This is a genomic window from Streptomyces sp. 3330, assembly GCF_031456635.1.
In the GTDB taxonomy this organism is placed as follows: Bacteria; Actinomycetota; Actinomycetes; order Streptomycetales; family Streptomycetaceae; genus Streptomyces.
Genome location: NZ_JAVDVA010000038.1, coordinates 1 through 57,671 on the forward strand (window position 1 = coordinate 1; position 57,671 = coordinate 57,671).

43 protein-coding genes and 3 pseudogenes (1 of these 46 running past the window's edge) are annotated in these 57,671 nt (G+C 72.3%); 22 read left to right on the top strand and 24 right to left on the bottom strand.

What is annotated here, in order from left to right; genetic code table 11:
• Positions 1–731: 731 nt before the first annotated feature.
• A complete protein-coding gene (locus J2X68_RS36810; protein ID WP_310436964.1) occupies positions 732–1,544 on the top strand; it encodes a sigma factor-like helix-turn-helix DNA-binding protein in 813 nt (270 codons plus the stop codon).
• A 119-nt stretch (positions 1,545–1,663) separates the two neighbouring features.
• On the opposite strand, the gene J2X68_RS36815 is transcribed toward J2X68_RS36810, so the two are convergent.
• The 8 genes from J2X68_RS36815 to J2X68_RS36850 form a co-directional block, all read right to left on the bottom strand.
• Positions 1,664–1,804, bottom strand: a complete 141-nt coding sequence (locus J2X68_RS36815) for a hypothetical protein (protein WP_310436965.1) — start codon at positions 1,802–1,804, stop codon at positions 1,664–1,666.
• A gap of 15 nt (positions 1,805–1,819) precedes the next feature.
• Complete coding sequence (metF, locus tag J2X68_RS36820) at positions 1,820–2,746, bottom strand: methylenetetrahydrofolate reductase [NAD(P)H] (RefSeq protein WP_310436966.1); 927 nt, start codon at positions 2,744–2,746, stop codon at positions 1,820–1,822.
• Positions 2,747–3,512: 766 nt separating this feature from the next.
• Positions 3,513–4,334, bottom strand: coding sequence for an AfsR/SARP family transcriptional regulator (locus tag J2X68_RS36825; RefSeq protein WP_310436967.1), 822 nt, complete (start codon positions 4,332–4,334; stop codon positions 3,513–3,515).
• A gap of 350 nt (positions 4,335–4,684) precedes the next feature.
• The gene (locus J2X68_RS36830) at positions 4,685–5,521 is read right to left on the bottom strand and encodes an AfsR/SARP family transcriptional regulator (protein WP_310436968.1); all 837 of its coding nucleotides are present in this window, start codon (positions 5,519–5,521) and stop codon (positions 4,685–4,687) included.
• A 289-nt stretch (positions 5,522–5,810) separates the two neighbouring features.
• A complete protein-coding gene (locus tag J2X68_RS36835) occupies positions 5,811–6,539 on the bottom strand; it encodes a ScbR family autoregulator-binding transcription factor (RefSeq protein WP_310436969.1) in 729 nt (242 codons plus the stop codon).
• 998 nt (positions 6,540–7,537) lie between these two features.
• On the bottom strand, positions 7,538–7,747 hold the full coding sequence (locus tag J2X68_RS36840) for an acyl-CoA carboxylase epsilon subunit (RefSeq protein ID WP_310436970.1): 210 nt from the start codon (positions 7,745–7,747) through the stop codon (positions 7,538–7,540).
• 308 nt (positions 7,748–8,055) lie between these two features.
• Positions 8,056–9,825 carry a cytochrome bc complex cytochrome b subunit gene (locus J2X68_RS36845; protein ID WP_310436971.1) on the bottom strand — a complete coding sequence of 590 codons (1,770 nt, stop codon included), beginning with the start codon at positions 9,823–9,825 and terminating at the stop codon, positions 8,056–8,058.
• A 530-nt stretch (positions 9,826–10,355) separates the two neighbouring features.
• Positions 10,356–11,921, bottom strand: coding sequence for an FAD-dependent monooxygenase (locus J2X68_RS36850; RefSeq protein WP_310436972.1), 1,566 nt, complete (start codon positions 11,919–11,921; stop codon positions 10,356–10,358).
• A 1,299-nt stretch (positions 11,922–13,220) separates the two neighbouring features.
• On the opposite strand from J2X68_RS36850, the gene J2X68_RS36855 reads away from it, so the two are divergent.
• Together J2X68_RS36855 and J2X68_RS36860 are read left to right on the top strand one after the other, a co-directional pair.
• Positions 13,221–13,640 (top strand): hypothetical protein, encoded by a 420-nt coding sequence (locus J2X68_RS36855; RefSeq protein ID WP_310436973.1) that lies wholly within the window; start codon positions 13,221–13,223, stop codon positions 13,638–13,640.
• A 23-nt stretch (positions 13,641–13,663) separates the two neighbouring features.
• Complete coding sequence (locus tag J2X68_RS36860; RefSeq protein WP_310436974.1) at positions 13,664–13,819, top strand: hypothetical protein; 156 nt, start codon at positions 13,664–13,666, stop codon at positions 13,817–13,819.
• A 735-nt stretch (positions 13,820–14,554) separates the two neighbouring features.
• Here the strand turns inward: J2X68_RS36860 and J2X68_RS36865 are convergent.
• The 4 genes from J2X68_RS36865 to J2X68_RS36880 form a co-directional block, all read right to left on the bottom strand.
• Positions 14,555–16,603: an FAD/NAD(P)-binding protein gene (locus J2X68_RS36865; protein ID WP_310436975.1), complete on the bottom strand. Its 2,049-nt coding sequence runs from the start codon at positions 16,601–16,603 to the stop codon at positions 14,555–14,557.
• A 77-nt stretch (positions 16,604–16,680) separates the two neighbouring features.
• Positions 16,681–17,658: a ketoacyl-ACP synthase III gene (locus J2X68_RS36870; RefSeq protein WP_310436976.1), complete on the bottom strand. Its 978-nt coding sequence runs from the start codon at positions 17,656–17,658 to the stop codon at positions 16,681–16,683.
• Between the two features lie 2,002 nt (positions 17,659–19,660).
• Complete coding sequence (locus J2X68_RS36875; RefSeq protein ID WP_310436977.1) at positions 19,661–20,005, bottom strand: hypothetical protein; 345 nt, start codon at positions 20,003–20,005, stop codon at positions 19,661–19,663.
• A 1,134-nt stretch (positions 20,006–21,139) separates the two neighbouring features.
• Positions 21,140–21,979: an AfsR/SARP family transcriptional regulator gene (locus J2X68_RS36880; RefSeq protein ID WP_310437005.1), complete on the bottom strand. Its 840-nt coding sequence runs from the start codon at positions 21,977–21,979 to the stop codon at positions 21,140–21,142.
• Positions 21,980–24,556: 2,577 nt separating this feature from the next.
• Here J2X68_RS36880 and J2X68_RS36885 point away from each other — a divergent pair.
• The gene (locus J2X68_RS36885; protein ID WP_310436978.1) at positions 24,557–25,510 is read left to right on the top strand and encodes a ScbA/BarX family gamma-butyrolactone biosynthesis protein; all 954 of its coding nucleotides are present in this window, start codon (positions 24,557–24,559) and stop codon (positions 25,508–25,510) included.
• A 1,412-nt stretch (positions 25,511–26,922) separates the two neighbouring features.
• On the opposite strand, the pseudogene J2X68_RS36890 reads toward J2X68_RS36885, so the two are convergent.
• Positions 26,923–27,129: pseudogene (locus tag J2X68_RS36890) on the bottom strand (type I-E CRISPR-associated protein Cas5/CasD); the annotation flags it as partial.
• Between the two features lie 281 nt (positions 27,130–27,410).
• The gene (locus J2X68_RS36895) at positions 27,411–28,307 is read right to left on the bottom strand and encodes an NAD(P)H-binding protein (RefSeq protein ID WP_310436979.1); all 897 of its coding nucleotides are present in this window, start codon (positions 28,305–28,307) and stop codon (positions 27,411–27,413) included.
• Between the two features lie 344 nt (positions 28,308–28,651).
• Between J2X68_RS36895 and J2X68_RS36900 the strand changes: the two genes are divergently transcribed.
• From J2X68_RS36900 to J2X68_RS36910, 3 genes are all read left to right on the top strand, one after another.
• Positions 28,652–29,353 carry a ScbR family autoregulator-binding transcription factor gene (locus J2X68_RS36900; protein ID WP_310436980.1) on the top strand — a complete coding sequence of 234 codons (702 nt, stop codon included), beginning with the start codon at positions 28,652–28,654 and terminating at the stop codon, positions 29,351–29,353.
• A 328-nt stretch (positions 29,354–29,681) separates the two neighbouring features.
• The gene (locus tag J2X68_RS36905; protein WP_310436981.1) at positions 29,682–30,041 is read left to right on the top strand and encodes a hypothetical protein; all 360 of its coding nucleotides are present in this window, start codon (positions 29,682–29,684) and stop codon (positions 30,039–30,041) included.
• Positions 30,042–30,080: 39 nt separating this feature from the next.
• A protein-coding gene (locus J2X68_RS36910) for an IS5 family transposase (RefSeq protein WP_310436982.1) occupies positions 30,081–30,928 on the top strand; the annotation gives its coding sequence in 2 pieces (ribosomal slippage) (positions 30,081–30,425 and positions 30,428–30,928; 846 coding nt in all).
• Here J2X68_RS36910 and J2X68_RS36915 read toward each other — a convergent pair.
• Complete coding sequence (locus J2X68_RS36915; protein ID WP_310436983.1) at positions 30,907–31,491, bottom strand: hypothetical protein; 585 nt, start codon at positions 31,489–31,491, stop codon at positions 30,907–30,909. The two genes, J2X68_RS36910 and J2X68_RS36915, sit on opposite strands and share 22 nt — an antisense overlap.
• A 361-nt stretch (positions 31,492–31,852) precedes the next feature.
• On the opposite strand from J2X68_RS36915, the gene J2X68_RS36920 reads away from it, so the two are divergent.
• The gene (locus tag J2X68_RS36920; RefSeq protein ID WP_310436984.1) at positions 31,853–32,311 is read left to right on the top strand and encodes a DUF4253 domain-containing protein; all 459 of its coding nucleotides are present in this window, start codon (positions 31,853–31,855) and stop codon (positions 32,309–32,311) included.
• Between the two features lie 191 nt (positions 32,312–32,502).
• On the opposite strand, the gene J2X68_RS36925 is transcribed toward J2X68_RS36920, so the two are convergent.
• On the bottom strand, positions 32,503–32,748 hold the full coding sequence (locus J2X68_RS36925) for a hypothetical protein (RefSeq protein ID WP_310436985.1): 246 nt from the start codon (positions 32,746–32,748) through the stop codon (positions 32,503–32,505).
• A gap of 533 nt (positions 32,749–33,281) precedes the next feature.
• Between J2X68_RS36925 and J2X68_RS36930 the strand changes: the two genes are divergently transcribed.
• Positions 33,282–33,446 (top strand): hypothetical protein, encoded by a 165-nt coding sequence (locus J2X68_RS36930; RefSeq protein WP_310436986.1) that lies wholly within the window; start codon positions 33,282–33,284, stop codon positions 33,444–33,446.
• A gap of 918 nt (positions 33,447–34,364) precedes the next feature.
• Here J2X68_RS36930 and J2X68_RS36935 read toward each other — a convergent pair.
• The 3 genes from J2X68_RS36935 to J2X68_RS36945 all read right to left on the bottom strand — a co-directional run bounded on the left by J2X68_RS36935 (position 34,365) and on the right by J2X68_RS36945 (position 38,433).
• A complete protein-coding gene (locus J2X68_RS36935) occupies positions 34,365–36,107 on the bottom strand; it encodes an endo-1,4-beta-xylanase (protein WP_310436987.1) in 1,743 nt (580 codons plus the stop codon).
• A gap of 647 nt (positions 36,108–36,754) precedes the next feature.
• Complete coding sequence (locus tag J2X68_RS36940; RefSeq protein ID WP_310436988.1) at positions 36,755–37,489, bottom strand: ABC transporter permease subunit; 735 nt, start codon at positions 37,487–37,489, stop codon at positions 36,755–36,757.
• Positions 37,490–37,491: 2 nt separating this feature from the next.
• Positions 37,492–38,433, bottom strand: coding sequence for an ATP-binding cassette domain-containing protein (locus J2X68_RS36945; protein WP_310436989.1), 942 nt, complete (start codon positions 38,431–38,433; stop codon positions 37,492–37,494).
• A 108-nt stretch (positions 38,434–38,541) separates the two neighbouring features.
• Between J2X68_RS36945 and J2X68_RS36950 the strand changes: the two genes are divergently transcribed.
• The 6 genes from J2X68_RS36950 (at position 38,542) to J2X68_RS36975 (ending at position 45,693) form a co-directional block, all read left to right on the top strand.
• Entirely contained in the window at positions 38,542–39,777 is a 1,236-nt protein-coding gene (locus J2X68_RS36950; protein ID WP_310436990.1) for a histidine kinase, read from the top strand.
• 18 nt (positions 39,778–39,795) lie between these two features.
• Entirely contained in the window at positions 39,796–40,458 is a 663-nt protein-coding gene (locus J2X68_RS36955; RefSeq protein WP_310436991.1) for a response regulator transcription factor, read from the top strand.
• A gap of 630 nt (positions 40,459–41,088) precedes the next feature.
• Entirely contained in the window at positions 41,089–41,628 is a 540-nt protein-coding gene (locus tag J2X68_RS36960; RefSeq protein WP_310436992.1) for a helix-turn-helix domain-containing protein, read from the top strand.
• Positions 41,625–42,917 carry an MFS transporter gene (locus J2X68_RS36965; protein ID WP_310436993.1) on the top strand — a complete coding sequence of 431 codons (1,293 nt, stop codon included), beginning with the start codon at positions 41,625–41,627 and terminating at the stop codon, positions 42,915–42,917. The genes J2X68_RS36960 and J2X68_RS36965 overlap by 4 nt, the downstream gene beginning before the upstream one ends.
• A gap of 620 nt (positions 42,918–43,537) precedes the next feature.
• The gene (locus J2X68_RS36970; protein ID WP_310436994.1) at positions 43,538–44,716 is read left to right on the top strand and encodes an FAD-dependent oxidoreductase; all 1,179 of its coding nucleotides are present in this window, start codon (positions 43,538–43,540) and stop codon (positions 44,714–44,716) included.
• Between the two features lie 71 nt (positions 44,717–44,787).
• Positions 44,788–45,693: an RNA polymerase sigma-70 factor gene (locus J2X68_RS36975; protein WP_310437006.1), complete on the top strand. Its 906-nt coding sequence runs from the start codon at positions 44,788–44,790 to the stop codon at positions 45,691–45,693.
• 106 nt (positions 45,694–45,799) lie between these two features.
• Here the strand turns inward: J2X68_RS36975 and J2X68_RS36980 are convergent, their stop codons facing one another.
• Positions 45,800–46,531, bottom strand: a complete 732-nt coding sequence (locus J2X68_RS36980) for an alpha/beta fold hydrolase (protein WP_310436995.1) — start codon at positions 46,529–46,531, stop codon at positions 45,800–45,802.
• 155 nt (positions 46,532–46,686) lie between these two features.
• Here J2X68_RS36980 and J2X68_RS36985 point away from each other — a divergent pair, with 155 nt between their 5' ends.
• The gene (locus J2X68_RS36985; protein ID WP_310436996.1) at positions 46,687–47,082 is read left to right on the top strand and encodes a helix-turn-helix domain-containing protein; all 396 of its coding nucleotides are present in this window, start codon (positions 46,687–46,689) and stop codon (positions 47,080–47,082) included.
• A 293-nt stretch (positions 47,083–47,375) separates the two neighbouring features.
• Here J2X68_RS36985 and J2X68_RS36990 read toward each other — a convergent pair whose 3' ends face one another.
• Together J2X68_RS36990 and J2X68_RS36995 are read right to left on the bottom strand one after the other, a co-directional pair.
• Positions 47,376–47,906, bottom strand: a complete 531-nt coding sequence (locus J2X68_RS36990; protein ID WP_310436997.1) for a potassium channel family protein — start codon at positions 47,904–47,906, stop codon at positions 47,376–47,378.
• Positions 47,896–49,230 (bottom strand): diacylglycerol kinase family protein, encoded by a 1,335-nt coding sequence (locus tag J2X68_RS36995; RefSeq protein WP_310436998.1) that lies wholly within the window; start codon positions 49,228–49,230, stop codon positions 47,896–47,898. Before J2X68_RS36995 ends, J2X68_RS36990 begins: the two co-directional genes overlap by 11 nt.
• Positions 49,231–49,932: 702 nt before the next feature.
• Here J2X68_RS36995 and J2X68_RS37000 point away from each other — a divergent pair.
• Entirely contained in the window at positions 49,933–50,346 is a 414-nt protein-coding gene (locus J2X68_RS37000) for an SHOCT domain-containing protein (protein WP_310436999.1), read from the top strand.
• A 364-nt stretch (positions 50,347–50,710) separates the two neighbouring features.
• Positions 50,711–51,857: pseudogene (locus J2X68_RS37005) on the top strand (PP2C family protein-serine/threonine phosphatase).
• 75 nt (positions 51,858–51,932) lie between these two features.
• On the opposite strand, the gene J2X68_RS37010 reads toward J2X68_RS37005, so the two are convergent.
• On the bottom strand, positions 51,933–53,717 hold the full coding sequence (locus J2X68_RS37010) for a sulfate permease (RefSeq protein WP_310437000.1): 1,785 nt from the start codon (positions 53,715–53,717) through the stop codon (positions 51,933–51,935).
• 301 nt (positions 53,718–54,018) lie between these two features.
• Positions 54,019–54,510, bottom strand: coding sequence for a three-helix bundle dimerization domain-containing protein (locus tag J2X68_RS37015; RefSeq protein WP_310437001.1), 492 nt, complete (start codon positions 54,508–54,510; stop codon positions 54,019–54,021).
• 1,047 nt (positions 54,511–55,557) lie between these two features.
• Between J2X68_RS37015 and J2X68_RS37020 the strand changes: the two genes are divergently transcribed.
• The 4 genes and pseudogenes from J2X68_RS37020 to J2X68_RS37035 form a co-directional block, all read left to right on the top strand.
• Complete coding sequence (locus J2X68_RS37020; RefSeq protein WP_310437002.1) at positions 55,558–56,103, top strand: hypothetical protein; 546 nt, start codon at positions 55,558–55,560, stop codon at positions 56,101–56,103.
• A gap of 283 nt (positions 56,104–56,386) precedes the next feature.
• Positions 56,387–56,770, top strand: a pseudogene (locus tag J2X68_RS37025) (aldo/keto reductase); the annotation flags it as partial.
• A 187-nt stretch (positions 56,771–56,957) separates the two neighbouring features.
• Positions 56,958–57,521, top strand: coding sequence for a dihydrofolate reductase family protein (locus tag J2X68_RS37030; RefSeq protein ID WP_310437003.1), 564 nt, complete (start codon positions 56,958–56,960; stop codon positions 57,519–57,521).
• A gap of 122 nt (positions 57,522–57,643) precedes the next feature.
• Positions 57,644–57,671, top strand: the beginning of a protein-coding gene (locus tag J2X68_RS37035) for a GNAT family N-acetyltransferase (RefSeq protein WP_310437004.1). 524 nt of this gene lie beyond the right edge of the window; only the first 28 of its 552 coding nucleotides appear in the window; it begins with the start codon at positions 57,644–57,646; its stop codon lies beyond the right edge, outside the window.

The following is a 57,671-nucleotide window of genomic DNA, read 5'->3' on the forward strand; positions in this document are numbered from 1 at the left end:
CAGGCGAAGGTGGGGCGGACGCGTTTGCCGCCGCGCAGGACGTAGCTCTCCAGTTCGGTGACCACGTCGGCGCAGGCGGGGCCGATGGCCGCGGCCTCGTCGCGGCGGGCGGCGAAGAACCGGCGGAGCGCGTCCTCGACGGCCTCCGCGGGACTGGTCCGGGTGCTGTCCATGCCCTCAACTTCCCTGAATCGTCGTCGCAGTCGGACAGCGGCCTTGCGCCGCTGTGGCCGGGGGCCGCCGCTTGCCGGACGGCTGGAGCCCGTCGTGCTGGTCGCGGCCGCCGTCGCACCGGCGCCGTGGCGGGACCCGCCGCCGAAAGGCCTCGCCGCAAGATGCCCGCCGGGCGCGCCGCCCCCTCGTCGCGGGGGGCCGGCCCGGGGGCGCCGTGGCCGCCGGACGCCCCTACCGCCGGGCTGACAGGTCCGTGCGGCCCGTGGGCCTTCGGGTACGGGTCCGAGTATCGGCGCGCGGGCTCGAGGCCCGGTCGAGTTCCGGCGCGGCGCGCCCCGCGCCGCCCGCCGGCGCTGGAACCGCGCTGTAGCCGCACTCGACCTTCCGCCCCGGGCGGGAGTCGGCGGCGCCGGCCGCTCCTAGGATGCGCCGTGAGCCCCTCGCCCCCCGGGGGCGGGCCCGCGCCCGCTGCCGCGCCCCACGGCGTGCCCGCACGCCGGTCGGCGGGCCGGGCGACGGCCGTGTCGCAGTCCCCCCCTTTTTTCCGAGGAGTCCGGGTGAGCAGAGCCGAGGAGTTCGCGAAGCTGCGGCCCCTGCTGTACGCGATCGCCTACCGGATCGTGGGCGACGAGCGGGCGGCCCGCTACGCCGTGCAGGCCTGCCGGCTGCGCTGGACGGCCGCCCCGCAGCGGCCCGTTCCGGCCGAGGACCGTCTGCCGGCCGAGGGCTGTACGTCGGCGGAGGGGCAGCTGGCGGCCGAGGTCGCCCGGATCGCGGTCAGGGCCCTGCACGCGGCGCGCGGGAAGCCGGTGGAGCCGTTCCTCGCCGCCGGCCCGGCGGACCCGGACCGGCCGGCGGACCTGGCGGAGGCGCTGTCGCTGGCGGCGCTGATGGTGCTTCAGCGGCTGTCCCCGCTCGAACGCGCCGTCTTCGTGCTGCGCGAGGCGTTCGGGTGCGGCGATGCGCAGATCGCGGCCGCCCTGGGATGTTCGGTGCCGGCGTGCCGTCAGCTCCTCGCGTCCGTCGCGGTGATCAGCGACGGCGGGCGTGAGCCGCTGCCCTGGCCCAGCTGCGTGGCGGGCGCCGAGAATGTCGCCGCGCTGCTCGCGGCGATCGTCCCGCCGCTGGTGCGGGTCGGCGTCACGGTGCGGTGGTGCCGGGTCGGCGGCCGGCCCGGCTGGGTCCTGCGCGACCGGGGCGGCGCGGTCCTGCACACCCTGCTGCCCGACGTCCGCGACGGCCGGATAGACCGCCTCCACCTGGTCGTCCACCCCGGCCCCGCCGGCCGCCCCGGGCACGACGATCCGGGCCCCGGCGGTCCGGCGGCCCGCCCCCGCGCCTTCCTGCCCGGGAGCGGGCCCGCGTACTGAGCGCCCCGCCGTCACCCGGCGCGCCGGAGCGCGCCGCGCGGCTGCGGGTGCGGTGGCCCCCGCCATGCCGGGCGGAGGCGGCGATCGCGGTGGCGGGGGTGGCGGGGCGGGGTGGTGTGTCAGTCGATGCCGCGTACGAGGTGGGGATCGGCCAGGTCGTCCTCGTCGACGCCGGCGAGCCGCAGCGGCGGGACGGCCGCCGCGACGAGGTCCGCCGTCTCCTGGGGACGGCGGCCGTCCTCCTGCGTGATGTCGTACACCTGGTCCTCCCGCTCTCAGCCGGTCGGTGAAGTGAAGCGGTGCGGCGTCAGGGCGTGCCGGGCGCCGTGCAGGTCCTGTACGGCACGGTGGATCTCCGGCGCCGCCGCGGACCGGTTGAGCGTGATGTAGTGCAGTCCGGGGGCGCCCTCGGCCAGGAGCCGGCCGGCCATGGCGGTGGCGTACTCGACGCCGATGCGGTGCCCCTGGGCCGGGTCGTGCCGCGCGGCGTGCAGGCGGTGGGCCAGGTCCTCGGGGAAGGCGGCGCCGCTGAGTTCGGCGAAGCGGCCGATCTGGCGGGCGTCGGTGGCCGGCATGATCTCCGGGATGATCGGGATGTCACAGCCGGCGGCGGCCACCCGGTCGCGCAGCCGCAGGTAGTCCTCGACGTGGAAGAACATCTGGGTGATGGCGTAGTCGGCGCCGGCCCGGCACTTGGCGACGAAGTGCCGGATGTCGCTGTCCCAGTCGGGCGAGCGCGGATGACGCTCGGGGAACGCCGCGACCCCGATGCTGAAGTCGCCCAGCTCCCGCACCAGGGCGACCAGTTCGCGCGCGTGGGTGAAACCCTCGGGGTGCGCGGTCCACGGCGCGTTCGGGTCGCCGGGCGGGTCGCCGCGCAGGACCAGGACGTCCCGCACGCCGGCGTCGGCGTACTGGCCGATGATGTGACGCAGCTGCGCCACCGAGTGGCCGACCGCGGTGAGATGGGCGACGGGACGCAGCGTCGTCTCGGCCACGATCCGCTTGGTCACCTCGACGGTGCGCTCGCGTGAGGAGCCGCCCGCGCCGTAGGTGACCGAGACGAAGTCCGGTGCCAGCCGCTCGACCTGACGGATCGCCTGCCACAGGTTGCGCATCCCGGCGTCCGTCTTGGGCGGGAAGAACTCGAAGGAGACCGTGGGAACCGCCTTCCGGGCGAGAACCTCACGCAGCCCCGTCACGGCCGGCCCCCGGCGGAGGTGAGGGTGGGCCCCGCGGCGGGCGCGGGGGCGAGCCCTGCGGCGGGTGCCCGGGTGAGCCGCCGGGCGGCGGGCTGTCCGGCCGGGGCGGGGGTGAGTCGCCCGGCCGGGGCGGGGGTGAGCCCTGCGGCGGGGGCGGGGCGGCGTCCGGCCGGGGCAGGGGCAGGACCGGTGGGACCGGCGGGCCCGGGCTGCTGTGCCCGGCCGCTCAGGCGGGGCCGCGGGCTCGCCGCGCCGGATGGCGCACAGGCGGGCGGCGTCCGGTGGCCGGCGGGGGCCGGGGATCCGGTGTGCGGCGCGGGGCGGGCGGTGCGCCCGTGCGGCGCGGGCCGGCCGGGCAGGAGGACGAGCGGGACGTGGCCGGGCGCGCCGGACAGCGGCCGCTGGGCAGGCCGCCGGGGCACGGCCGGTGAGGGGCCGGTGGTGAGGGAGCCGGTCACCGCGATGCGCACAGGAACTCCTTCGGTCGCTCGGGCGCTCCCACGATGCAGGGCGCCGGACGAGACCCGCTCGAAGCGCACCGGAACCAAGCGCCGCGGGCGGACGTCCCCGGCCGTCGCGCACCCGGGCACGGCCCCCGGGGCCGTGCATGACGCGGGACGGCCCGCACCGGTGCGGTGGACGGCCCGGGCGGGGTGCCGGGGGGGGCGCCGAACCGCGGGGCCGCGGGGCCGCGGGGTGGCGGGGTGGCGGGGTGGCGGGGTGGCGGGGTGGCGGGGTGGCGGGGCCGATGGGCCGCTGGGTGGTCCTAGGCGGCGTAGCGGTCGAAGGTGGAGCCGCGGCGGGGTCCCGCGGCCACGTCGAGCGCGGGGTCGACGGCGAGCATCGCCTGATGCATGCGCTGCAGTTGCGGCGAGGGCTCCACCCCGAGCTCCTCGATCAGGCGGGTGCGCACCCTGCGGTAGACGTCCAGGGCGGAGGCCTGCCGCCCGGACCGGTACAGGGTCAGCATCGCCTGGGCATGCAGTCCCTCGTGGTGGGGATGACGGGCGATCAGGTCGGTGAGCTCGGCGAGCAGTTCGCTGTGCCGGCCGAGCCGCAGATCGGCGTCGATGCGCCGCTCGACGGTCACCAGGCGGGACTCCTGCAGCCGCATGGCCTCGATCTCCAGGACCGGCCCGAGTCTCACGTCCACCAGCGCGGGTCCCCGCCACAGGGCCAGGGCCTGCCGGAAGCAGCGGGCGGCCCGTTCGTCCTCCCCCCGGTCGAACGCCTCCTGCCCTTCGGCGACGAGCCGCTCGTAGACGTTCACGTCCACCGCCTCCGGCGGGACCCGCAGCAGGTATCCGCCGTGTCCGGTGGCCAGGACGTTCTTCTCCGCGCCCGGCGTACCGGGGCCGAGTGCGGCGCCGATGCGGCGGCGCAGCTGCATGATGTAGGTCTGCAGTGTCGTCATCGCGCTCTGCGGCAGGTCGGCCCTCCACACCTCCTCCATCAGCGTCGAGACCGGCATGACGCGGCCGGAGTACAGCGCGAGCAGCGCGAACACCTGCCGGGGCTTCCCCGCGGTCGGGACGATCGACTCCCCGTTCACTGCGGCGCACAGCGGCCCCAGAACCTGAATCTCCATGACTTCCTCCGATCGTCGCCAGCCCCATGGCGGAAAATCGTCAGGGCACTGGCACGCTAGCCAGGCCCATGCGGAGGTGCAGGTTCCTGTAGTGGTATTCGAGCGGGGCTCAGCGGGGAGCCGGACAATGGCAAAGAAGAGCACCGGGGAAGCGAAAGCGGAGGCAAAGTCTCCTGTATCCGGGAGAGCGCCGGGAATTTCCCCGCCGCGGCTCGAGAACGGCTTCACCCGCGCTGGATCACGGCTCGCGTCCCGCCGATAGACGATCCGCGGGAACTCTCCGGGAACGAAAAGCGGCGCGGCAGTAAGCGGAATGCCGCATAGTGCCGCGCCGGGGCCGGAGGCCGGGTTCAGCTGCTGCGCACCAGGCGTCCGTGACGGCCGCCGGCCGCCCGGGCGGGCCCGGTCTCGGGGCCGGCCATGAGGATCATCTGCTGCACCCGGCGCAGCGCGGCGGACGGTTCGAGGCCCAGTTCGCGCACGAGGGTCGTCCGGATGCGCCGGTAGGCCTCCAGGGCCTCGCCGCGCCGCCCGGAGCGGTGCAGGGCCAGCATGTACTGCCCGTGCAGGTTCTCGTGGGTGGGATAGCGGTTGACCAGGACGGTGAGTTCGACGAGCAGGTCACGGTGGCGGCCCAGCCGCAGTTCCGCCTCGATGCGCTGGTCCAGTGCGCACAGCCGCATCTCCTCCAGGCGCCTGGCCTCCATCTCGAGCTGCGGGCCGGCCTGCACGTCGGCGAACGCGGGGCCGGTCCACAGGGCCAGCGCCTCCCCCAGGTGCCGTGCCGCACCCTGGAAGTCGCCGTCGCGCATCGCCCGGTACCCGACCCCCGTCAGGCGCTCCAGCTCCCGCACGTCCAGGGTGCCGCCGGCGCTGTCGAGCAGATAGCCGCCGGGCGCGGTGACCAGGACGTCCTTGGCGGTCCTGGCCGCGCCGTCGTCCTGCTGCCCCTTGCCCAGGGCGGCCGTGATGAGCTCGCGCAGCTGGAGCACGTAGGTCTGCAGGATGGTGCGGGCGGTGCGCGGCGGGCGGTCGCCCCACAGTTCCTCGGTCAGCGACGCCACGGGCACCACCCGGCCGGCGTGGAGCGCGAGCAGGGCGAGCAACTGCCTCGGTTTCGGTGCGGTGGGCATCACCGCGGCACCGTTCAGCGTGATCTCTAATGTGCCCATGAGCCGGATGTTCACGTGATCTCCCCCAGTCTCGTGCCCAAGTGCTCCGGTTTTCTTGCGAGCATCGACAGACGGCACCCCGGGAAACTAGCACTGCAAAAAAACAGGGCGACCGGTCTGTTGCTATTAAAGCACACACCTGTACCCATCGCTTAATGATTCATACACGCAAATACCGTGAGCAGCAAAAATGCATTTATCCGGTGCGGTCGGCGGATCTCAATGGTTTCTCGCACCGCATCGGGAGTGCCGGGCAGGGAAACCGCTTGCCCGGACTGGCGCCATAAAGAAACCGTCTGGTCGGCTATGCGGGGAGATCGGTCGGCGCGGGCGGCTGCCGCGGCGGGGCACTCCCGGGCGGGGCGGTCCGGGGCGGGGCACTCCCGGGCGGGGCGGTCCGGGGCGGGGCTGTCGGGGGCGGGGCGGAGCCGGCGCAGAGCAGCCGGTCCAGGCAGTGCGCGGCGGCCAGCCGCGGCAGCAGCAGTTCCCAGAAGCGGGTGATGTGGTGCGCGGACAGCCAGCGGGCGTCGGTGCTGCCGAGCACCTGGAAGCCGGTGGTCGCCGCGACGACGGCGCGGGCGGCGTCCGCGGCGCGCACCCCTTCGGCGAGAGCGCCGCCGTGCTCGGCCTCGCGCAGGCTCTCCTCGATCCAGTGCTGCCATTCCCGGCGCGGCGGGGAGTCGGCGCGGCGCGCGAGGTCCCCGGCGAGTCCGAAGCCCGCGCAGGCCACCGCGTCCTGGGCCAGGTGGTGCATCAGGGCGTGGGTGGCGTCCACCACCGTCTGCAGGACGTCGCCGGGCCGGCTGCGCGCCGCGCGGGTGATGCCGCGCACCGCTTCGGCGGCCTGCGCCTCCACCGCTTCGGCGAGCGCTCTTTTGTGGGGGAAGTGGAAGTGGAGCGCCCCGCTGCTGACGCCGGCCCGCTCGCTGACGGCCCGCAGCGAGGCGTGCGCGAAGCCCTCCTCGGCGAACACCTCCGCCGCGGCCTGGATCAGCGCCCGCCGGGTGCGCAGGGCACGCCCCTGACCGTCCATGTGCCGCCTCCTGCGCTCCGGGTCCCCGCGCGTGCGTCGGCCGCGCGGCTGATGCGGGGGTGTACGGGGGTGCGGGGGGGCCGCGGGGCGCTTGCGGGAGAGCGGGCGGGCGTGCCGGCGCGCAACACCCGCCTCGGGCAGGCGCGTTCCGGCCTGGCGGCTCCCGGGCCTGACCGAGCCCGCCCGGTCCGCCACCGCCCTGTTCGCCTACTGCGGCCGACCCACAGCTCGCCCTGGCCCGACAGCCAGAACTCGCCGGGCTTGCGGGTCTGCGCCTCGGGTCTCGGGCTTGCGGGTTCCCTGCTCGGGTCTCCGGCTCAGGTCTCCGGGTTTCCGGTCGCCTTGCGGGTCCCGGGCCTCCCGTCCCGGCTCGCGGATTGCGGCCTCGCGGGTCCCGCCCCGGGGTTCCCGCATCGCGGGTCCGGCCCTGCGGATCCCGGCCGGGCCGACCACGTCCTCGACCCGGCCGCGCCCGGCCGCACGGCTGCACCGGGCTGCACCGGGCTGCACCGGGCTGCACCGGGGGCTGTGCGGTACGGATGCGTCGGCCCGGTCCTTCCCTGCCCCTGCCCTGCCCTGCCGTGCCGTGCCGTGCCGTGTCCGTTCGTCCGCCGCCGTCAGGTCCGGTCGGCAGCCGGGCTGCGCGTGAGCCGTGAGCGCGCCTCGTCCGGCGCGTGGTCCCCGGGGTGGACGGCCTCGGCGATCCGACGGCACCCGGCGGGCCGTTGCCCGCAGGAGCCGCCCGGCACAGGGCACGGCGCGGCGTTGCGCCGTGGATGCCGGACGGGGATGCGGAAGGTGTCGCGGGGGTGTCCGGACCGGGCCGCCTTGCCGCTCACTTCCGCCGTCCGGCAGCCCGGTCCGCTCCCGCGCCGACGCTCCCCCGGCGCGCGCCCGGCCCGCCGTGGCCCGGGCCGGCCCGGTCCCCGGGGGCGTGAGCGGCCCGTGCCGGACCGCTCATGCGGCCGGGTGCGGAAAGGCCGGCAGGCCCTCCCCCGTCACCTCCAGCTGTGCGGGGACTGGTAGGAGGGGTTCCTCTCCCAGCGCTTCCAGCGCGCGGCACGGTACGGCTCGCCGTCCGGCTGGCGTTCGCCGCCGCGTTCGGCGGCCAGCGCGACCAGCGTGACGGCGAGCGCGGCGAGTTCCTCCGCGCTCGCCCGCCCCCGCTCGATCCTGAACAGGCCGGCCGCGTCTTCGGTACCGCTCATCAACGCCTCCCTCGTCTCCGGCTCAGCGTCCGCCACCCGGCTCGAGGAAGGCTCGGGACCGTCTCGACGGACGGGCACCGGACCAGGCGCTCCCGGGCACAGGGCGCAGGCAGGGCACCACGGTGTTCGGGGGGCGGCCGGGCGCGGGCCGCGGGAAGCCCGCCGGCTCCCGCCTGCGGGGGCCTCGGAGCCGGGCGGGGAGCCCGCGCAGTTCACGTGCCGCCGGAACGGACCGGTGGCGCGGGGCGGCGGAACGGGGGCGGGGGCGGCGCGGGCGGTCTGTCCCCGGAGCCGGCGGCGCCGTCGGGTCAGTGTGCTTCCTGGTCCGGTTCACGGTCCTGGAGCAGGGCCTGCCGGGTTTCCGGGTGCCCGTTCGCGGAGCCGTGCCCGCCGTCGGGGCCGTGCCCGTTCGCGGGGTGGTGTCCGTTCGCGGGGTGGTGTCCGTCGGCGGAGTGGTCGAGGTGTTCCAGGGCCTGCCGCATCTCCTGCGGGGTCGGGGCGGGGACCTGTCCGGCGTGCAGCCAGTGGCTGAGCCGGTGGCGCAGCATCTCCTTGCGGGCCCGGGGGTTGCTCACGCCGTCGTGTTCCGCGACGGGGGCCGGCAGCGGTTCGCGGATCTCCCGGGACAGCAGCGTGTACTGCCGTCCGCGGTCGAGACGGGCGTGGACCTCGACGAACTCGCCGTGCGGCAGTCTCCTGATCTTTCCGGTCTCGCGGCCGTGCAGGAGGGCGTCGCGGTCGCGCAGTTGCAGGCCCAGGCAGATCCGGCGGGTGATGACGTAGGTCAGTGCCGGGACGAGGAAGAACCCGATCCGTACCGCCCAGGTGATCTGGTTGAGGGACAGATGGAAGCGCTCGGCCAGGATGTCGTTGGCGCCGCCGAACAGCAGCACCAGATACAGCGCGACGAAGGCGCAGCCGAACGCGGTGCGGGTGGGATGGTCGCGCGGCCGGTCCAGGAGGTGGTGTTCCTCCTTGTCGCCGGTGACCCAGGCTTCCAGGAAAGGCCACAGGGCGAGCACGAGCATCATCAGCGTGGGCAGGACCACGGCGGGTATCAGGACGCCGAAGCTGACGGTGTAGCCGCCGGGGACGGTCCACTCCCAGGCGGGCATGGCGCGCAGGGAGCCTTCGAGGAAGCCCATGTACCAGTCGGGCTGGGAGCCCTGGGAGATCTGGTCGGAGCGGTAGGGGCCGTAGGTCCACACGGGGTTGATCTGGGCGATGCCCGCCAGCAGCGCGAGGACTCCGGAGACCAGGAAGAAGAAGCCGCCGGCCTTGGCCGTGTAGTGCGGCATCAGGGGCTGGCCGACGACGTTGTCCTCGGTGCGGCCCGGGCCGCGGAACTGGGTGTGCTTGTGGTAGAAGACCAGGATCAGGTGAAGGACCGTCAGGGCCAGCATGACGCCCGGGATCAGCAGGATGTGCAGGCTGTAGAACCGGGGCACGATGTCGGTGCCGGGATACTCCCCGCCGAACAGGAACAGCGTCGCGTAGGTGCCGACCAGCGGGATGGCGAGGGTGACGCCCTCGGCGATGCGCAGGCCGGTGCCCGAGAGCAGGTCGTCGGGCAGTGAGTACCCGATGAAGCCCTCCAGGATGACCAGGACGAGGATCACGAAGCCGATCAGCCAGTTGACCTCGCGCGGCTTGCGGAACGAGCCGGTGAGGAAGTGGCGCAGCGTGTGCGCGCAGAGCGCGGCGATCATGATCAGGGCGGCCCAGTGGTGCAGCTGGCGGATGAACAGGCCGCCGCGGACCTCGAAGCTGATCTCGACGGTGGAGGCGTAGGCCTGCGACATCGGGATGCCCTGGAGCGGGACGTAGGGGCCGTGGTAGACGGTCTCTGCCATGCTCGGCTCGAAGAACAGGGTGAGCCAGGTCCCGGTGAGGATGAGGATGATGAAGCTGTAGAGCGCGATCTCGCCGAACATGAACGACCAGTGCTCGGGGAAGACCTTGCGGGCCAGGAATCCGAAGTTGTAGATCCCCAGCCGGCCGTCGGCCCAGTCGGCGACCCGTTCGCCCCTGGGTGCTTCGGTCCGTCCGCCGGGTGCCGCCTCCTCGGTCGTGCTCATACCCGCGCGCCCTCCTGTCGCTGCCCGGCTGTCACCGGCATGCCTGGTCCGGCCGCCGGGCGGCCGGTGGCGGGAGCGGCCCGCCGCGGCGCAGGCGGGCCCGTGCCCTGGAGCGCTTCGCACGCTATCCACGCGCGCGCCGGGCGGACAACCGGGCTCGAGCCATCCTCAAGCCGGAACAAGGCTGCTACGAGGGCGAGTTGGGGACACGGCCCGGAAGCCCTCGGTCACCGGCGAGGGCAGCTCACCGTGTGCTGCTGGGGTGTGGGGGCCGGTGTTGGTGTCGGTGTCGGGGGTGTGCGCGTGCTGCGGGTGTGCGGACGCTGCGGGTGCGGACGTTGCGGGCGCTGTGGGCTGTGGGTGCTGTGGGCCGGTCAAGCGGGCGGGCGCGTGGGGGTGGCTGCTCTGCTCCGGTGGTGCGTGGAGCGCGGGAGGTGCGGGGCGGGCGAAGGGGCGCGGGCGCGAGGCCCCGGCGGGTGCGGGGGGGTGCCGGGGGTGTGCGGCTGAGAGGGGGCCGGCCGGTGCCGGGGTCACGGCCGGTTCCGTTCGCCGGCGGGGGCGGTGGCGGGCGGGACTGCGGGCCGTGCCGGTGCGGAACCGGCCGGCCCGGCGGCGGTCACGGACCCGGCACCGGTGGCGCCGGCTGTGGGGGTGGGGGGTGTGTCGGGTGCGGTGGGGCGGCGTGGTCGCGTCCGCGGGCCGTGGGTGAGGCTGGGCGGGTCCGGGGCGGGTGCGCGCGGGGTGCGCAGGGCGGCACGCAGGGCGGCGGGGCGCAGGGCGGCGGCGGGCGGGGCGGCCGTCTGGTGCCGCAGGAGCAGGAGGGTCGCCGCGTGGGGGTCGGTGGTCGCGGCGGCCGCGATGCGGGCCGTGTGGCGGCGGGCGAGCCGGGTGCGCAGGCCTGGCGGCCGGGCGGGGTCCGGTGGTGCGGTGTGCGGGACGGCGGTGCTGGCCTGCCAGGCCGGGGCGATGCGGTGGGCCAGGGCGCGGCGCAGCCGGTGGCCGAGGCCGACGGCGGTTCCGTGGGCGGTGAGCAGGTGGTCCAGGACCAGGGCGCACTGCACGGCGAGGGCCATGCCGTGGCCGGGGGCCGGGGGGAGGTCGGCGAGGGCGTCGCCGACGACGAGGAACTGGTCGGGCCAGCGGCGCAGTTTCTCGTAGTGGTGCCAGCGGTTGGCGGTGCGGGCGCTGCCGTAGACCGGGCCGAGCGGTGTGGCGGCCTCGAGGAGGTCGTGCAGCAGGGGGTGGGGCAGGCTGCGCGCGGCTCGCAGCAGGCCCGCGTGGTCGGTGGGCGGCGCGGTGCCGTCGGCGCAGCCGATCGAGACCGACCAGCGGCCGCCTTCGACGGGGTCGAGGGTGCCCTGGCGGGGGTTGCCGGGCGAGGCCATGAGCAGCAGGCTCTTCCAGTCGGCGACATGGCCGACGGGGGGTGTGAACACGGCGCCGGCGCGGGTGGTGGCCGTCGTGGCGGTGGTGCAGGGGGGTGGGGGGTAGCCGAGTTCGGCCAGCCAGCGGAGGGCGTGTGAGCCGCGTCCGGAGGCGTCCACGACGAAGTCGGCGCGGATCAGGCGCCGGGGCGTCCAGCCGCCGCGGGCCTGCCGGTCCCGGCCGCGCACCCAGACGCCGGTGACGGTGTCGTTGCCGCCCGCCTGCAGGGCGACGGCCTCGTGTCCGGTCAGGAAGGCGGTTCGGGGGTCGGCGCGCAGCCGGTCGCGGACGACGGAGTCGGTCAGGTCGCGGCCGGCGCTGAGGATCGACAGGCCCGAGTCGAAGCGGGGCAGCCAGCCGCCGGGGCCGAGCACCAGCATGTCCGCGGGCATGCGGACGCGGACCGCTCCGGCGCGGGTGAGGTCGGCGACGATGCCGGGGAAGAGCTGCTCCAGGCCGTGCTGGGCGGGGGTGGTGAGGCTGTGGGTGTGGCGGGCCTGGGGCAGGCCCCGGCGGCGCCCGGGTCCGCGGGCGAGACGGTCGCGTTCGATGACGGTGACCCGGTCCATGAAGTTGGCCAGGGCCCGCGCCGCGGTGAGCCCGGCGAGACCGGCGCCGATCACGACCGCGTGGCCGTGGCCGCCGGGGTGGAGGGGTGCGTGGGGATTCAAGTCGGCTGCCCTCCCTGTGCGTTGTGTTTGCATCATGCGGTGCGCGGCCGTCCGCGGGCAGGGCGTGTTCCGGCCGCACCGACAGAGCCGGCGCCGCCGCACCCGCACGGCAGGCGGCCCGCCGCCCGGGGCCGCGCGGGCGACGTCCCTGGTGGAGCCGGTAGGCGGGCCCGGCGCCCGGCCGGGTGCGGCTGCGGCGGACGGCAGCGGCCGGCGCCGGCCGCCGGGCCGGGGGTTCGAGCCGGTATCGAGCGATGCACGAGCCGGACCCGGGCGGACGTCGAGCACGGGGGGGCGACGGGGCCGCGGGCGCGGGGCTGCGGGGGCTGGGGGTGGCGGGGGCTGCGAGGACGGGGCGCGGGAACCTGGTGGCAGGGGTGCCCGGGCCGGAGACGGGAGTGAGGACCGCCGGGAGCCAAGAGCCGGGCCGGGCAACGGAATTGGGGCCGGGGGCCGGAGGCGAGGCCGGGGCCGGGGCCGCGTCCAGGGGGCCGGGGGCCGGAGCCGAGGCCGGGGGCCGGGGGCCGGGGGCCGGGGGCCGGGGGCCGGAAGTGAGGGTCGAGTCCGGGAGGCCGGGGGCCGGAAGCGGGGGTCGAGTCCGGGAGGCCGGGGGCCGGGGGCCGGAGTCAGGGCCGGGTCGGGGTCGGGGTCGGGGTCGGGCGGGTCTGGAGTTCCCCTTTAGGCGCGATCCATTGCGCATGGGGCGCGTTGACACCCTCATTTGGCCCGTGGAAGTCTCCCGGTGCACCCATAGTCACGTCTGGGCAGCAACGGGGGGTCGGAACGCACAAGGCGTGCTTTGTCCGCTGACGCATCAGGGCCGGTATTCACCAGGACCGGTATTCATCAGGGCCGGATCCGCACCTTTTCCGCCGGGTTTTCCGGGGAACGCACCGGTCCGGGCCGGCGGGTCGTCACTGCGGCGCCCGTCCGTCACCCCGGTACGGATTCCTGTACGGGGTGCGGCGGCAGCGGCCCTTTCCCTCTTTTCCCAGGGTCACCGATCCGACATCGCACGCAGCGCTCAGCGCGGGGATATTGCCGTGACCCGTGCGGGCTGCCGGGTGAGCCACCTCACGGAGGAGATTCATGGAGTTTCACGCATGCCCCAAAGTCCACAGCCAGGAACTCCGTGCGGCCGCCGGGTCCGTCCTCTGTGTCCCGTGCGTCAGGCAGGTGGAGTGCGGTCTGCGTACGCTTCCCGGGCTCTACCGGGAGAGCCTGCACAGCATCTCCCCGGTGTCGCGGCGGCCGAGCCGGACGAAGGTGTCCGGGAGCCGCAGCGGGGACCAGCTGAACATGTCGGCGCTCGACACCCGGCAGAACATCCTCGCCGTTTTGGAGTCCTGGGCGGGATTCGTCGCCGAGAAGCTCGGGAAATCCGCCCCGCACGGGTCGGTTCCGCAGCTGGCACGGTTTTTGCTGCTCCATCTGGGATGGCTCACGGCGCAGCCGGCGGCCGCTGATTTCGCGGACGAGATCGAGGGTCTGCGGGCGGAACTGCTGTGCACGGTGGATCCCGGGCCCGGTGATTTCCGCGCCCTCGTCACGGCATGCGTGGTGGACGGCTGCCCGGGGACGATCAGCACCTCGGCGCCCGGCGCCGGGAATACGGGGAGAGGCCGTATCGGGTGCTCGTCGGGGCATACCTGGGAGATGCATGAGTGGATCATGCTGCGGCCGCTCGTGGAGCGGCGGCAGCAGGCGGTCAGCGCATGACCCGGCCGCCGCGTCACCGGCTCGTGCCCACGAATGTGGCCGCTCTGGCGGCGGGCGTGACCGAGGCGACCATCCGCAAGTGGGTGAGCCGCGGGAAGATCACCCGCTATGGCACGCCCGGCCGTTCGGAGTTCGACATCGACGAGCTCACGCAGATCGCGTTGCGCCGCCGCCCCTGACTCCGTCACCGCCCCCAGGGATGCAGGCGCGCCCGCGGCCGGCCACGACCGCTGCCCGGCTCGCGGCACGAGGACGCGCCCCGTTCCGCGCGCCAGGCGGCGGCACCCGGGCGGCATGGATCGCCGTCCCCGGGCGCACGCCCGTGCCCGGCAGACGCCTGTCCGCGGCAGACGTCCGTCCTCCGCAGGCCGCGCCCGGACCCGGGCCCGCACCCGCGGCTGCCCGGACGGCCCGTACGGCACCTGTTCCTGTCCTGGGCGGCGTCCAGTTCTGGGCGGCCGCCTGCGCCGGAGCCGTGCCGAAGCCGGGGCTGACGCGGGCGCCGGCCCGGGCCCGGGTACGAAGACGGCCGCCAAGGCGTGCTGCTTCCACGGCAGTTGATGCTCCTCCGGGGCCCCGGTCCGGTGACGCGCCGGGATGCCCGGTGTGACGCCGGGCAGGGCCCGCGGCCGTCCACCCCGGGGCCGCCCGCCGTCGGACACGTGTGACGGCGCGCCCTCGGACGCCCGCGACCCGGAGCCGCCGGCCGGATCCGTGGCCGGGCCGGGCGGGTCCCGGGCTGGTGCGGGGTGCAGCGGGTCCGCTCCCCCGGCCGCGGCCTGTCGGGTCCGCTCCCCCGGGCCGGGGCCTGTCGGGTCCGCTCCCCCGGGCCGGGGCTGCGGCCGGGGCGGGGCCGGTGGGCGTGTGTGCGGCTGGTGCCCGGGCGGCCGGGGCCGGGGCGGGGTGAGGGGGTGTCAGCGGGCCGGGGTGAGTCCTTGGTGCGGGGTGGGGGCCTGTCCGCCGGGTGGGGTGGTGCCGGGGGCGGCGTGGTGTTCCGGGCCGGTGCCGGGCGTGGTGTCGGCGGTGCAGGCGAGTGCGGCGCGGGCGATGGCGTCGGAGTCGGTGAGGGTGACGGAGTTGACGCCGGGCCGGATGCCCGCGGCCGTCACCCAGTGCACGGACTCGGTGGGCACGCCGAAGGCGAACCGGCGCGGGTGGGGCCGTCCGGCGGCGTCGATGAGGCGGAACGGCCGTGTGGTGACGGCCAGTCCGTCGCTCTGGTAGGCGTCGGTGCGGCGGGTGCGGATGCGGTAGGCGGTGCACTGGCCGGTGGCCAGCAGGTGGCGCAGGAGCGGGTCGCCGGTGCGGCTGAGGGTGATGTCGGGCAGGCGTGCCTCGACGAGGGCGTCCACCCGCAGGGCCGAGCCGGGGACCAGCGGTGAGCTGACGATGTACCCGGCGCGCCCGCTGCCGGCGCCGCTGCCGGTACCGCTGCCGGTGTCGATGGCGACCTGTACCTGCGGTCCGACGACGTGCAGGACGCCGGCTTCGATCAGCGCGATCATCTCCTCGACGCGCCGGGCCGGGGGTCCGATGGACAGGTAGGCGTTGAGCGGGGTGTACCAGTGGTCGAGGTGGGTGCGGTAGGAGTCGCCGTGCAGGCCGCCGTGGTCGACGGCGAGGCGGATTTCGTTGCGCAGGTCGCGCAGGACGTCCAGGGCGGCTTTGCGGGGGCCGCTGACGTTGCCGCAGTGGGCTTCGGCGACGTCCTCGCGCAGGTGGTCCAGGAGCCAGCCGGTGAAGTCGTCGGGGCCGGTGAACTCGCGGTCGCGGTAGGGGCGGGCGATCAGTTCCCAGTCCCAGCGGTCCTTCTCGCCGATGCCGTAGGCGGCGATGACGGCGTCGGTGTGCCGCTGGTGGGGGCCGGCCGCGAGGTAGTCGTCCTGGAAGCGCTGTGCCTGCAGGGTGTATCCGCGTGAGGTGAGCAGCGTGCGGTAGTAGACGGTCTCGACCTCGCGGGCGATCAGCGGCCACAGCTGGTCCTTGAAGTCCAGGCCGGTGCTGTCGTGGGTGCGGCGCAGCCGGGCGATGCGCTCGGCGGTCAGCAGGAGGGGTTCGTGGCGGCCGTGGGGGCCTTTCTCGTTCTCGCCGCGGGCCTGGTAGGGGATGCCGCGCCGGGAGGCGGCGTGGATGCGCGGTTCGCGTCCGCAGGGGTGGTAGACGAGGCGGCCGCTGACGCGGGCGAAGGTGCCGCCGCGGCCGGCGGTGAGCTGGGCGAGGTAGTCGAAGAAGTTCAGGCCGAGGCCGCGCAGCAGCACGGCCGTGCCGGGGGGCAGGACGTCCAGGTCGACGTCGGCGGGGTTGGCGGGCGCGATGTGCAGCAGGCCTGCCCGGCGGGCCCGGGCGGCGAAGTCGTGTGCGGCGGCGTCCGCGCGGGCCGGGAGGTGTCCCTGGCACAGGATCACCGCGTCCAGGCCTTCCAGGACGGTGCCGTCGCTGAGGGTCACCCGCTGCAGGGTGGGGTCCTCGGCGCCCGGGTCGTCGTCGAGGGCGACGGCGAGGTGGGGGTGGAGGCTGACGGTCACCGCGGCGGGGGCGCCGCCGGTGACGTGCTGGTAGGCCCAGCGCAGGTAGCGGCCGTAGAAGGCGCGGGTGGGGTAGGTGTCGGGGCCCAGGCTGCGGGCTTCGGCGAGGGCCTGGGCGGGGTGGTGGCCGCCGACCTCGCCGGCGGCCAGGGCGACGGCCCACTCGTGCAGGCTCGGTCCGGGCTCCAGGGGGCCGCGCAGGTCCACGCTGGCGTCGGTGAACACCGAGATCTGTCCGGCGACGGTGTTCATCAGCAGGTGCGGGGACTGGTCGGTGCGCCACACCTTGCCGGGGCCGGGCGGGTAGGGGTCGACGACATGGATGTGGACGGTGCTGTCCTGGGGCTGCGAGCGGAAGTTGGCGCACAGCCGCTCGAGAACCGACAGTCCGCGCGGGCCGGCGCCGATCACGCACACAGAGCGATGTCTCGTTGTCATGTTTCCTGTTTCTGCCGAGGTCGAGCAACAGAGCGAGGGCTGCCGGGCGCAGGGCTGCGGGGGCTCCTGGGGCCCCGTCACCACTCGAGAAGCGCGAAGCCCGCCGCCATGCCGCCGCCGAAACCGGCCAGCAGCACCAGTTCGCCCGGGCGCAGGGCGCCGGCGCGGGCGGCCTCGTCCAGGGTGAGGGGGACGGAGGCGGCGCCGGTGTTGCCGTAGCGGGTCAGCGTCAGGTGCATGGTGGCGCGCGACAGGGCCAGTTCGGCGAAGACGGTGTCGAGCATGACGCCGTTGGCCTGGTGCGGGACGAAGTGGGCGATGTCGTCGGGGGCGACGCCGGCTTCGTGCAGGAACTGCTTGACCAGCTGCGGCAGGCGGTCCTCGACGAAGCGGCGCACCCCGCGCCCGTCCATGCGGAAGTACTGCTTGCCGGCCCGCAGGGCCTCCTCGTCCAGGGGCAGCAGGCTGCCGCCGCCGGGGACCTGGATCAGTTCGGAGAACTCGCCGAACGTGTGCAGCTCCAGGTGGCGCAGGCGGGCGCCGCGGCCGGTGCGGCCCACGACCATCGCGCCGGCGCCGTCGCCGAACAGCACGACCGTGCGGCGGTCGGCGGGGTCGAGGATGCGGGAGTACAGGTCGGCGCCGATGACCAGGGCGTGGCCGCCGCGCCGGGCCAGGACGCCCTCGACGGCGCTGAGCGCGAACAGCTCGCCGGAGCAGACCGCGTTGACGTCGAAGGCGGCCGCCCCCGACGCGCCGAGCAGGTGCTGCACGCGGGCGGCGGTGGGCGGCTGCGGCCGGTCCGGGGTGGAGGTGGCGACCACGATCACCGACAGCTGCCCGGCACTGATCCCGGCCGACTCCAGCGCGGCCCGGCCCGCCGCCGCCGCCAGATCGGAGGTCGCCTGGCCGCCGGCGGCCCAGCGCCGCTCCCGGATCGCCGTCTTGGCGGTGATCCAGGCGTCGTCGACCCCCGCCCCCGCACCGGCCTCGTCGTTGGAGACGACCCGGTCCGGCACAAAGGCACCGGTGCCGAGAATCCCTGTATCGGTCATGCTCCTGCCCTCCCCTCACGTGGTGGTGCGCTGACTGACGTGCTCACTGATCGGCTCGCGTGCCGACTCATCGACGTGCGTGCCGGCGTGCCGGCTCGCGGACGTACTGACGTGCGTGCCGAGGCGCCGGCTCGCTGACCTGCTGACGTGCGTGCCGGCGTGCCGGCTCGCTGACGTACTGACGTGCGTGCCGAGGCGCCGGCTCGCTGACGTGCTGACGTGCGTGCCGAGGTGCCGGCTCGCTGACGTGCGTGCCGGCTGGCTGGCCTGCTGGCTGGCTTGCCGGCTGGCTTGCCGGCTGGCTCACCGGACGGCTCCCTGGTTTGCCGGCTGTGCGAGTGGCCGGCGGGTGTGCGGCCGTGGCCGGCCGGCGGGCGGACGGCGCCCCGGGAGGGCCGGTCCCTTGCCGGTCCGGGGCTCGGGACAGCGGCGGTGCCCGCCGCCGCGACCGGGCGGGCGGGCGGCCGAGCGGGCGCGTGCCGGGGGGCCGCGTGCCGGGCGGCGGCGGGCGGACACGTGGCCGCGCGCAGGGATGCTGTGGGACCGACCGAGTGCAGAGGTGCGGTGGGCCGGGCCGCTCCGGCGCGGGCAGGTGCCGAACCGGGCGCGGGCACGCCGGACGGGCGTCTGCGCCCGCTGCCATGCCCCTACCGTGCCGGGGCCGTTGCGGTACCGGGGCCGCTCCGCCGCTGTGCGGGGCTTCGTGCCGCCGCTGTGCGGGGCTTCGTGCCGGGCGGGTGCGGGCCGCGGGCTGACGGGTGGTGCGAGTACGCGGGTACACGGGTAACGGCCGGGCGTGGTTCGGACTGCTTCCGCGGCCCGCGCCGTCGGTTCTCACGGCTCGCCGGTCCGTGTCCGGCCCCGGCGGGTCCCGGGCGGCCATGGCGTGCAGGCACACGCCGCCCCCCGGTGATCGGGGGTGAGGCCGCAGCAGCCAGGTCGGCCGGGCCGGGTTGGCGGGCGCCCGCGACCGGCGGCGAAAACCCCCGGAGCCGAAGGCACCGCCCCGGGGGCCCGGGTTGACGCCCCGTCACCGGGATACGGCGGCGCCGGGGGCCGGGGGCAGCCGCCCGAGGTGGTGCTCCCACCGTCCCGCCCGTCATCAGGGCCGCCGTGCCAGGCGGACGGCATCGGGGCATGCCCGGCGGCGACTGCGACAGGTGCCCGGCGCGGAGCCGAACTGTGCAGTGCAGGCTTCGCCACTGCTGAACTCCTGCCGTTGCTGGGCAAGTTCGTCTGCGAGGAGCGCCGTGGCGCGCGCACGGTGCCCCCCTCTTCCCGCCGGGTGTGCAGCAGGCGCCGCACCCGGCGGTTGCGGCGTCGTGCCGTGACCGCCCCCAGGAGCCACACCGTGCCGGGGCCCCGGGTGAACCGGGGGGCGGTGCGCGGCAGGCGAGCAGCCGTCAGCGCAGCTGCCGGCCAGGGAAGTCGGCGCTCTGCACGGCGGCGCAGCCGCACCCGCGGCCACGGCCGGGACGGTTTGCCCGGCTCCGGGGGTGGGGCTGGCGATGTGCGTGCTGAAGTCCGCAGCCGGTGGCAGGAGTTGCTGCCCGCACCGGCTGCCGGGCAGCCGTCGCGCCACGGGATGCGGGCGGGGTCGGAAAACGAGAGGGAACGCTGCCCTGCGGGGGCTGGGGCGCGGGCCTCGCCGGGGGAACGCGGCGGATGCGGTACCCGGCCGGACCGTAACGGCTTTCGGGCAGGGGTAGCGCCCGGGAATAGTGACACGGGTGGCGTCCTCACGCCAAGAGCCCCTCGGAGTGACGCAGGTCACCCAGGCCGCGCCCACGGCGTACCCAGGGACAACGGCAGCGTGCGGCACAAGCGGCGACACCGACGGTGTGCGCTCCGCCCCGGGCGGGGCGGACACGGACCGCGAAGTGAGGCTGCGTCAACTGCCGTCAGACCGGAGCCTTCTCCCCTTCCCCGGGGGCTGTCCCGGGGGGGGCGGCTCGGATGCCTGCCGTCAGGCAGCCGCCGATGGGAGCCGGCCGCCGCCGCTTCATGGGCGGCATCCGGGGCCGCGTCGCCCGGCCTGGAGTCCGCCCTCCGTCAGCTGCACGACGAACACGGCTGCCGCGACGCGGACTTCGGCGGCAGCGCGCAGCGCCGGGGGCGTATCGGTCGGCCTGCACGGGCTGTGCGGGGTGGTGATGTGACGCAGGGCGGACGGAAGCAGGGTGACCAGGCCGAGCAGGCCGTACACGGCCGCGGTCGGACGGCGCTGGCGCCGGGCGCACCGGCCCCGTACGGCGAAGCGGACTTCCCCGGAGACGACAGCACGTCGGTCCTGGCCCGCAGCGGTGGACGCGAGGATGCCCCGGGGGCCGGGGTCCAGGCCCGACACAGGCCGGAAGGATCCGTCCAGGAACGGGAGATGGAGCCGGGCGGCGGGTGCGCGGGGGAGCCCGTCCGGGCGGTGCTACGCAGGGCTGCGAAGGTCCTGCGGCAGGGGCGAGTACGGGAGGCCGGCAGGCGGGCGCGGCCCCGCCGAGGCCGGAGTCGCCGGAAAACCGGACAAGGGGCACCGGACAGGCGCGACCGTGGCAGGAGCCGGCCCTGCGGGAGGGCCGGCAGCTCCGTCCGGCGGCACGCTCGGCCGCGGCCGCGAGCGCGGCTACGCCGTGCGGCTGCGGCTGCGGCTGCGGCTGCGGCTGCGGCTGCGGCTGCGGCTGCGGCTGCGGCTGCGGCTGCGGCTGCGGCTGCGGCTGCGGCTGCACGGCGTAGCGCGGCACGGCGGCGCCAGGAGTCTGTCGTGCCGCCGCGCCGGCGGCCGCCCGCCGGCACCGTGGATCCCGGCGCCTGGCAGACGTGCACTGCATCCCGGGCCCGGGCCGTCGTCTCGGGACCGGTCGAGACGGCCGAGCGGGCCCGACGCGAGCCGGCCGACCCCGGTCGGCTCCGCGGACGGTGCCGCCCGCATCGCCCCGGCCCGGGCCGCCCCGGGCCGTTCCCGGCGGCCGCCTCACGACGGTGCCGGGCACCCGCGACCCGCGACCCGCGACCCGCGACCCGCGACGAGCCTGAACCCGAAGCCTCAGGCACGTCCGGCTGCCCCCTGGGCCGGCGTGGAAAACAACATCGCACCCCGCACGCCCGGCGCACCCCGTGGGTCCGGTGCATCCGGTGCACCCCGTGGGTGCGGTGCATCCGGTGGGTGCGGTGGGTGCGGTGGGTGTGGTGGGTGTGGTGGGTGCGGTGGGTGTGGTGGGTGCGGTGGGTCCGGTGGGTCCGGTGGGTCCGGTGGGTCCGGTGGGTGCGGCAGCAGAGAAGCGGGCTGTCGGGCCCTGTCCGCCCCGGGGCCCGACAGTCCGTCCGCCTCCGGGCGGGGCGGCGGTCGTGCCGCGTGCGGGAGGCGGGCAGGCCTGCCGCCCGGCCCGGCGCGGGAGACGGCCGGAGCGGCCGGTCCCGGCCGGGCCGGGCCAGCGGGTGGTGGATACGGCTGACGGGTGGCTGGCGGTCGCGCGTGGGTGGTGGCGGGTCAGTGGGTGCGGGCGACCAGGCGGCGTTCACCCGCGTCCGATGACGCGCCCGCCCCGGCGGGGTGGACTTCCGTGCGTGCCATCAGGATCGAACGCTGCAGACGGCTCAGCGCCTCCGACGGCTCCAGGCCCAGTTCGGACACGAGCGTCGCCCGCAGCCGCTGGTAGACGTCCAGTGCCTCGCTGCGCCGCCCCGAGCGGTGCAGCGCCAGCATGAACTGGCCGTGCACGCTCTCATGCATGCGGTACCGGTTGACCATCACCGTCAGCTCCGGCAGGAGTTCGCGGTGGCGGCCCAGCCGCAGGTCGGCCTCGATGCGCTGGTCCAGTGCGCACAGCCGCGCCTCCTCCAGGCGGCGCACCTCCATCTCGATCCGCGTGCCCGCCTGCACATCCGCCAGCGCGGGCCCCTTCCACAGCGACAGCGCGTCCGCCAGCAGCCGCGCCGCGCCCGTATGGTCCTCCGCGTCCATCGCCCGGTAGCCCGCGCCCGCACGCCGCTCGAACTCGCGGTAGTCCACTCGTCCCGACCGCACGACGAGCCGGTACCCGCCGGGAACCGTGGCCAGGACGTCCTTGGCCGTGTACTGCTCCTGCCCGCCCTGCGCCAGCGCCCCCGCGATCAGCTCGCGCAGCTGCAGCACATACGTCTGCAGCGTCGTACGCGCACTGCGCGGCGGCACCACTCCCCACAGTTCCTCCACCAGTGCCGCAACCGGCACTATCTGACCGGCGTTCAGCGCCAGCAGCGCCAGCACCTGCCTCGGTTTCGGGGCCGTCGGCACCACCGACACCCCGTTCTCACGGACCGACAACGCACCCAGCACTTCGATGTCCACAAACTCCCCCATGAGTCCAGGCCACAGACCGCAGCTCCCGGGCAACACAACTACCGCCGCCAAGGGGCCCGGTGCTCTGTTTGTCACTCGAACCCCCCGATAAAAAAACAGCACAGTCGGTCTGTCAATCTTGGACGGTGACCACCCTGCCTCGAGGACGGTATTCGGCCAGCTATATATCAAACTGACGTTCACTCAACCGTGCCCCGGCCAGGAGAAACCGCAGGGCGAGGGGGAAGTTCCGATTCCATGACGCACAGAGCAGCGAAAACAAGAAGCCATTGGAAGTCCGGATCGGAGCGGCCGGAAACATGCGCGTCACCGGCCCGCACCCAGTCCCTGAAGAGGGGGCCGGCGGCACTTCTCGCAGCGGGATCCGGATCCGGCCACGGCACAGCCCCGCGTCCCGCCGAAAGATACCCGCCGGTCTGTTGTCCGCGATCACCGCCCGACATGCCGGACACCCCCGCCACACAGCACGGCCGGCCCCACAGAAAACGGAACCGCCAACCCGGCACACAGGGCACCCCCACACCGCAGCCCACCCGGGACAGGGACAGAAACAGGGGCAGAAACAGGGGTAGGAACAGGGGTAGAAACAGGGGCAGGGACAGCAGGGACAGGGGCAGGGACAGGGACGACAGCCTCCCCGGCCCGCAGGCGCGGACTCCAGGGCCGCCGCCCGCCGCTCCTGCCCGCACCCGGATGCCCGGTAGGGGCAGCACACACCCCGCAAGGCGGCACGACAACGGCACCATCTGACACGGCACCGCCCCACCACCACCGCACCCGGCAGCCCCTCACCCCGGCCCCCGGCCCCCGGCCCCCAGCCTCCCGGTCCCGGCCCCCGGCCCCCGGCCCCCAGCCTCCCGGTCCCGGCCCCCGGCCCCCGGCCCCCGGCTCCGGCAACGCACCCTCCCCCCTCCGGTACCGGGCCCGGGCACCGCCGCCCCCGCCCGCATGCACCACGCATGCCGCCCCGGGCGCACCATCCGGCACCGGTGACGAACCACGCGTCCCGCAACGGGGCGGGCATGCAGGCGGCCGTCCGGCATACGGCAACTCCCCCACCGCACACGGGCGCACCACACCCCCAGGCACCGCAGCCCGCCCGCACAGGCAGGTCAGGCAGGTCAGGCAGGTCAGGCAGGTCAGGCAGGTCAGGCAGGTCACCATCCCGGCACCGGGCAGCGCGCTCGAACCGGTGCGCTGCGCGCCGCGTGTCATGCCCGACGCACCCGCCGCCCTGCCCGGCCCAGAGACGGCCCGTGCAGGACCGGGCAGGCCGGCGCCGCCGCCTCCCGCTCCCCTCCCCCACCGGACACAGCACTGGCCCCCGCCGGGCGCAGCCCTGCCCTGTTCCCAGCACGCAGCGCCGTCAACTCCCCCAGCACGCATGCCGGTCCACTCCCCCGGCGGCGCGGCCAGGTCCCCCTCCTGTCAGGTCCTCCGCCTGGCCGGACGAACACAGGGAGGACGGTGCCGGACGAACACGGGGAGGACGGTGCCGGACGACTTCGGGGAGGACGGTGCCGGACGACTTCGGTGTGTCCGATGTGCCGGACCGAGGCCCTGCCTGCGGACGCCGGCGTGCAGGGACAGCCGCCGTCCCGGCCCCCGTCACAGCCCGGCGCGGCACGGTGAGCGCGGCAGGTGGGGCGCGTGAGAAAGGCGGCCGGACGCAGGGCGACCGAGGGGCCTGCGGCACGTCCGCCCCCGCGCACCCGCCCTGCCTCGCCGAGTCCTGCCGCCCCGCATCCTGCCGGGCTGAGCCGGGGCCGCCCTCCGCCCTGCCGGGTCCCGCCGGACCGAGCACGGGCACGCCCACGGGCCAAGCCGCGCCGCACCACCGGGGCCGGACACGGCCACGGGCCAAGCCGCGCCGGACCACCGGGGCCAGGCACGGCCACGGGCCAAGCCGCGCCGGACCACCGGGCCAGGCACGGCCACGGGCCAAGCCGCGCCTGGCCACCGGGCCGGACACAAGCCGCGCCTGGCCACCGGGCCGGACACAAGCCGCGCCCGGACCGGCCGGACCGGACGCGGACGCGGGCACGGACGCGGGCACCACGGGCGGTGCACGGCTTCGCGTGCGCCCGGCGCCGGGCTCCCGCATGCGCCCGGCGCGGCGGCGGATTTTTTTCCCGGCGGCCGCCGGGGCGCTGCGCCGCGGGCGGGCCCGGGTCCGGGTTCTCGCCCTTGTCTTTCCCGGCTTTTGAGGACCCGGCCCGTAACATCGCTCAAGAATGGCTCTGCAATCGCTTGAGGTACGGCAGAACACCTCTCCCGCGGCACGGACCGGGCCGGCCGGCCCGGTGCACGGCCGGCCCGCGCGGTCCGTAAGACCCGCAGCTCCAGCACTCCTCGCGGTTCAACGGATGATCACTTGAAAATCCGGGAATACATCACTCCATTTACCGTGCGGGCGGAGCTGCCCCTTCCCGGTGGAAAGTAAACCGGCTGGTATGTATCTTCGGGTTTCCGAGGGGGCTGCCCCTCGTATTCCAAGGCCGAGGCGGCTCAGGGGGAGCTATGTCTGCGAGCGCGTTCCGTATACACCGCGCAATATCCGGCGCAGTGAACACACCGGCCGGGGCGGGCGGGCCCGCCGGGAACGGTGAGGTGCTCCCGCCGACCCTGACCACCACCGTGCCCAAGGAGTTCGTCCACCGCGCCAGCGTCGCCGAGGTCCTGCTCACCGACTGGGCGCGGGTGGAGGAGTCCCGCTTCAAAGTCGCCGCCCAGTGGCCCCGCGGGCACAGCTTCTTCACCGCCGTGGACGGCTGCCACGACCCGCTGATCGCCGCCGAGACGATCCGCCAGACCGGGATCCTGCTGGCCCACGCCGAGTTCGGCGTGCCGCTGGGCCATCACCTGCTGGTGGAGGACCTGGACGTGCAGGTTACACCCGCACACGTCCGCGTCGGCCTGGTCCCCGCCACCCTCGACATCGACGTGCGCTGCTCACAGATCAGACGGCGCCGCAACGGCGCCCTCAACGGCTGCCGCATCACCGTGGAGATCTACCGCGAAGGCCGGCCCGCCGCGACCGGCGGCGGCTCGTTCACCGTCATCGCCCCGGCCGTCTACCAGCGGCTGCGTGCCGGCCGCCCGCCCTCGAACCGGCCCCGCATCCCCGCCCAGAGCGCACCCCAGCCCCCGCACAGCGTGGGCCGCACCGCCCCCATGGACGTCGTCCTGTCCCCCACCGGCCGGCCCGGCCGCTGGCACCTGCGCGCCGACACCCGCCACCCCGTCCTCTTCGACCACCCCGTCGACCACGTCCCCGGCATGGTCCTCCTCGAAGCCGCCCGCCAGGCCACCGCCGCCACCCTCGCACGCGCCTGCCTCCCCCTCGCCCTCACCAGCCGCTTCCTGCGCTACGTCGAACTCGACACCCCCTGCACCATCGAGGCCCACCGCACCACACCCCCACACCCCGGCCACCCGGAAAGCGTCCAGATCACCGCCCTGCAAACCGGCACACCCGTCTTCCACTCCACCGTCACCATGGCCCCCCACACCCCCTGACCCCCACCACCCCCGCCCCCCGGCCAGCACCAGCGCAGGCGCAGGCGCGGACCGGAACACGGACGCGGGCACAGACCCGGACCCGGACCCGGACCGCAAACCCAGGCACAGGCACAGGCACGGTGCCGTGGACGCGGGGGGGGCAGAACCGGGCGCAGGCACGGGCGTGGGACTCAGGCAGAGACCCGGGCCCGGGCATGGGCCCGGACGGAAACCCGGGCACCGGCACACCCCGGGGCCCTGGACACACACGCCAGACCGAGCACAGGCACAGACGCGGACATACACCGAAAGCCCGGGCGTGGGCATGGGTGCGGGCACGGACGCAGGCCCAGGCATCGCCGCAGGCGCGGACACCAGGACGGACGCGATCCGGGCGGGGGCCAGGACCGAGCACGGGCACGGACCAGGGCCCGGGCGGCGGCATCACCCGGGCACAGGCACAGGCATGGCCGTGGGCGTGGACGCAGGACCAGGCACAGGCCCGCGCATGAGCCGGGGCCCGGGCGTGGGCGCAGCCGCGCCCTGCACACCGGCCCGCCCCCGCCGCGTCACGCACCACCCCCTGTCTCACACCGCGCACCCCCCGGCACACCTGCCGCCCCGGCCGGAGCCGGCCGCAGCACCCACGGACCGCCCCCGGCCGCTCAACGCCCCCTGCACACATATCAGGTGAAGCTCCGTCAGGCGCAACAGACCCCGCTGCCGACACCGACTCCGCCTCCGCCTCCGCCTCCGCATCAGACCGGACCGCCTCCACCACCGGAGCAGGCCACCGCGCAGCCGGCGCGGACACGGCAGGCACCGCCCCCCGCGACGGACCGCACAGTCCCGGACAGCCGCAACGGAACACTGCAGCACCGGCGCGGACACGGCAGGCTCCGCCCGCCACGACGGACCGCACACACTGCGCCCCCGCAACAGGCCGGACCAACTCCGCCCACGGGAGGATGCCGTACAGACAGGACAGGCTCCGCCGCCACGGCGGACCGGACAGACTCCACATCCGGCGCCACCGACGAAGGCCGCACAAACCCTCCAGCCGCCAGCGGCCCCACCACCGGGGCGGTCATGGCGAGTTCTTCCAGCTCTACGGGCTCGCCCGGCGGTACAGGCTCCCCCGCCGCTACAGATTCCGCGGCCGCTACCGGTTCCCCCGCCGCTACAGATTCCGCGGCCGGTACAGATTCCCCGGCCGCTACCGGCTCCCCCGCCCCTACGGGTCCCGCGCCCGGACCGGCTCCGCCACCGGGACAGGACACTGCCCCGCCGACACGACCACGGCAGGCTCCGCCTCCACGGCGCACCACACGGACTCCGCAACCGCCGCGGGCCCCGCAGCAAGCATCGACGGCCCAGAGCCCGCCGCCGCCCCGGAGCGCGCCGCACAGACCCCGCCGCCAAAACGGGCTCTCGGTGAGGGCCAGCTCGAGGGGGTGGGCCGGCGGGCAGGAACGGCGGCCGAGGAACGGGGGGTATACCGGTGCCCTGACAGCGGTGTGCAGGGCGGTGAGCAGGGTGTGCTCGCCTTCCACCGCGGCGACGAAGACGGCGTCGGCGAGGTAGAAGCGTTCGGTCAGCGGCATGGATTTGCCGGTGACGGCGTGGTGGGCGGTGCGGCAACCGGGCCAAGCCTGGCCGGTTCCCCCAGCTATACGGACTCGCCCGGCGGTACAGGCTCCCCCGCCAGGACGGGACCCGCGGCTGGAACCTGTTCCCCCACCGCTACCGGCCCCCCCATCGGTACAGAATCCCCCGCCGGTACGGGCCCCCCGGCCGGTACCGGCTCCCCCGCCACCGCGGGCCCCGCAGCCGGCGCAGAGCGCGCAGCCGGAGCGCTGGGCACAGGCCCCGCCGCCGGAACGGGCACAGCAACCGCAGCGGACATGGCGGGCCCCTGCTATGCGGGTTCGCCCGGCGGCACGGGCCCCCCGGCCGCTACGGGTCCGGCGGGCGGGGTGAAAGCCTCGAGATGGTCCGCGGCCCACTGCGCGAACGAGCGCGCCGGACGGCCCGTCACCTCCCGCACCGTGTCCTCCACCCGGGCCTTGGCCCCCGCCCGCTGCCGCCCGGCACTGTCCAGCAGAGCCTGCACGACCGGCTGCGGATACCGCTCGGCCCACACCGCCCGCGCCTGAGCGGTACTCAGCTCCACAAACCGCACCTCAGCCCCCAACAGCCGCCCCAGCACCGCACTCTGCCCCACCGCCGTGACCGCCTGCGGCCCCGTCAGCGTGTACGCACGCCCCGCATGCCCCTCCTGCGTCAGCACCCGCACCGCCACCTCCGCCACATCCCGCGGATCCACACACGCATGCGGCGACGTCCCGTACAACGCCCGCACCGTCCGCTCCCCACGCACCGACGCCGCCCACGACAGACAGTTCGACATGAACGCCCGCGGACGCAGCAGCGTCCACTCCAGCCCGCACCCGCGCACCTGCTCCTCCACCACCCGCTGCCAGCACGTGATCACATCACCCGCCCCCCGGTCCAGCACCGCCGCCGCCGACAGCTTCACCACATGCCCCACCCCCGCCCGCCGCGCAGCAGCCAAGAACGCCGCATCATCCCCGCCCCCCACCCGCGTCGTCACCAAAAACGCGCGACGCACCCCCGCCAGAGCCCGACCCAGCGACACCACATCCCCGTAATCACCCGCCACCACCTCGACCCCCGCCGGCACCCCCGCAACCCTCCCCGGATCCCGGGCCATCACCCGCACCCCCACCCCCCGCGGCAGCCGGCGCATCACCTCACCACCCACCGTCCCCGTCACACCCGTCACCAAAATCATCCCCCCACCCCTCCCCCCACACCCCAACCCCCACCCCAACCCCCACCCCAACCCACACCCCAGCCCCCAGCCCACAGCCCACCCCGCCGCGCACCCCAGCCCCCACCCACAGCCCACAGCCCACCCCGCCGCGCACCCCAGCCCACAGCCCCCCGCACCCGAACCCGACCCGCCCCGGCCCCGTCCACACCCGCTCCCTCCCCGCGCCCCGAAGACCGGCACACGATGTCATTGAATCCACTACAACCAGAGGTGCTCCACGCAACACACCCCCTGTAATGTACGAACTGGACGGTATTTTTTACCGGCTCTTCCCCCACACCCGCCACCAAGGAGGCCAGGCCGTGGTCAAACAGGACCGGGCGATCCGCACCCGCCAGACCATCCTGACAGCCGCAGCCAAAGTCTTCGAAGAACGCGGCTACCAAGCCGCCACCATCAGCGAGATCCTCCTCACCGCCAACGTCACCAAAGGCGCCCTGTACTTCCACTTCCCCTCCAAAGAAGACCTCGCCGAAGGCGTCATCCACGCACAGGACCACGACCTGCCCATCCCCCGACGCGCCTGCAGAACCCAGCAACTCGTCGACACCGTCGTCCTGCACGCCTACCGCCTGCGCACCGACCCCCTCGTCCGCGCCGGAGTCCGCCTCTCCCTCGACCAACAAGCCCAAGGACTCGACCGCAGCGCCCCCTTCCAACGCTGGAGCACCGTCGGCACCGACCTCCTCCAACAAGCCCAGGCCCAAGGCGAACTCCTGCCACACATCACCCCCACCGAAACCGCCGACGTCCTCGTCGGCGCCTTCGCCGGCATCCAGGCCATGTCCCAAGCCACCACCAACTACCAAGACCTCCCCCACCGCGTCACCACCCTCCTACGCCACATCCTCCCCAGCATCGTCGTCCCCTCCGTCCTCGCCGCCGTCGACATCACCGAAACCCGAGGCCACCACGTCCACACCGAACTCCAAACCCACACCCAACACCACCCCCACCCCACACCCACACCCACACCCACACCCACACCCACACCCACCAACTGAACCACCACCCCACCCCACACAACAACGCGTCACACGACGCAGACAAACCCCCACCCCTGCCGACAGCCACCCCCACCAGCCACGCACCCAGAACCACGGCGAACTGCGCGACACAACCTGCCACGGACCAGCCTCCGCGCAGACCGAAGCCGCAACCCACACCCCCATACAGCCCGGCCGAGCCTGCCACCACCAACAGACTCCGGACCCGGCAGCTCCCCTTGACCGCGCATCTGCATGCGGCGACCTCAAAAGCCATCTCCATCGTTCCGGCGGCGCGCCTGAATATGCGTGGCCTTGAAGGAGGGCAGTGCCGCATGATCACGCCATGACCAGCCCTGCCGCCTTCCGGGACCAGACCAACTGGTCCGGCGGCTCCTACGAGTTGGCCATAGAGATCGGGTCCAGTGACGATGCCCAGATCCAGGCCGTCCTGAGTGCGCTGTGGTCCGCCGCCGATGCGCACGGGTGCTTCGGACAGAGAGACCACGAACCTGAGGAACAGGATCCCGTGCCCCGCACCGTTGGATCACTGGCCAAGTCCGGACACCTCCACGGTCAGGCCCGCCTACCGACAGACCAACTCGCCGCCTGCGGTCGTGTGACCATCCGGGACGGTGATGAAACCAGTGACGGGCTGGACCTCTACATCCCCATCAGCACGTTGAACCACGCCGGTCTGGCTTAAGACGACATCTCATTTGGTCGACTCGGTAGGCTGTGAGGTGTGGCGGGGATTGTTGAGCGGCTGGTGCCGGACGAGTTGTGGGAGTTGTTTCAGCGGGTGGTGCCGGAGGCGCCTTCGCGACCCCAGGGTGGCGGCCGTCGTCGACATGGCGACCGGGAAGTGCTGGCCGCGATCGTGTTCGTGGCCACGTCAGGCTGCACGTGGCAACAGTTGCCGTCCGCGTCGTTCGGGCCGTCGGGAGCGACTGCCCACCGGCGCTTCTCCGAGTGGACGAAGGCCAGAGTGTGGGCCAAGCTCTACCGCTTGGTCCTCGACGAGCGCGGATCCCGAGGTGAGTTGGACTGGTCCCGCTGCGCGATCGACTCGGTGAACATGCGGGCCCTGAAAAGGGGGACCTGACAGGTCCGAATCCTGTCGACCGGGGCACGTACGGCTCGAAGATTCACTTGATCACCGAGCGGACCGGTCTGCCCTCCTCTGTCGGAATCTCGGCGGCGAACCTGCACGACAGCCAGGCCCTGATCCCGCTGGCGAAGGGCATACCGCCGATCCGCTCCCGCCGTGGGCCCCGGCGGCGCAAGCCGGGAAAGCTCCACGGCGACAAAGGCTACGACTACTCCCACCTGCGGCGATGGCTACGCCAGCGCGGCATCACCCACCGCATCGCCCGCAAGGGCGTCGAGCCCTCGCAGCGTCTGGGCCGACACCGCTGGACCATCGAACGCACCATGGCGTGGCTCTCCGGCTGCCGCCGGCTCCACCGCCGCTACGAACGCAAGGCCGCTCACTTCCTCGCCTTCGCGAGCATCGCCTGCACCATCATCTGCTACCGCAGACCCGAGTCCGGGAGGAGCTGCGCGTGCACTCAGGTGTTGGCGGCCCCGTAGTGGAGGGTGCCATCTACGGGAAGCAGGTATCCGATACCTCGCTCCTGCGGCATCTGCCCTGCCAGCGTTGCAGCGTCCGAACAGCCGGAGACCTCGAACCCGACGACCCCCAAGCTGAAGGCCGCTCTGGTGAACGTCTCCTTGCCGATGGCAGCCAGCCAGTCGTCCATCACGTCGGATCTGAAGAAGGGCCGACCGTCCCAGTAGGTCAGACCGGCGTTGTCCAGCGCGCCCACCGGGACGTAAAAGTCCAGCCAGTCGCTGCTTTCATCACCGCCCCGGATCGCCACACAACCGCAGACGACCAGTTGGCCTGTCGGCAGCCGGACCTGACCGTGGAGATGCCCGAACGCGGTCAATGATCCAACTGTGCAGGGCACGGGATCCTGCTCCTCAGGTTCACGGTCTCTCCGCCCGAAGCACCCGTGCACGTCCGCGGCGGACCACAGAGCGCCCAGTACGGCTTGAATTCGGGCATCGTCACTCGACCCGACCTCTATGGCCAGCTCGTAGTAGCCGTCGGACCAGTTGGTCTGGTCCCGGAAGGAGGCCGGACTCGTCATGGCGTGATCATGCGGCACAGCCCTCCCCCAAGACCACCCACATTCAAGCGCGCCGCCGGACCAATTGAGATGACTTCTCAGTGCTCTGCGGTCCGCGACCACCACGCTCGTGCGTGATGTTCTCGGCCCCGGCAACATGTTCTCGGCCCCGGCAACGCTTTGATCGGCAGGCTGCACCTCTGGCGACCCCACGGGCGGAGGACGGCGTCACGGTGGTCGACCATCCCAGGATCGTTCCAGCAGGGAACACCGGCAGCCAACGGGCTTCCCGCGCGGTCGGTCGGATACCAGATCGTCTCGGCATCGCTCCGGCAGCTTTTGCTACGGGCACCATCAACGGTCGGCGTCTCCCTGGGGAATCGTGACCGCCAGGGTGCGTCTTGGACTGGTTGCCGCTCCATCCGGTGCCGAAGCGCTGACAGCCGTGGGCTGGGCTGGCCCCTGCAACTACGAAAACGACACCGCGAAAGTCTCTGCGGTCGTCCGGGATTGGGAAGACCGATTCGAAGCCCGTGTCGTCGCGGTCGGGTTCTCCACGCTGCACCTCAGCGTCGCCGACCCAACGCCACCGCCCGAACGCAACTCGAAAAGGTCAGTAGGCGAGGTCACGGTTGACCCGTCGCAGCCGGGCGTTGTCGGCCTGGACCTTGCGGTAGGCGTCGGCTGCGGCCATGCCGCTTGGCGTGCGCGCGATGGCGGCGAGCTCGGCACAGATGTCTGGGTAGTTGCGGCGGGAGCAATGCTCATGGTTGTGGATCGGCCTCGGATTGGACGTGAAGGGCGTACCTTCCCGAGTGATCGACTTCTGGTCATCGAGTAGGCCGACGTTGCACCGTCGGTCGGGAAGGCACGCCCGTGCTGAGCGTAGTGAATACGATGGAACGACCGAGACCGGCTCCCTGATCGACGACATCGTCCGCGAGGGCGGGAGGCGAATGCTGGCCGCGGCACTGGAAGCTGAAGTCAACGCCTTTACAGCCGGGTTGGCCGTCCAATCCAAGCTGAAATCTTTCAGGACAGATCGTCGATGAGCCCGAAGCCCTCCGGAAACTCCTCCAGGAACTCACGGCGAGCGGGGTTGGTCTCGGCAGCTGCCATCTCCCCGAGCAGGGCGATCAGCTCCTGCTGCTGATCGCTCGGCAGCGTGCTGACCACGTGGGCGACGCCCTCCATCACCTTGACCGCATCGTCCTGGTCCATCTGCTCGTCTTCGCTGCCGTCGATGAACCACAGGACCTCGACCAAAGCCTCGGCCAAGGCACGACTCAGGGACGGGTACGAGGACGTCATGGGGGCCTCCCAGCGGATCAACGGCAGAGTCCGGCCATCCCACCACACACGACTGACATCACTATCCGTGAGCCTCCACAGAAAGTGGACCAGAGCCGCCCTTGATGTGGCGGGAACGAGCGACGTGCTCGAACAGCGGCGAGGGGCGGGCAGCCCCAAAATGCGCCGCCCTCGCCGCCTGTCCGGCCCTCCCCAGACAGGAGAAACCGGCGTGCGCAGACTACGCGGGCCGCCGCGCGCCCCCGCGCAGCCCAGTCCGGGAGCCGCGAGTGCGGCGAGCCGCAGGTGCAGCCTCACGATCGCTGCCAATGCCAACGACGTCACCCAGACCCTCGCCCTGGTCGACAGGATCCCGCCCGTCTCGGGCCGCCCCGGCCGGCCCGCCACCGGCCTGAAGCCCTGCTCGGCGACAAGGGCTCCGACTCGCCCACCGCGACACGTTGCGTCGCCGACGGATCCTGCCCGTCATCTCCCGCAAGGGATCACCGAACATCCGGGGCATGGGCAAGCCCCGCTACGTCGTCGAGCGGACTTTCGCCCTGCTCCACCACGTCAAACGCCTCGCCGTCCCCAGGGAACGCCGCACCGAACTACACGACGCATTTGTCTCCCTGGCCTGCGATCTCAACTGCCGGCGACGGCTTCGGAAGCCCAAAGACGACTGACAGATGTCAGGGCAGGCCAGTGCCCCAGCGGGGCTACTTCAGAAAGTTGGTACTCTCCGCACCTACGGCGAGGCGGGGGAGATGATCGTGGGAGCAGCGCCGTCGAGTCCTCCGAGCCGCTGGTTCAGAGGAACTGGCCCTGGTGTCCTCTTCGGTGGGCTGACCGCGGTGGTGTCCGTTGCTGCGATCGGGAGGGCATGGGCTGCTTGCGACGTCGGCAGCAGCGCAGCAGCCAACGGCATGACTTTGCTGTTTCTTGCGCCTCTCATATGGATCGCCGCTTCGGTTCCGTGGGCGATCCTGCACAGCACCCTCGGAGGACGTCATCGCAGGACAGCCCTGACTGCGGGGCTCATCTTCACCCTGTGGTTCACCTGGTTCCTTGTCACATGGCTCGGCATGCCGGACTCCTACCCCGCCCCGTTGTGCCCGGGCAACGTCCCACCCTGGTGGCCGAGCTTCATCCCAGCATGACTCCGGCGGAGCCTGTCCATGACCTCGGCAGCGGCAGCGTACTTGACAGCCCCCAACCACCGCGGCACGCCTGCAAGATCGTGTTACGAGTTCTGAGCACTGGGCGACCTCGTCGGCCTACGCCGCAGTACGCTGAGTCGTCGGCCCACTGCGTCGACGCCATCATGCAGATGCCGCGTTGGTAGGCCGACATGCTCACGTATCAGGGCAATGGCCTGCACGTTTCGACCGGCCCAGACGAGGCTGTCCACCTCCCGACGGACCTCCGCGGACAGCCGGTCCCCCAAGGCGTTCTCCATACCTGCATGGAATCCCACGTGCCACCCTCTCGAGCGGCCGTGACCTACTCGGCTTCGCCGCCGTATCAAACGCCCCTGGCGGAACAAGACGGTCTTTGACTCTCACTACCATCGACACCGGACCGAGAGATCGAACCTTGGTTCCTCACGCCTCGTCGAAGGCCTCGAGCAGGCGCTCGTACGCCGGCTTCGGCCGCAGGGCAGCGTCCCACGGCAGGGAATCGGCCGTGCGCGGAGGATAGGTCTGGGTGTCGGCGGTGGAACCGTACCGGTCGGTGAATCCCCATGTGGAGAACGATGTGCAGTTCGGCTCCTCCAGGCAGACCCGCAGCTTGCCCGCCATCTCCTCAGCCTGGGTCTGCCGCCCGTCCTCCTCGTCCTCACCTACGGGGACGTCCATCTCCGACACCCGCGCCAGAACCCCGAGTTCCGCCAGATCCCGCACATGGCTGCGGAAGGTCTCCGGGTCGATGCGGTCGCCGGGTGCGTACTCATGGGCCTGGAAACCCACGCCGTCGATCGGTACGCCGCGTTCCTTGAGCCGCTTGACCAGATCGTAAAGGGCGTCCCACCGCTCGCCTTCCTCCTCGACCCCGTACTCGTTGAGGAACAGCCGTGCCTTCGGATCGGCCCGGTGGGCGGCCCTGAAAGCCTCGTCGATGTACTCCTCCCCCATGGCCTCGAACCACGGGCTCTGCTCGGAGCGCAGACCGAGATCCCCGTCGGTGTAGCTCTTCTCGTCGTCGGACATGGGCTCGTTGACCACATCCCATTCCGCGACTTTTCCCTTGAAGTGCCCGGCGACCATGGCGATGTGCCGGAGCATGGTCCGGCGCACCTCCTCGGGGTCGTCGTTCTCCCGCATCCAGTCGGGCAATGCCTCGTGCCAGACAAGGGTGTGCGCGTGCACCTTCATGTCGTTCGCGCGGGCGAAGCGTACGAGTAGGTCCGCGTCGCGGAAGTCGTAGACGCCCCGGCGTGGGTGGAGGAACTGTGGCTTGAACGCGTTCTCCGGAGTGAGCATGGAGAACTGGCTCCCCGCGAGCGCCCGGTAGCGTGAGTCGGTGAGCAGCGGGTTCTCGGCCAGGGCGGTGCCGACGTCGAACGGCCGCCCCACGTCTGCGGCCCGCGCACGCAGCGAGTCGGCGGACTGCTCCTGGCGTAGCTGCGGCGCCTTGATCACGCGGAGCGAGTCACCGCTCTCCGCCCGCGCGATCAGCTGCGTCAGACGCCATCCCTCGCGGCGCTCGTCATCGCCCGCGTCCGCCTCCAGACCGAACCAGACAGTGCCCTCGGCGAACACCCCCGGGTCCCGCACGGTTCCCAGCTGCCGCCCGTCGGCTTCCACACGGAATGTGTCACCGATGCTCGACACGGCGAGCGTCACCGTCCCGGAGCAGCCGCAGTCGAAATCCTTGGAGGTGGCCGGCTCATCGCCCTCGCCGTCCCATATCTGTACCTTCACTTTTCCGTCGGCGGTCACGCCGACGCGGAGTGAGGGCCGCTCCTGCCGCCACTCGTCGTAGATGACCGGTACCCGTCCGTACAGCCGCAGCCATGAGTCGCCGCCGTCGTCCCCCACCCCGGACATGCGCGCGGTGACGGTGAAGTCGCCATCGGTCCTCAGATGCGGGCCGGCGAGGTTCAGCGGGGGGTTGGGCCGGCCGCCGGAGGAGTCCTGCTCCACGATGTGCCGATCCAATGCGCTGACCCGCAGGATGTCGTTCCGCACGGTGGTGCCCGGCATCTGCGTCCAGTCGTGGTTCCGCAGCAGGTCTTCGTCGTTTCCGCCGCCCGCGCCTTCGCCCTGCCCCGTACACCCGGCCGCCACCGCCATGACGAGCACCACGGCGGTCAGTCGCCGCCACGTCCCCCCACCGAGGTCCACGGTCCCTCCCACTCTCTTGTTCGAGACGAGATCAACTTCTCGAAACCGGGCCACAGTTCATCACACATGCGGTAAGGCGGCCTGGTGTGGCACATCCCAGTTCGTGTGGCGCAGCAGGCCCGGATCGTTGCGGCCTGCGCGGAAGATGCATCAAACACGCGTGTGCCGGCGATCTTCAGGGTCTCCACGGAGACGGTACGCACGTACGCTCACTGTTTACTGACCGGCGGATGGTGGGACTGGCGGACGAGCCGCGCCGGGCCGCCGCAAGTCAGAACGGGTACCCAGCGAGGCTGAGCGTACGGAGGTGACGCGCCGCTGGCCGTGACAGGCGATGACGACCGGGCCAGGGTCGGCGCCGGGGCTGTTGGTGTCGGCATAGGTAATGCACTGCCTGCACGCCGACACCCCGCCTGACGAGAAAGCCGAGCAGGCTCGGTGTCATCGCAGGCTCCTGCCCTCTCCGGCCGCGAACAGCCGGTCCCACAAGGCGTTCTCCATCACCGCATGGAATCCCACGTGCCACCCTCTCGAGCCACCGGGACCTCCTCGACTTCGCGGCCTCATCAAACGCCCCTGGCGGAACAAGACGCTCATTTACTCAAAGCGCCGCCCCCGGCGCGGAGCGCGTGCCGGAGACCGCGACATCAGGCATCACGTCGGCGCACCGCCCACCAACCCGCCACCAGCGCGACGGCCGCCCACACCGCAGTCACCGCCAGACCGGTCCAAGGGCCAAGGTCTCCTGCCGGGTCCTGGTGGAGGACTTGTTGTCCGGCACGGTCGGGAAGATAGGCCGCGGCACCGTCGGCGATGCCTCCGACCACGAAGGACACGATCAGGATGAAGGGGATGAGCAGGCTGAGGACCGCGACGGCGCTGCGCAGGAGGAACGTGAGTCCCATCGCGAACAAGGCCATCAGGGCGAGGTAGATCCCCGCGCCGACGCAGGCCCGCAGGGCTCCCGGCTCATCGAGGCCGACCGCGTACTTTCCCAGGAACGCCTGACCCTCGAAGAAGGTGGCGAACGCGGTGGCGAGGCCTACGACGAGGGCGGCCGTGGCCACGATGGCCGTCTTGGCCGCGTAGAGGAGACCCCGGCGCGGCACCGCCGACAGAGAGAGCCGGAGCGCACCGCCCGCGTACTCGGAGGATACGGCGGTGGCCCCGAAGGCGATCGCGGCGATCTGGGCGAAGTTGATCGCGTAGAACGCGCCGAAGACCGGATCCTCGCCGCCTTCCGCCTCCGCGCGGCCCACGGTGGCGAAGACCAGCACGGTGATGGCCAGCGTGGCTGCGAAGACCGCGAGGAGCGATCCGAAACTCGCCCGGACCGACCTGATCTTGATCCACTCGGAGTGAAGTACCGCGGTCACGGACATAGTCAGGCCTCCTGGGGGATTGTCGGGGACGCGGGGTCCGCGGCGGCGAACTCCACCTCGGCGGCCGTGAGAGCGAGGTACGCCTGCTCCAAAGAGGCACGCTCGTCGGTGAGTTCGAGGACGGGGATGCCCTCGCGGGCTGCGACGGTCCCGATCCGTTCGGCTGTGGCGCCATCGACGACCCATCGACCGTCGTCGCCTTCCGCGACCGTATGTCCCTGGGCCAGCAGTACGGCCCGCAGTCGGCTGGGGTCGCTGGTGCGTACGCGTACGCGTGGGTGGCTGTGCTGTTCGATGAAATCCTGTACGGGGGTGTCGGCCAGGAGTCGGCCCTTGCCGAGGATGACGAGATGGTCGGCGAAAGCTGCGGTCTCGTTCATCAAGTGGCTGGAGACCAGGACGGTGCGGCCTTCGCGAGCGAGCCGGCGCAGCAAGTCGCGGATCCAGATGATCCCTTCCGGGTCGAGGCCGTTGGTGGGCTCGTCCAGCATGAGGACGGGTGGATCCCCGAGGAGCGCGGCGGCGATGCCGAGCCGCTGGCGCATGCCGAGCGAGAAGGTGCTGATACGGCGGTGGGCGACAGCGGTGAGACCGGTGGCCTGGAGGACCTCGTCCAGGCGGCGTACCGGGAGGCGGTTGCTGACGGCGAGGAAGCGCAGATGATCGCGGGCGGTGCGGGACCCGTGGGCGGCCTGCGCTTCCAGCAGGGAGCCGACCGTGCGCAGGGGTTCGCGCAGTGTCGCATAGGAGTGGCCGCCGACCGTGGCGGTCCCGGAGGTGGGGCGGTCGAGGCCGAGGACGAGGCGCATGGTGGTGGACTTGCCGGCGCCGTTGGGTCCGAGGAACCCCGTGACCCGGCCCGGTTCGATGCTGCACGTCAGACGGTCGACGGCCCGCGTGCCGCTGTACACCTTGGTGAGTTGTTTGACGTCGATGCTGGTCATGACCCCAGCGTGGTCGGACGAGCGCGGGCAGGCATCCCCCGCCCGGGGAGAGCGTCTCCCCCGCATGGGGGTGGACGGCGGCCTCTGCTTCTCTGTCACGATGTCGGCATGCCGGGCCTCCTACTGCCGCTGACACGTGCGGTGACCTACACCCGCTGGCTGCACGTGCTGGTGGGTGCGATCGTGCCGTTCGCCTGCGCCATGGTCTATCCGGGGCTGAGCAACCCTTCACCGCTCGACTGGTTGCTGGTCGCGGTGCTTCCCGTCCCGTTGGCTCTGGCCGCCGGCATGGTGCCCTCGGTGCGTCATGCGGAGGGGTTGCAGGCACGGCTGATGCTGTTTCCCGGGCCGCACGCACGGCCGCACGCACGCGTGAGGATTGACGAGGACCCCGGTATCTCCACGGCCTTCTCGGCTTCGTGGACCGACCGGGCGAGAACCGGTGCCTGGCTGGTTCTGCGCCTGGAAGCAGGGCTCGCCCTGGCACTGGTGACCAACGCATTGCTGACGCTCGCGCTGTCGCTCGCCGGGGCGGCCTCGGGAGAGCCCACCTTGGCCGGCTCGCTGCCGTACGTCTCGGGTGCGGGCTGGATGTATGCCCTGCTGACACCGGCGGCCGTGCTGGCGCTGGTGCTCGCGCTGGTCATGGCGGCCGCCGGGACGGGGGCGCTCATGGCCCATGCTGCTCGCCGCTTGCTCGGGCCGTCGGTCAAGGAGCGGCTGGCCGAGTTGGAGGAGCGCACCGAGCAGCTGCTGGAACGCAACCAGATCGCAAGGGAGTTGCACGACACGCTCGGCCACGCGCTGACCTTGGCAGTGGTGCAGGCCGGAGCTGCCCGGGCGGCGAGCGACCCTGATTTCACCGACCGGGCGCTGGAAGCCATCGAGGAGACGGGACGGGCCGCGCTGGAGGACCTGGACCGCGTCCTGTTCGTCCTGCGCGAGACCGGGCAGCCGGCCGGCACCCGTCCGGCGCTCGACGAGGCAGGCCGTCTGCTGGATTCCGCGCGGTCCTCGGGTGCGCAAGTCGACGCCGAAGTGACCGGGCCGTTGGAGCACCTTCCGGGGCCGGTCTCCCGCGAGGCCTACCGGATGCTGCAGGAAGCCCTCACCAATGTGCTGCGGCACGCGGGCCCTGTCCGCATCGGCGTGCGCATCGCCGTCGAGGCAGCGCGGCTGCGGCTCGAGGTGCGCAATCCGTTGCCCGATCCGGCGCCGCCTGCCGGCACGGGCGGTGGCAGAGGGCTGCGCGGCATCCGTGAGCGTGCCGCGCTACTGGGGGGCGAGGCCAAGGCGGGGCAGCACGGCGGCCACTGGCTGCTGCGCGTCGATCTGCCGCTGTAGTTGATCTAGGATGACCGGATGCCGCTCACCGTTCTCCTGGTCGACGACGAGCCGCTCGTACGGGCCGGACTGCGAGCCGTGCTGGGAGCTCACCCGGACATCGAAGTAGTGGGCGAGGCAGCGGACGGGGCCGCCGTGATCCCCTTGGTACGGCAACTGCGCCCCGACGTCATCGTCATGGACGTGCGCATGCCGCTGATGGACGGCATCGAGGCCACCCGGACCGTGCTGCGCACCGTGCCGGACCCACCGAAGATCGTGGTCGTGACGACCTTCGAGAACGACGAGTACGTGTACGGGGCGCTGCGCGCGGGAGCCGACGGCTTCCTGCTCAAGCGGGCACGGCCGGCGGAAATCGTGCAAGCCGTACGGTTGGTGGCCGAGGGCGACTCCCTGCTGTTCCCGGCAGCGGTGCGGCGGCTGGCCAGCTCTTACGGCCGGGACCATGGCAATACCGGCGCCCGGACCGCCCTGGAGCGTGCCTCACTGACGGAGCGCGAAGGGGAGGTGCTTCGTCTCATGGCGCAAGGCCTGTCGAACACGGAGATCGCCGCGCGTCTGGTGGTGGGTACCGAGACCGTGAAGTCGCACGTCAGCTCCGTACTGGCGAAACTCGGCGCCCGCGACCGCACTCAGGCGGTCATCGCGGCATACGAGTCCGGCTTCGTCCTCCCGGGCTGAAGATCGGCCCGAGACCGGCGACTGCATCGTTCGCCATCCTGATCCTCTCGGCCGACATATATCGGTCTGCTGACGACGCGGGCCAAGCCCGTCAGTCCAACGTGCCGTCCTCTTCCTCGACAGGACAAGCCGCGCCGCCCCACGCTCAGCAGACCCGTCACCTCCGCACGGCCCCGCACGGCCCCGCACGCCAGCGCGGCTCAGGGCAGGCAGCGACAGCACCGACAAACGAGCTCCGCCAGCACCCACACCCTGCCGCCGGCCTTTACCTGTGCGCCCCCTCACACCCGGCAGACCACATCACGAACATTCCCGCCCACACTCGCCGACGGCATCGTCACAGCAGCTCAGACGGCTCAGCGCGAGGCCCGCGCCGCCCCGCGATGAAGGGCGCCCCCGGGCGACGGCCCAGGCAAGGTCGCCAGCAGCGCCCGCATCGGCGATACGGCGGGCTGTGGGCACCATCTGCCGCGGTCCGCTGCGCGAGCAGTGCATGCATCGAATACCGCCTCTTCGCCAGCACGTCCGTGAGACGAGCGAGGCGAGAGCCCGCACGTACCGGAGAGCCGATTCCGCAAGCCCGGGGAAAACCCCTTGCGCAATGGTCAAGAAGTGTTGACCATTAGGGCCATGCCTGCTGATGACCTTCCCGAGACGTTCCACGTCACTACGGACGAGCAACTGCGCGCCGTCTCCAACCTCACCCGCCACCGGATCATGGCCTTGCTCCGCTTCGAGCCCGCCACGATCACGCAGATCGCCGAGCGGGTGGGCCTGGCGAAGGGAAGTTCCAGCTACCACGTACGGCTGCTGGAACGGGCCGGACTGGTGAAGGTGGTCCGGACGCGCAAGGTCCGGGGAGTCACCGAGCGGTACTACGCCATGGCCGCCCGGGCGATCGCACTGCCGGACCCCGGCGAGGGAGGCCCGGATGTGCTGATGCGGCACGCGGTGGCGGACCTGGAAGCAGTGCCGGCCGATAGCGAGCGGCACGTGCGCATGACGCATCTGCGGCTCACCGACGAGCAGTTCGCGCAGCTGGCGGCACGCCTGGAGGCACTGGCCGACGAGTACCGGGAACTGTCCGATCCGTCGCTGCCGGACGCGTCACTGGTCTTCGCACTCTTCCACCCGGTCTCACGCACACAGGCCGAAGGGGATGCCAAGTGACCACAGAAATAAGAAAGTTGCCGACCGGGTTCGGACGTCTGTGGACCGCGCAGACGGTCTCCTCCTTCGGTGACGGGGTGACACATGCCGCGCTGCCGCTGCTCGCGCTGACGCTGACGCGCGATCCGATGGAGCTCGCGGTCATCACGGCCGCCGCAACCCTGCCGTGGCTGCTCTTCGGAGTGCTCGGCGGCGCGCTGGTGGACCGCTGGGACCGCCGGCGCACCATGTGGGTCACCGACGCGGCACGCGCAGCACTGCTCGCGATACCGGCGGCAGCCGCCGCGCTCGACGCACTGAGCATTGCCCTGCTCGCGGCCGTCGCCTTCCTCCTCGGCCTCGGCGGACTCTTCTTCGACACGGCCGCCACGGCCTACCTGCCCGATCTGCTCGGCCGCGACCCCGCCCTCCTGGAAAGCGCCAACGCCCGCCTGCGCGGCACCCAGACCGCCGCGTCCGGATTCGCCGGGCCACCCGCCGGCAGCGCCCTGCTCGCACTGGGGCGCGCGGTGCCGCTGCTCACCGACGCGGTCTCGTTCGCACTGTCCGCACTGCTCGTACGATCGCTGCCTGCCCAGCCCCGGCCCGCACCGCACACCCGCGAGCCCCTGCTGCGCCAAGCGCGAGCCGGCGCCTCATACGTCTTCCGCGACCCCCTGCTGCTCGGACTCGCACTGCGCCCGGCAGTCGGCAACATCGCCTTCCTCGCGGTAGAGACCGTCCTCGCCCTCTTCGCGCACGACCGTCTCGGCATCGGCGCCTCCGGCTTCGGCCTCCTGCTCACCGCCGAGGCCACCGGCGGCCTGCTCGGCGCGGGCCTCGCCTCCTTCCTCGGTCGGCGCCTCGGCACCGGCACCGCGCTGACCTGCACCGCCGCAGCCGAAGGACTCGCCATCCTGGGCCTTGCGGCCGCCCCCAACCCCTACGCCGCCGGCCTCGCGCTCGCCCTGTGCGGAGCGGGTATGGGCGCCACGATGGTGCTCGGCCCCTCCCTCCGCCAAGCGATCGTCCCCGCCCACCTCATAGGCCGCGTCGCCTCCACCTCCCGCATGCTCGCCATGTGCGCCGCACCCATCGGCGCCGTCCTCGGCGGCTGGCTGGCCACCACCTACGACCTCCGCACCCCCCTCTACACCGCAGCCGGCCTTCTCCTCACCATGACCGCCCTCACCGCAACCATGACCACCAACCACCGCATCGAAACAGCCCTGCAATCCACCATCCCACCCCACAGCCCACACCATGCCGAATCCCCCAACCCCACCCATCAAGACACCCCCAAGCACTGATGCCAGCGCGCGCTCACGCCAGGCAGGGGCGGGTTCGGCAAGGAACTGCACGTCGCGGGCTCACTGGCCGGCCAGGCCACACAAGGGTGTTGACGGCGCGCGCACTCTGGGAGGAGAAGCGCGTCAACGCCCGCCTCGGGCTGTAAGCCGGGCGGCCCGAACGGGGGAAGAAGGGTGCGTGCCCGATGACGGTCGGGCCGCTCTCCACGGTTGCCGCCGTGCTCTGCGGCGGGACGGTCTCGATCCTCGCCCTGACTGCGACGTTCGCTCGGCGCCGCACCCTCCGGCACGAAGCACGCAGCACGCTTGCCGTCCTGGTGCCGGGAAGGACGGTGGAGTCGCAGAACGCGGACATCGCGACGGTAGGGCCGCGCCGTTGAGGTCGGGCTACCGGCCCGAGGTGGCGTCCGCCCCAGCGGATGCCACCTCACACCACCGCGTCGTCCTCGCTGCGGCGCTGTGGTCACCGCGGCAACAGCGGCCCACGGCTTCTCGGCATCACCTCCACGACACCGAAGCAGTGACGTGGATCACATGGAGGGCCTGTCACGTCCGAAGCGGGTTGCTTGTCCCATGGGCGTCACCGGCATACGGACCGGTGTCCGACCTCGGGAGATGCCATGAACCACGACCACCACATCGTCGTCCTCGGCGCCGGCTACACGGGCCTTTTCAGCGCCATCCGGCTGGCCCACCGCACTCGCCGAACCGATGTCAAGATCACTCTGGTCAACCCGTCGAGCCGATTCGTCGAGCGGCTGCGGATGCACCAGATCGCCGCCGGTCAGGAATTGGCCGAGCATCAGATCCCCGACCTGCTCGCCGACACCGGTGTCACGTTCGTCCAGGGCACCGCCACCGCCATCGCGCCCGAAGCCCGGCAGATCACCATCGACGGTGCCGACGTCCTCAGTTACGACACGCTCGTCTACGCGCTGGGCAGCTCGACCGAGACCGGCACGGTCCCCGGCGCCGACACTCATGCGTTCACCCTCAACACACCGGAGATCGCCGGTCGGTTCGCCGCGCGCCTCAGAGAGGTCGCCGCGTCCGGCGGCACGGTCACCGTCTGCGGCGGCGGCCTGACCGGCATCGAGGCCGCCGCCGAGATCACCGAGAGCCACCCCGGCCTGAACGTCACGCTGATCAGCCGGGACGAGCCCGGCGCCATGATGGGTTCCAAGGCCCGCACCTACCTCCACGGCGCACTGCACCGCCTCGGCATCACTCTCACGACCGGCTCCCGCGTCACCAAGGTGCTGCCCGACGCCGTCGAACTGGCCGATGGCCGAATCGTCCGCTCCGACGTCTGCCTGTGGACCACCGGCGTCAAGGTCCCGCCGCTCGCCGCCGCCGCCGGTATCGCCACCGACGACCGCGGCCTCATCCTGGTCGACCCCACCCTGCGTTCGGTGTCCCACCCGGAGATCCACGCCATCGGAGACGCCGCCGCCGTCCGTATGGCCTGGGGACAGATCCACGGCACCTGCCAGAGCGGCCTGCCCACCGCCCAGTACACCGCCGACACCATCGCGCGACTCGTACGCGGCAGGACCGTCAAGCCGTTCCGCTTCGGATACTTCCACCAACCGGTCAGCCTCGGCCGCCGTGATGCCGTCATCCAGTTCACCAAGGCCGACGAGACCCCCCGCCGCATGTGCCTCACCGGCCGGAGCGCCGTCGCGTACAAGGAGATGGTCAGCGGCAGCCCGCTCACGACCTACCGGTTCAGCAAGCACATGAACGTCACCACCATCATCTCCAAGGGCGGCCGTGCCACCCGCAGGCCCGCGGCATGACGGACGCCTTGGCCACCGGCGCCGTGATCTCGGCCCTTGCCGCCCCGCAGCGGCGCTGGCAGCATGAACCGATGGTCGACAGGGACGAGCAGGACCCGTACATCGAACACCGCAGGCTCCTGTTCGCCACCGCCTATCGCATGCTGGGCAGCGTGGCCGACGCCGAGGACATCCTTCAGGACGCCTGGCTGAGCTGGAGCACCGCGGACCGCGACGCGATCCGCCATCCCAAGGCCTACCTGGTGCGTACGGTCACCAACCTCTCGTTGAACCGCCTCACCTCCGCACAGGCAACCCGTGAAACGTACGTCGGGCCGTGGCTCCCCGAGCCCCTGCTGACCTCCCCCGACATCGCTGCGGACAGCGAACTCGCCGACAGCGTCTCCACGGCGATGCTGATCGTCCTGGAATCCCTCAGCCCCGTCGAACGCGCCGTCTTCCTGCTCCGCGAGGTCTTCGGCTACGCGCACGCCGAGATCGCCGAGACGCTCGAACGTCCCGAGCCGACAGTCCGCCAGATCGCCCACCGCGCACGCGAACATGTGCAGGCCCGCCGCCCCCGCTTCGACGCCGACCAGGCCCGGCGCCGTCAGGTCACCACCCGCTTCATGGAGGCCTGCGCGGGCGGCGACCTGAACGCCGTCATGGAGCTGCTCGCCCCCGAGGTCACGGCCTGGTCCGACGGCGGCGGCAAGGTCACCGCAGCCCGCCGCCCCCTCCACGGCACTGATCACGTCGCGCGCTGGATCGTGGGCTTCCTGGCGAAGCCCGACCTGGCCGCCCTGACGATGGAGGCGGCCGTCATCAACGGCGAGCTCGGTGTCCTGACCGTCCTCGGCGGACGGACGGTCGGTGCCTTCTCGTTCGACCTCGTCGACGGCCACATCCAGAACCTGCGCTTTCAGGCCAACCCCGAGAAGCTCAGCGGCCTGACCCCCGACAACAGCCTGACGCTGCCTCCGGGCGTTCCGTCCTGAAGCACCACCGTCGGCGCCCCTGGCCCGCGACGAGCTGTGCCTGTTCGTGGACGGCGCAACGCCCCGCGTCCCGCATCCCAGGTCGGTGGTGGTCACGGTCCCGTCCCTACCGGCGGATGGATTCAAGCAGCAGTTCGCTCAGGTCCGCCGGCATCGTGATCATGCAGTCGTGCCCGGTCGGCAGCTCCCGTATCCGTGCCGGGGAGCCGTTGGGCTGTGTCGCGGGAACGGGCCGCCGCACGATGCCTTCCGGTACCGCGCCGACGCAGTGGATGTGCGTGCGCGGAACGCAGTCCACGGCAGGGTTGTCCAGCCGGACCGGTTGCTGCAGGCAGCGCACCGGCTGGTCGGAGAGCGTCGCACGCAGCCACGCCACATCCGCCGGGTCGGTGACTCCGAACAGGCCGAGCGGCGCAGGCAGTTCGGGCAGCGGCGGGATGCGCCAGCCGTCGCCGGACTCGGCGGCCAGGTCGATCAGGTCCTGGGTCATGGGCTGCACGTCGACGGCGGTCTCGCCGTGTTCCGGGACCATCGCGTCGAGATACACCAGGTGCGCGATGCGTTCCGGTACCTCGTTGGCCACGGACGACACGACCAGCCCCGCATAGCTGTGACCCACGAGCACCACCTCGGTCAGGTTCTCCTCGTGGATCAGTTCGACGACGTCCGCGACGTGCGTGTCGAGCCCCACCTCGGGACCCAGCAGGTGTGCCTTGTCGCCGTAGCCGGTCAGGGAGGGGGCGAACACGCGGTGTCCGGCCGATTCCAGCAGCGGAACCACCCGTTCCCAGCACCGGCCGCTGTGCCATGCACCGTGTACCAGCAGAAAAGTCGGCATGAGCAGAATTTCTTCCTCTTCGGGGCACGGGCGCGAAGGCAATACGGTTCCTGTTCGTGCCTCGGTACTCTTCGGGAACCGACATCATCGTGCTGCACCCGTCGCACCTTGATCAATAAGGCACATTTCGGTGCCCCGGTTCTCTGGAGGTAACCATGAACGACTCAGGGGGCGGCGAGTCGCGGCCCGCCCGACCGGAGGACCCGTGCCAAGCCCGGGAAGTGCTGGGCATCGTCGGCGACAAGTGGTCACTGCTGATCGTGCGTCACCTCAGCCAGGGGCCGCGGCGCTTCACCGAACTGAAGCGGGCCGTCGACGGGATCAGCCAGCGTATGCTCACCGTCACCCTGCGCGGCCTGGAACGCGACGGGATCCTCACCCGGACCGTCCTCAACGTCATGCCGCCGCACGTCAGTTACGAACTCACCCCGATGGGCAGGACCCTCCGCGCAGCTACCGCGCCCCTGCTGGAGTGGAGCCTCACCCACCTGACGCACATCGACGCCGCCCGCGCCGTGTACGACGCCCGCCCCGACACCCCGCCCGCCTGACCCTCGCCCGATCGGCAGGAACGGCTCGAATGCGCCTGGGCATCGGTGAAATGCCGGGGATCGGCTGAAGAGCTGAGTGCAGAGGCAAGGCCGGGTCTGCACACGGACGACACACGGTCGGCGGCCCGGGCGGTGATGCCGCGCGGCCAGGCCCTGCGGGTCGCACGGCCGTGCGTGCATCTCGTTCGGTCCGACGGCCCTCGGCGGCTTCGCGCGGGCGCCTGGTTCCATGGGGCCGTAGCGCCTCGCGTCTGTGCGTCGTCACGGGCTTGGATCGTCAGCCCGGAGTACGGTCACCTGCTCTTCGGGTCCTGCCGATGCCGGCCGGCCTCGACGGCCCTCACCACCACCCGGGCCGCGATCCCGACGAGCAGGATCCCGCCGACGATCTGGATCATCGTCATGACGCGTGCCGTCTCGGTGCGGCCGGTGATGTCGCCGAAGCCGACGGTGCTGACCACGGTGAGCGTGAAGTACAGGGCGTCGGTACGGCTGAGTGGCTCGGTGAAGCTGCCGGGTGTGGCCCGCTCCAGCAGGAAGTAGGAGGTGGCGAAGACCAGCACGAACAAGGGGAGGACGGCGGCGAGCGACTCCACCGCCCGCAGCTCGGGATTCGGGGAGCGGACGATCGTGCGGACCTGCCAGAGGAACAGTGCCGTCACCGCGAGGAGACCGAGTACGAGACCGGCCACCGTGCCGCCGTTGAGAGGTGCGTCCATGGGCAGCAGGTAGTAGGCGAGGACCAGTCCGGACGACACGAGGAGCGAACGCGCCACCGCCCACAGGGCAGCGCGGCGGCCGGGCCGCGGGAGGTCATCGGTCATGCCCCGCCGCCCTCCGGACCGTCGTCAGGGTCAGTCGCCGCACCCGGCGCCAGTCCATCGGGGGTTTGCCGGGCGGCACACCGGGGCGGTCGCGGGGAACTCTCACGCGCAGGGCGCGAGGGCGGATCCGGCACCGGACGGGGGTCGGCAGGGTCAGGGCTTCGCCGTCCACGCCGACCGGGATCGTGTCGGCGTCGGCGTCGACGACGACCTCGCGGGCTGCCAGCTGCACGAGCCCGGTGGCCCGGCGGCCGCGGAGCAGCTCCACCGCCTGCGCCGCGGTGTCGACCGTGACGCCGAGCACTCCGAGGACGCCGGAGTCCAGCCGTTCCCGGTGCCCCAGCCCCGCAGGGTCGTCCGTGCGGTACGGGTTGTTGCTGACCAGTACGGCCTGCGGCTGCTCGATGGTCCTGCTCTCGGCGTGTACGGCGAGGCGTGGTCCATGATGGTGTGTGAGCAGATCGGGCAGCATCTGCAGGGTGGTGCGGGCCTTGTCGTCGCGGTAGGCGGGGCTCTGCACGACGGCCGCGTAGGCCCCGAACGACGCGTTGTTGACGAACACCCGGTCGTTGATGACGCCCAGATCGATGCGGAGCTCGACGCCGTCCGTGAGGGCGTCGAGACACTTCGACGGGTCGTCCCTGTCCAGTCCGAGGTCCAGGGCGAAGTGGTTGCGGGTGCCGGCGGAGATCACCAGGAACGGCAGATCGCGCTCCGCGGCGACGGCCGCGACGAGGGCCTGGGTGCCGTCGCCTCCCGCGACGCCGAGCAGGTCGGCGCCCGCGTCGGCCGCCGAACGGGCAAGCGCGGCCACGTCCTGGCGGCACGTGACGTCCAGAACGCAGACCTCGGCGCCCAGCGCCTCGGCCTTCTCCCGCAGCCGAAACCGTCCGACCTTCCCCCCGCCGGAGCGCGGGTTCATGATCAGGTAGGGGTGTCGCGGCGGCGCCGGTGAGTGTTCCGGGATCCGTGCCGGGGCGGCCTCGGCGCCTGCCAGCGCGACCCGGCCGCAGAAGACGGCCAGTACCCACAGCGCGATCGACACGAGCACCACCCACAGCAGCCCGGACGCCACGTAGAGGACGACGACGGCGGCGGGGGCGACAAGAGCCAGTCCCCCGGCCAGTACCCGGACCAGGCCGGTGTGGGCGAGTGTCCACCACACGCCCGCACACGTGATCGCCAGCCCGGCAGCCCCCACCAGGACGAGCAGCAGACTGTGGAGCCCGGCGAACAGAAGCAGGACGATGATCGCCCCGATGCCCGCCGTCACAGCCAGCCGGGCCGCCCAGCGTGGACTGAGCGCGTAACGGCTACCGGACATGTCCACCTCCCACCGACGGGCTGCGCTCGGTTCATACCACCGTGCCTCGCCCCGGCCGGTCGTCACCCGCTCCGGGGGATTCTCCGGACGGACCGCTTCTTGGACAGGCGGAGTCCTTCACACCGGCGAGGGGTCCCCACCCGGTCCCGTGGGCGGGCGCGCCGCACCGGTAGCTGCTCTTGCGTCGTTCGCCCGCGACGAGGCATCCGGCGCGGGACAGGCGGCGCCGCGCGGGTGCGGGGGCCTGCACGCGTTGCCCGGATCTCCGCCGACGAAGGGCCGAGCACGTCAGGAACCCCGCCGGTCCCTCGCGCGGCGTCCGCGGCAGCCGGCCGCCGTCGACAGGCGATCACCCCGTCCGGGTGAGGCGGCGCACGGCAGGCCCGGCTCTTATGGGAGGTGCGCCCCGCCACGGGCAGGAAGGAAATGTGAGGTCATGGCCCAGAAGGTGACAGGTGCCGAAGGTGTCACCGCCCTCGCGACGCGGACGCCCCCGTCTTCGAGGCGCTCGTTCAGATGACCCTCGACACGCGCGAACGTTCCGGGCCGGACGAGGGGACCTGCCTGCCGGCACGCATCGCCGCCATGGTGGCCATGGACGCCCCCGCACCGCGAAACGGGCCTACCCGCGGGTCCGGTCTGCGGACCGGACCCGCGGGTAGGCCCGCAGAGTCCTGGCGGACGACACCCTGAGGAGAGCCAATGAGCAGCAGCGTGACCTTGGCCTACGACTTTCCCGTTCTGGGGGCCTTCTGGTCGATCATGTGGTTCTTCCTGTGGATCATGTGGTTCATCCTGCTCTTCCGCGTCGTCGTGGACATCTTCCGTGACGACGACCTGAGCGGATGGGCCAAGACCGGATGGCTCCTCTTGACGATCGTCCTTCCGTTCCTGGGCGTCTTCATCTACGTCATCGCCCGGGGCAAGAACATGGGCAAGCGCGAACAGCGTCACGTCAGAGCCCAGCAGGAACAGACGGAGCGGTACATCCGCGAGACCGCCGGCAGCAGCCGCATCAGTGCCGCGGACGAGCTCGCCAAGCTCTCCGAGATCCGCGCCCGGGGCGATATCACCGACGAGGAGTACCGCCGGGCCAAGGAGAAGGTCCTCCACTGACCCGCCTCTGCGTACGGGCTCGGCACCGTCCCATCCGCTGCGGCCGGCTCCCGGTACGGAGCCGGGGCATCCGGACCGGCCCGTCACTCCCTCATCCGGGGCCCAGGGCCGGACCGCCGCCTGCGAACGGCACCTGCACAGCGTTCCCCGCTCTGCCGCCGACGTCGATCACCGCGTGGCACCGCCCTGTCGTCCCCGACCACACCCTCACGAAGCCGGGTTCCCATCCGAAGAGGAGAAATCGGCAGCCGCCCCCCCTCTCACCCCCGGGGTGGGCGGTCCCTGCGCGAGCGACCGGACCGGGCGAACCGTAGCAAGAGGGAACCACCGGTGTGGCCAGGCCGGACGAAAAGGGTGGGCGGGGATGGCGGCCTTGCCTGACATCGACTACGCGGCACTGTTCGCGGCCACTCCGAGCCCGTATCTGGTGCTGGGCCCGGATCTGGTGATCGTGGAGGTAAATCAGGCGTATCTGAAGGCGACCGGGCGGACCCGGAAGGACCTGCTCGGGCGGTTCGTCTTCGACGCCTTCCCCGACAATCCTGCGGATCCCGCAGCCGACGGGGTGCGGAACCTCAACGCCTCGCTGCACCGGGTACCGGACTCGCGGCGTTCCGACGCGATGGCGCTGCAGAAGTACGACATCCCCCTCGTCCAGCGGCCGGGGAAGCATTCGAGGAACGGTGATGGTCACCCATCAACAGCCCGGTCTTCGCCCCGGACGGGACGGTGGCGTGGATCGTCCACCGCGTAGAGGACGTGACAGCGTTCGTGCAGGCCAACGTCACCGCGAACCTGGCGCCTTCCCTGCGGCTGACAGAGCACGAAGCCCTGGAGGCGGAGCTGTACGGCCGCTCACGAGAGCTTCAGCGGCTCAACGAAGAGCTGCGGCAGGCCCACACCCGTGAGCGTCACGTGGCCGTCGCGTTGCGGGAGGCCATGCTGCAAGCCCCAGACCTGGCTCACCGTCAGGACATCGCGGTCCGCTGTCTGCCCGCGACCAGGTCGCTCAACGTGTGCGGTGACTGGTACGACATGGTCGACTGTCCGACGTCCGCTTCGGCGTCGCGGTCGGTGACGTCGTCGGCCATGGCCTCGAGGCCGCCGCCGCCATGGGAATGCTCCGCAGCGCCCAGGCGCTGGCAGACCCCACCAACCGATTGATCATCCACAGCAACGCAGGTCACCCGCCAACTGCCCTGGTACACGCCGAGGGAACCTGTGAGCTGCTGGATCAGGCCAGCGACCCTCCCCTGGGCGCGCGGCCCCAGCACGTACCGCGCCCGCAGGCAACCGTCGTCTACGGCCCCGGCGACACACTCGTCCTCTGCACCGACGGGCTGATCGAACGCCGCGGCGAGGACATCGACACCGGCCTCGCCGAACTGACCGGCCTCCTCGTCCAGTACCGCCATGTGGCCCCCGAGGATCTGGCCGACATCCTTCTTGTCCGTCTCGGGCTCGCCGGCGGCGGCCGCGACGACGCCGCACTGATCATCGTGCGGCTGTGATCGGCGTCCCGCCACCGCGCCCCGGGTGCCCTCACGAACCCACGAGACATGACCGGTTCCGCACAGGGTGCGCGCTCACCCCCGGCCGTCCGCCTCCGGTGCAGCACCGGGAGACTGAGCAGGAGGTGCGGGGAGCGTCCAGTCCGCCCCGGTGAGCAGCCGGAACGCAGCGACGGCCGCCTCCACGGTGGGGAAGAAGTGCTGCGGGTCGATGGTGCGGGTGAGCCCGTACTCCTCGATCTTGCGCCGCACGGGGTCCTTGAGTTCAGCGAACACGAGGTGGACGTGCTCGGCGTTGAGGGCCACATCAAGCTCTTCCAGGACGTCCGCGGCGGTGGTGTCGACGTCGGTCATCGGCTCGGCCGCGATCACGATCCAGCACGGACGCGGCTCTGTGCGCGCCAGTCGCCGGATCTCGTCGCGGAAGGTCCTGGCGTTGGCGAAGAAGAGAGGGGCGTCGAACCGGTGGATCACCAGGCCCGGCACCTGTTCGGCGTGCGGGTAGGAGCGCACGTCGTGGTACCCCTCCAGGCCCTTCACCCGGCCCAGAACGGTGTTGTACGGCCACCAGGCGCGCCGGAAGACGTTGAGGACGGACAGGGCCACGGCGATGGCGATCCCCTGCAGGACACCGAGCAGGGCCACACCCAGGAAGGCGGCGACCGACAGCAGGAACTCGGTCCTGCGCTGCCGCCACAGCCGTACCGTCCCCGGCAGGTCGGCCAGGGACAGCGAGGCCGTGATGACGATGGCGGCCAGGGCTGGTTGAGGCAGATCGCGGAACATGCCCGGGGCCAGGACGAGCATGAGGACGATGAGTGTCGCCCCGACGACTCCGGTGAGCTGGCTTCTGGCTCCGGCCCGCTCCGCCACCGCCGTACGGGAGCCGCTCGCGCTGACCGGGAAACCCTGGAAGAGACCGGCCGCCAGATTCGCTGCGCCGACCCCGGCCATCTCCTGATTGCCGCGGATCTCCTGCCCGCTGCGGGCAGCGAAGGCCGTCGCATTGGAGATCGTGTCGGTGAGGGACACCAGGGCGATGCCGAGCGCGCCGCCGAACAGCGGTGCGAGGTCGGCGACCTGGACGTCCGGAATCGTGAACGGCGGGAATCCCTCAGGCAGTTTCCCGACCATCTCGACTCCGTGCTCGCTCAGGTCGAAGAGCGCGGCCGTGGCGATCGCCAGGCCCACCATGACCAGCACCGCGGGGATCTTCGGCAGCCACCGCTGCAGCACCAGGATCAGGAGGGTCCCGCAGACGCCGATCGTGGCGGCGGCGGGCACCGGCGCCCCGTCGGCGAGACCGCGCACGAGACCGACGCACTCGTCGATCAGGTTGTCCGATTCGACCTTGAAACCGAGCAGTTTGGGCAGCTGGCCGATCAGGATGGTGAGGGCCAAACCGTTCATGTAGCCGATCATCGTCGGCTTGGAGATCAGGTCGGCGATGAAACCGAGCCTCGCCACCGACGCCACAATCATGATCGCCGCCACCATGAGCGAGAGCACCGAGGCGAGCGCGATCGCCCGATCGGGATCGCCGTCCGCCACCACGAGGGGCAGCACGGTCGCGGCGATCATCGGCCCCAGCGACGAGTCCGGGCCGAGCACCAGAATGCGCGACGGCCCGCACACGGCGTAGCCGAGCAGGCAGAGAATCGTCGTGTACAGACCGGTGATGGTCGGCAGACCCGCCAGCTCCGCGTACGCCATGCCCTGTGGCACCAGCAGGGTGGTCAGGACGATCCCGGCGACCAGGTCCTTGACCAGCCACGCACGCCGGTAGGACGACGCGGCGCGGACTCCCGGTACGGCCCGCAGCCAGGGCAGGGACCTGAGCCGGTCTTGCCGGTCGGTCACGGGCCCTCCTCTCGTCGTGCCGCCCGTCGGGCTTCCCGCCCGGCGACCTGGCACCCTATCCCGGCTCACCCGGCCGTTGCTCCGACCGCCGGGTCCGGGGGAAGTCCGACTCGACCAGCCCGACCGGGCCGCGGGTGACGGCAGGGCCGCCGAGCCCACGATGCCGCCGGCGTCGAGCGGCTTCAGGGACGACAGCACGCCGTGGGCGGACGGTGCGGGCAGCCCTTCCCGGCACTGCGCCGGCAGCACCACGCCGCTGCACAGCAGTGCGGCTCCGTCCATCTTCTCCAGCCCCGCCCTCTCAGGAGGGCCGTAGTCCCGGCTCAGCCGGACCATCGAGTCCGGTCGCAGCCGGAGCGGCTCGACGAAAGAATCGGCGATGCGCGCGCCTCTTCCGTCCGACATCACTGATCAGTTCCTCTCCCGGAGGAGGCGTTGCGGAACGAGCGATGTGGTTGCCGACGGCCGCGTCGAGCGTCCTGCGGACCCGGCGCTCGACGAGTATCGGAATGTAGGCCCTGACCCTTGCCTGCCGGAACGAGTCGTACGCCGATCTGACCACGGCTTCAACGGCGGCCTCGCCGACGGTGGGCCAGGTCGCCCTCAACCGCGCCACCAGGTCGCGAACGGCAACGGCCTCCTCCTGCGAGCCGGACGGCTGCGCGGCCGGTGGCCCTTTGGGGTCCGTGCGGTCCAGGGAGTCCGTGTGCTCCAGGGGAGCGCGGGGATCGCCGCCCCCGACGTCGGCGGGGCTCGACGCGGCGGCCGCGGGCTTGCCCTCATCGACTGTCATGGCCGCACGGTCCCTGCACCCCTGGCCGGCCCGTCCGCCTGGCACGCGGACATCGGCCCGGCCGATGAGGGCGCCCTGGTGTTCCGATGCGCACCGTTGCGTGTTCCATACCCCTCGGCCTCCAGCCCGTCGCGACCGCATCCCGCACCGTCGCCCGCGAGCGGGTGCCACACACATTCTCGGTTCGGCCAGACATGATCGCCCCCGGAGGCCCGCCCCAGAAGCGGCACGGCCGCGCCTGCGCTCGCCCGAACGGCTCCCGGCGCGCCGACGCCTGCCCCCGAAGTCCGAGTCCCCCGGGAAGAGGTCATCGCCTGGACGGGCGTCGGCGCCGACCGACCGAGGCAGCCGGCGTGGGTCGAGGCGAGAGCCGCCACGGCCGCGCGCCTGAGCTGGCTCACACCGGCGCTGACGCGACAGTCCGGGGGGGGGCCGGCCTCTGGGCCGCTCCGGCGACGCCGAGTACGGGCCCGGCCTGCTTGTTCCTCTGCCCGAGGGCGCCGGACGTGGTCCCAGCGATGCCCGACCTTCCGCAGCCACAAAGAACGTCAACGCCTCTGCCCGTGGCCCGATCGGCACCCCTGGGGACTCCTGGCCGGGCCGACGGACTCGCTCCACAAGACCGCGTCCGAGGTTGGTCAGCGGCAAGGCCCTTGCGACCCGTGGCCCCGGCGGGCGTTCTTGCCGTCCCGGCACTTCGTCATAACTCGGGCCGGTAGGGCCACCGACAGGTCCGGACGGCCCCAGGCGGTCCACGGGACGCGGAGCGAGGCTGGAGGGAAGAGGCCCGCGCCTGCCGGTTCGCGGACCGCGACGGATCGACCCGCAGAGGTGATGACCGTGTCCAGCACAAGCACACGGACCGTCTCCGCACTGGTGACACTCGTTCTGGCCGGCATGTTGTCCGCCGGATGCGCTGCGGACAACACCACGTCCAGCCAGGCCGCGCCTCCCCCGACCGCCGCGCCCAGCCCCTCCGGCAGCGATTGCTGGAGGGCGGGCACGTCGGACGACGACTGGGACAACTGGGCTTCATGGGGGCCTGGCATGGGGCCTGGCATGATGGGGGAGCAGTGCTCGTGGGGCGTCGGCATGATGGGTGGCCATTACTGGCAGCGTGGTGACGGCACCCCCGTGAAGAACGTGGACCAGGCCCGACAGCGCGCCGACGCCTTCGCCCAGCGGCTCGACCTGCGCGTCGGTGAGATCATGGAGTTCTCGAAGAACTTCTACGCCGAGCTGGAAACACCCTCCGGGGAGCCGGCCACTGAGATCCTCGTCGACCCGGCCGACGGCGACACCGGGATCGAGTACGGCCCGGCAATGATGTGGAACACCGATTACGGCATGCATCCTCGCGGCCAGACGCAGACCCGGTTCTCCCCCGACCAGGCCCGGCATCGCGCCCAGCAATGGCTGCGGGACCGAGACAGCGACCTGACCGCCGACAGGGCCGAGGCGTTCCCGGGTTACTACACCCTCCACACCATGCGCTCCGGGAAGATCGACGGCATGCTGTCGGTCAACGCCTCCACAGGCGCCGTGTGGTATCACACCTGGCACGGCACCTACATCACCACCAGCGAGCACTGATACGAGCTGGAAGCTGTCGATCATGCGAGTCGCGGGCTCGTTCGGGCACGAAGCGGTTGCAGGTCGATCGGCGCGGGGCGCCGCTGCCTCCGCGATCCGGCTGGGGCAGGACGCTGAGGTCAGCGTGATCGCGGTCGGTGCCGCGCTTGCCGGTCCTGCGCCGAGCACGGTCTGCGCCGCGGCCATCACCGCTGTGGTTGCGGTGGTCCCGATCCGGATGCGCCACCCCGGCGCGGAGAGGGCCTCGGTGTCGCGTGGTCACGTTGTCTCGGAGATCCCGCACGTGATCCCGTGGAGCCCGCTGGCGCGGGGCAGACTGACGCGGGTCCGGGACACTGCCACGGCGCGTGCCGAGACCGATGAGGGCGGCAAGATCCTCTACCGCGACGGGGACCAGGCTGTGACCGAGCGCGTCCACGAGATCGCGGGCAAGCGGGGACTGTCCCCGGCCCAGGTCGCTCTGGCCTGGGTCATGCGCAACCCGGTGGTGACCTCGCCCATCGTCGGGGTCACCAAGCCGGCCCAACTGGCCGACGCGGTCGCCGCGGTGGACGTCGAACTCGACGAAGACGAGGCCGCCCATCTGGAGGATCCCTACCAGCCGCACGAGGCCGCCTACCTGGAGGAGTCCTTCTACAAGTCGCGCCCTGTGGCGGGCTCCCGGTAGTCCGCGCTGCTGCCGGGGCTTCGACGAACGGTGGGAGGCGGGAGCGTGAGCGACCTGGACGGCTGAGGAAGGCCCGCCCTCGATTTCGGGAAATGACTCGGACGGCCCAGCGAATCCCGCGCGCCGCGATGAGTCCCGCGATGTCCGGCGGTCGTACTGTCGAACCCGTTGCCGAGGAGGACTTCTGATGCGCAGCGTGACCTATTCGATGAACGTTTCACTCGACGGCTACGTCGTCGGGCCGGACGGCACCTTCGACTGGACGGCACCCGACGAGGAGGTCTTTCGCTTCTGGATCGACGACATTCGACGGGTCGGGGTCCACCTGTTGGGACGACGGCTCTACGAGACGATGCTGTACTGGGAGACCGCCGCCCAGGACCCCTCGCTCGGCGACGCGGATGCCGAGTGGGTCGGTCTCTGGAACCCGCTCCCGAAGGTGGTGTTCTCGACCACTCTGACGTCGGTACAGGGCTCTGCCCGCCTCGCCTCCGCCGGTGTGGCGGAGGAGATCGAGCGGTTGCGAGCCGAGCCGGGGACGGGCGACATCGCGATCGGCGGCCCCACACTCGCCGAACAGGCGGCCGCGTCGGATCTGATCGACGAGTACCGGGCGGTGGTCTACCCGGTGCTGGTGGGCGGTGGAGTCCCGTTCTTTCCCCGGCGTGAGCGCCGGGTGGACCTCGAACTCGTCGAGACCCGGACCTTCAGCTCGGGAGTCGTCTACCTGCGCCATCGCGTGACGCGTTAGCACCCTCGTCCGCCGAGCCCCGGTGCTCAGGTCGCAGATCGCCAGGCGACCTGGGCTCGGGGCTGCCTGCCTCCGGCAAAAAATCAGGTGGTCCCGGCATACCCCGTGGATAGGGTTGGGCAATGCCCGAGCTGAAGCGGCTGCATGTCA

Bases quoted from the DNA above. Each gene is read 5' to 3' on its own strand.
- J2X68_RS36825 (WP_310436967.1), bottom strand. From the start codon at position 4,334: ATGGAGATTCAGGTTCTGGGGCCGCTGTGCGCCGCAGTGAACGGGGAG.
- J2X68_RS36835 (WP_310436969.1), bottom strand. From the start codon at position 6,539: ATGGACGGTCAGGGGCGTGCCCTGCGCACCCGGCGGGCGCTGATCCAG.
- J2X68_RS36840 (WP_310436970.1), bottom strand. From the start codon at position 7,747: ATGAGCGGTACCGAAGACGCGGCCGGCCTGTTCAGGATCGAGCGGGGG.
- J2X68_RS36845 (WP_310436971.1), bottom strand. From the start codon at position 9,825: ATGAGCACGACCGAGGAGGCGGCACCCGGCGGACGGACCGAAGCACCC.
- J2X68_RS36855 (WP_310436973.1), top strand. From the start codon at position 13,221: ATGTCGGCGCTCGACACCCGGCAGAACATCCTCGCCGTTTTGGAGTCC.
- J2X68_RS36865 (WP_310436975.1), bottom strand. From the start codon at position 16,603: ATGACAACGAGACATCGCTCTGTGTGCGTGATCGGCGCCGGCCCGCGC.
- J2X68_RS36870 (WP_310436976.1), bottom strand. From the start codon at position 17,658: ATGACCGATACAGGGATTCTCGGCACCGGTGCCTTTGTGCCGGACCGG.
- J2X68_RS36895 (WP_310436979.1), bottom strand. From the start codon at position 28,307: ATGATTTTGGTGACGGGTGTGACGGGGACGGTGGGTGGTGAGGTGATG.
- J2X68_RS36905 (WP_310436981.1), top strand. From the start codon at position 29,682: ATGACCAGCCCTGCCGCCTTCCGGGACCAGACCAACTGGTCCGGCGGC.
- J2X68_RS36915 (WP_310436983.1), bottom strand. From the start codon at position 31,491: ATGACGAGTCCGGCCTCCTTCCGGGACCAGACCAACTGGTCCGACGGC.
- J2X68_RS36930 (WP_310436986.1), top strand. From the start codon at position 33,282: ATGGGCAAGCCCCGCTACGTCGTCGAGCGGACTTTCGCCCTGCTCCAC.
- J2X68_RS36940 (WP_310436988.1), bottom strand. From the start codon at position 37,489: ATGTCCGTGACCGCGGTACTTCACTCCGAGTGGATCAAGATCAGGTCG.
- J2X68_RS36945 (WP_310436989.1), bottom strand. From the start codon at position 38,433: ATGACCAGCATCGACGTCAAACAACTCACCAAGGTGTACAGCGGCACG.
- J2X68_RS36950 (WP_310436990.1), top strand. From the start codon at position 38,542: ATGCCGGGCCTCCTACTGCCGCTGACACGTGCGGTGACCTACACCCGC.
- J2X68_RS36955 (WP_310436991.1), top strand. From the start codon at position 39,796: ATGCCGCTCACCGTTCTCCTGGTCGACGACGAGCCGCTCGTACGGGCC.
- J2X68_RS36960 (WP_310436992.1), top strand. From the start codon at position 41,089: ATGCCTGCTGATGACCTTCCCGAGACGTTCCACGTCACTACGGACGAG.
- J2X68_RS36970 (WP_310436994.1), top strand. From the start codon at position 43,538: ATGAACCACGACCACCACATCGTCGTCCTCGGCGCCGGCTACACGGGC.
- J2X68_RS36975 (WP_310437006.1), top strand. From the start codon at position 44,788: ATGGTCGACAGGGACGAGCAGGACCCGTACATCGAACACCGCAGGCTC.
- J2X68_RS36980 (WP_310436995.1), bottom strand. From the start codon at position 46,531: ATGCCGACTTTTCTGCTGGTACACGGTGCATGGCACAGCGGCCGGTGC.
- J2X68_RS36985 (WP_310436996.1), top strand. From the start codon at position 46,687: ATGAACGACTCAGGGGGCGGCGAGTCGCGGCCCGCCCGACCGGAGGAC.
- J2X68_RS36990 (WP_310436997.1), bottom strand. From the start codon at position 47,906: ATGACCGATGACCTCCCGCGGCCCGGCCGCCGCGCTGCCCTGTGGGCG.
- J2X68_RS36995 (WP_310436998.1), bottom strand. From the start codon at position 49,230: ATGTCCGGTAGCCGTTACGCGCTCAGTCCACGCTGGGCGGCCCGGCTG.
- J2X68_RS37000 (WP_310436999.1), top strand. From the start codon at position 49,933: ATGAGCAGCAGCGTGACCTTGGCCTACGACTTTCCCGTTCTGGGGGCC.
- J2X68_RS37015 (WP_310437001.1), bottom strand. From the start codon at position 54,510: ATGACAGTCGATGAGGGCAAGCCCGCGGCCGCCGCGTCGAGCCCCGCC.
- J2X68_RS37020 (WP_310437002.1), top strand. From the start codon at position 55,558: ATGGGGCCTGGCATGATGGGGGAGCAGTGCTCGTGGGGCGTCGGCATG.
- J2X68_RS37030 (WP_310437003.1), top strand. From the start codon at position 56,958: ATGCGCAGCGTGACCTATTCGATGAACGTTTCACTCGACGGCTACGTC.